We start from the raw sequence: 55,639 nt of genomic DNA, 5'->3' as shown, positions 1-55,639 counted from the left end.
AACACGCACGAAAGCGATGCCCGCATGATGCGCACTCCCAAAGGAGCGCGGGTTGCCTATAACGTGCAGACCGCCGTTGACGCAGAACACTGCCTGATTTTGCATCACGAGGTGACGCAAGAGGGCGATGATCGCAAGCAGCTTGAACCCATGGCTAAAGCGGCCAAGGCTGAGCTGAAACAGAAAGCGCTGACCGTTACAGCTGATATGGGTTACTCGAATGGCCAGCAGTTCCAGGCATGTGAGGAAGCCTCCATTACCGCGTACGTTCCGCCAAACCGAACCTCGAACCCAGGCGGTGAGGCATTATTCGAGCGCAAGGACTTTACCTACGACGCCGAACAGGATCGGTACCAGTGCCCGGCAGGGCAGTGGCTAACGCTGAAGCAGCGTCACAAGGGCGACCGGATCTACCAGGCGGCGATCAGTGATTGCGCCGGGTGCACGCTGAAATCCCAATGCACGACGGCCAAGCGCCGCTATGTCTCGCGCCACGCTCAAGAGGAAGCCTTTGAGCGTATGGCGCAGCGGATGCAGATGCATCCAGAGATGATGGAACGGCGCAGATCCATCGTGGAGCACCCGTTTGGCAATCTCAAACAATGGCTGTTTGGCAACGGGCGCTTCCTGCTGCGACAACTCGCAGGCACAAGAGCTGAAATGGCTCTCGCTGTGACCGCTTACAACCTCAAGCGGGCGATTAGTGTCCTGGGTGCCAAGCAAATCATGCAACTGATGGGCTGAAGGGCCTTTTTCAGCACAAAAACAAACGCCCCGAACAAGTCGGGGCGTTTGGTATAGGGCCTACCAGTGCGTTTTCACACAGTCTGTTCGGGCCCTTTTTCATGCCTGCTGAATGTGTATGACTTGAGATCCCCGCACACCCTGCGTAACGTGGCCAGCTCTTTGGAAAAGATCCCCGGAGTTCGCCCCATGCGCCTCACCCCCACCCTGCTGCTCACCGCCCTGCTGCCCCTGTTCGCCGGCTGCCAGCTCATGGCTGACGCGCCAAGCGACCCGAATATCGGCACCACGCGCATGCAGGGCGAACTGCGTGCCGCCGGTGGCCAGCTGCTGTTCAAGCCGTGCAGCGAAAACCGCACATTCGTGATCAACGACGTCGGTGCCACCGGCATCCTGCAGGAGGCCGCCAACCTCGCCAAAGACGCCAACGACAAACTGTTCGCCGACGTCCGTGGACGCCTCACCGGCAGCAAGCAGGCCAACAACGACGGCCAGCTGGAAGTGCGCCGCCTGTACCGCCTGGAACCCTCCACGCGCGCCTGCGAAGACCCCAACTTCAAGCAGCTGACCCTGCGCGCCAATGGTCATGAACCCGAGTGGGATATCAAGGCCAGCGGCAAGGGCATGGTGGTCAGTCGCGTGGGCCAGCAGCCTTTGCCCCTGCCGTTTCTGGAAGAAGAAGTACCCGGCGGCGGCCTGACCCTTACCAGCGAAGCCAACGGCCAGCACGTGGAACTGTGGGTCGCGCCGCAGCGCTGCGTAGACAGCGCCACGGGCGCCATCCACCACCTGCGTGCCGAGCTGCGCATCGACGGCAAGACCCTGCAGGGCTGCGGCTACTACGGTGGCGCGCGCGACAACTGATCGCCGGGTGCTTTTATCCTGCCAGTCGGGGCGGCTAACAGCTTATACTTGGCGGTTTGTGTAAAGCCGCCGGCCGCCCATGGCCGGGATACTGGACCCTGCCATGCTACGAATCACCGAACTCAAGCTGCCCCTGGACCATCCCGACGAAGCGCTGCGTGAAGCCATCGTCCAGCGCCTGGGCATCCGCGACGAGCAACTGCTCAGCTTCAACCTGTTCAAGCGCAGCTACGATGCGCGCAAGAAGAACAGCGAGTTGCTGTTCATCTACACCATCGACCTCGAAGCCAGCAACGAAGCCGAGCTGCTCGACAAGTTCGCCGACGATCACAACATCGGCCCGGCACCGGACGTGACCTACAAGTATGTCGGCCACGCCCCGGCCGACGTGCAGGAACGCCCGATCGTGGTCGGTTTCGGCCCGTGCGGCATCTTCGCCGGCCTGCTGTTGGCGCAGATGGGCTTCAAGCCGATCATCCTCGAACGTGGCAAGGAGGTGCGCCAGCGCACCAAGGACACCTGGGGCCTGTGGCGCAAAAGCGTGCTCAACCCAGAGTCCAATGTACAGTTCGGCGAAGGCGGCGCCGGTACCTTCTCTGACGGCAAGCTGTACAGCCAGATCAAGGACCCGCAGCACCACGGCCGCAAAGTGCTGGAAGAGTTCGTCAAGGCCGGTGCGCCGGACGAGATCCTGTACATCAACAAACCGCACATCGGCACTTTCCGCCTTACCGGCATGGTCGAGCAGATGCGCCAGGACATGATCGCCCTCGGCGCGGAAGTACGCTTCCAGGAAAAGGTCACCGACCTGCTGGTCGAAGACGGCCAACTGACCGGCGTGGTGCTGGAGAGTGGCGAACAGCTGCACTCGCGCCATGTGGTCCTGGCCCTTGGCCACAGCGCCCGCGACACCTTCCGCATGCTGCATGCCAAGGGCGTGTACATGGAAGCCAAGCCGTTCTCGGTCGGCTTCCGTATCGAGCACCCGCAAACGCTGATCGACAAAGCGCGCCTGGGCAAGTACGCCGGCCACCCGAAACTCGGCGCCGCCGACTACAAGCTGGTGTACCACGCCAAGAACGGCCGCTCGGTATACAGCTTCTGCATGTGCCCGGGTGGCACCGTGGTCGCCGCCACCAGCGAACCAGGCCGGGTGGTCACCAACGGCATGAGCCAGTACTCGCGTAACGAGCGCAACGCCAACTCTGGCATCGTCGTCGGCATTGACCCCGAGCGCGACTACCCGGGCGGCCCGCTGGCCGGTATTGAACTGCAAGAGCGTCTGGAAGCCCACGCCTACGTGATGGGCGGCAGCAACTACCAGGCCCCGGCGCAGCTGGTGGGTGACTTCGTTGCAGGCCGGCCATCGACCGCCCTGGGCAGTGTCGAACCGTCCTACAAACCAGGCGTGACCCTGGGTGACCTGGCGCCGAGTCTGCCCGACTTCGCCATCGAAGCCATCCGTGAGGCACTGCCGGCGTTCGACCGCCAGATCAAGGGTTACAACCTGCATGACGCGGTGTTGACCGGGATCGAGACGCGGACCTCGTCGCCACTGCGCATTACCCGGGGTGAGGATTACCAGAGCCTGAACCTGAAAGGGTTGTTCCCGGCGGGTGAAGGCGCCGGCTACGCGGGCGGCATTCTGTCCGCGGGTGTGGACGGGATCCGTATTGCCGAGGCGGTAGCGCGGGATATGCTCGGCCTGTAATTTTGTGTCGCCTGTCAGGGCCCTTTCGCGGGTGAACCCGCTCCCACAGCTACTGCACAGTACTTGAGAACTGCGCAGTAGCTGTGGGAGCGGGCGCGCCCCGCGAAAGAGCCCTTGCAGGAATCAGAAATATCCAACCCGAACATCAGGCATTCCCTCCCCCTTCCACCCCCGTCTGCATCTAGGCTTCACACAGCCTAGCCGGCAACACCATATAACAAAAACGAATATAGTTTTTGTTTTAAAGCATATCGTCACAGGCTAGGGTGTACGCCCGTATCATTCGTAAACTGCTCATGGAGAGCCTATAGCCCGTGCGTAGCCTGTTTACCCGTTTCTTCCAGCTTGAAGCCGCCAGCGGCCTGCTGCTGATCGCCGCCGCCGTCATGGCACTGATCATCAACAACTCGCCACTGTCCTACCTGTACAGCGGGCTGCTCGATGTGCCCGTCGCCGTCCAGGTCGGCGCGCTGAATATCGCCAAGCCTTTGTTGCTGTGGATCAATGACGGCCTCATGGCCCTGTTCTTCCTGCTCATCGGCCTTGAGGTCAAGCGCGAGGTGGTCGACGGCCACCTGTCCAAACCTGCCCAGGTGATCCTGCCTGCCACTGCTGCCGTGGGTGGCATGGTGGTGCCAGCACTGATCTACTGGTTCATCAACCGAGACAACCCGGCGGCCGTGGCCGGCTGGGCGATCCCCACTGCCACCGACATCGCCTTCGCCCTTGGCGTGCTGGCCCTGCTGGGCAAACGCGTACCGGTATCGCTGAAACTGTTCCTGATGACTTTGGCGATCATCGACGACCTGGGCGCGATCATCGTCATCGCCCTGTTCTACTCCGGGACCCTGTCGAGCGTGTCGCTGCTACTGGCTGCGGCCTGCCTGGTGGTGCTGGTAGCGATGAACCGGCTTGGCGTGGTCAAGCTTGGGCCGTACATGATCATTGGCCTGATCCTGTGGGTCTGCGTACTCAAGAGTGGCGTACATGCCACGCTGGCCGGTGTCGCCCTGGCCTTGTGCATCCCGCTGCGTACCCGCAACGCCGAGACTTCGCCACTGCTGTCCCTTGAGCATGCCCTGCATCCTTGGGTCGCTTATGCCATTTTGCCGATTTTTGCCTTCGCCAATGCCGGCGTCTCGCTGGCAGGCATGAGCGTAGACAGCTTCACCCACCCGGTGCCGATGGGCATCGCGGTTGGCCTGCTGCTGGGCAAGACCGTGGGCGTTTTCGGCCTGACCTGGCTGGCGGTCAAGCTGCGCCTGGCCGCGCTGCCTGAGGGTGCCGGCTGGGGGCAAATACTGGGGGTGGCGATACTCTGCGGCATCGGCTTCACCATGAGCCTGTTCGTTGGTTCGCTCGCCTTCGCCCCGGGTAGCAGCGATTACGCCGGTATGGACCGCATGGGTATTCTTACCGGCTCGTTCTTCGCCGCAGTGATCGGCTACGCCGTCATCGCCATGGCCAGCCGCAAAACCCGTGTTGGTTGACGTTACTGAAGCATGAAAAAACCCCGACTGGCAGCGGCCATGTCGGGGTTTTTGTTTTACTGCGCTACGGTCAGTGCGAAACGCGGCTGGTGCCATCAACAGTCATGATGCGCACGCGGTCGCCAACGCGGAAGATTTCGTTCTCCTGCACGGCCTGCACGTAGGCACGCATGCTGCCATCGTCCTCACGCACGGTGATTTCGACGCCTTGGGTGCGGGTCAGGCCTTCTTCTGCAGCGGAACCGGCCAGGCCACCGGCCACGGCACCGATCACGGCTGCAACAATGCTGCCACGGCCACCGCCTACAGCACTGCCGGCTACGCCACCAACGATGGCGCCAGCGCCACCGCCGATCGGGGTCTTGGTACCTTCGATCTTGACCGGGCGCAGGGATTCGATGGTGCCCATGCGCACGGTTTGCACGCGGCGGGCTTCATCACGGGAGTAGCTGTCACCGGTCAGGCTCGAGGCACAGCCCCCCAGCAGCAGCGACATGGTGGTAAAGGTCGCCACCAGCAAAGCGGATTTACGCATGGGTAAAGTCTCCATAAGTCAGGTGCTCATTAGACGCTGCACGTTGACGGCTGTCACGGTACAAACGCAATAAAATTGTTTTCATTCAGCCGGGGTACAGCCTGTGCGGTTGTGCCATAGGCTCATAAATTGAGACCAAGGATAGCCATGGATTACTTCATCGTCGTGGTCACCACCGTTGCCGGGCTGTATTTCCATTGGTGGCTGTATGTACGCATGCGCCGCTGGATGGACCGTGACCTCGCGTTGTCGCTGGCGGGGACAGACCCTGAAAAGCGCACGTTCATGCTGGAAAGGTTGGCGCAGGCGCGGCGGGAGAAGGTGGGGCGCAAGCAACTGGCGGGGTGGTTGGAGCGCGAGGCGGCGGGTTATCCGGGGTAGTCTGTGGATCACTGGGGCCGCTTTGCGGCCCCAAATTCTCAGGGTGCCAGCCGCTCCCGCAGCCATTGCCCATCCACCAGCCGGTAGTTCAACCGGTCATGCAGGCGGCTTGCCCGCCCCTGCCAGAACTCGATGCGCTCAGGCAACAGGCGATAACCACCCCAGTGCTCCGGGCAGTGCGGCTGGGTGTCGGAGAAGCGCGCTTCGGTGGCCTTGACCAGGCCCTCCAGCTCTTCACGACCGGCAATCACCCGGCTCTGCGGCGAAGCCCAGGCGCCCAGGCGGCTGCCCAGCGGGCGCACCTGGTAGTAGTCGTCCGACTCCTTGGCCGTCACCTTTTCCACCCGCCCTTCGATGCGCACCTGGCGCTCCAACGCCGGCCAGAAGAAGGTCATGGCCGCAAAAGGGTTGGCCTGCAGTTGCTGGCCCTTGGCGCTCTCGTAGTTGGTGAAGAAGGTAAAGCCCTGCTGATCGAGCCCCTTCAACAACAGTACGCGGCAATGTGGGCGGCCTTCGCCGTCCACAGTCGCCAGGGTCATGGCATTGGCTTCCACCGGTACCTGCTCGGTCTTCACCGCATCGGCAAACCACTGGTGGAACAAAGCGAACGGCTCCCCCGGGGCCTGGGCTTCGGCCAGGCCATCACGGGTGTAGTCGCGGCGCATATCGGCCAGGGATTGGGTCATTGCTGCGTTTCCTTGACGATCAGTTGGTCTTCGCAGGGCTGTTGGCAGCTACTTTCTTGTCAGCGGTAGCTTTCTTGGCGGCAGGCTTGGCGGCTGCCTTGGCCGGCGCAGATGTTTTCTTGGCCGTGGTCTTGGCAGGGGCCTTGGCCTTGGCAACAGGCTTCTTCGCCGCAGGCTTCTTGGCTGCTGGCTTGCTGTCGACGGCCTTGGCTGCAGGTGCCTTGGCATCCTGCACCGCAACCATCGATGCCGGGACAGGTGCCGGGGCGGCCTGCTGGTACTTGGCCAACAGTGCGACCATGGTGTTCTGCGGGGTCAGCAGCATTTCCACGCGGCGGTTCAGGGCACGGCCCTCGATGCTGTCGTTGGCGGCACGTGGCATCACCGAGCCCATGCCCTTGAGCGTCAGGCGGTCACGCTGCAGGCCGCTAAGGCGGAAGATGGCCGATACCGAAGCGGCGCGTTCCAGGCTGAGCTTCTGGTTGGCAGCGGCAACGCCGCTGCTGTCGGCATGGCCCAGTACCAGCACGGCAGTCTTGGGGTCGCCTTCGACGGTCTTGGCCACACGGGTGATCGGGCCGAGGGTCATTGGCAGCAGCATGTTCGGGCGATCAGGGTTGTACGAGCTGTCCACCGGCAGGGTGACCGCCAGCACATTGTCGCGGCGCTCCAGCTCCAGCTTGCTGTCCTTGATGGCTTCGCGCAGCTTGGGCTCGTACTCGTCCAGCCAGGCTTGGGTGGCCTTCTGGTCGATCTTCGGCACGACCGGCCCTTTGGCTTGCTTGTCATCGCCGCCGAACGGCCACCACCAGCGGCTGGCGCTTTCGGACTTGGCATCGGCCTTGGCCACTTTTTCGGTGACGGCTGCCTTCACTTCCTGCTCGGCGACCTTGTCGGAACCGAAAGGCCACCAGCTGGAGCCACCTTCCTTGGAGCCGTCCGGAGAATGACTGGCGCAGCCGGTAACGGCGGTCAGGCACAGGGCGAGTGCTAAGGTTTTATGTGAAGACATCAGCGATACACCATGAATTAGAAAGAGATTTTGCCAACGCACATGAGGCGTTGGCATTGAGGATAGTCAAAGGGGCGGGGCAATACCCGCATTACCCGATCAAAGGCAACTGGCAAGAACACGGACCAGGTTCTGGGCTCGTGGATCCATCAGCACGTAGGGACCAAGTGTATTGACCACGAAACCGAAGGCCACGTCGTGCTCCGGGTCGGCAAAACCGACCGAGCCACCAGCACCTGGGTGGCCGAAGGCACGGGCGCCGAGGCCAAAGGTGGCATTGGCCACATCAGGCTGGTCGAGCATGCAGCCCAGACCAAAGCGGGTCTGGGTGAGCAAGGTGCGGTCCTGGCCGAGGCTGTGCTCGCGGGTCAGTTCATCAAGCAGTTCGGATTCGAGCAGGCTGCCGTCCAGCAAACCGGCATAGAACCCTGCCAGGCTGCGGGCATTGCCATGGCCATTGGCCGCCGGCTGTTGCATACGTCGCCATTCCGGCTTATTGGTGCTGGTCAGGATCGCCGGCGGGTTGGTGAAAGCACGGGTCGATAGCGCCTCGGGTTCGCGCATGGTCACCTGCAGCAAGCGCTGCGCGGCGGCGTCCCCGGGGTTGCCTTTGCCACGGGCGATGTGCGCCACGCGGTAGAACTCTTCGTCTGCCAGGCCAACATGGAAGTCCAATCCCAACGGGCGGGCGGTGCGGGCCACGATCGAGTCGCCAGGGCCACGGCCATCGGCGCGGCGAATCAGCTCGCCGATCAGCCAGCCGTAGGTGATGGCGGCATAACCGTGTTCGCTACCGGGTGTCCACCATGGCGTTTCAGCCGCCAGGGCATTGACCATGGCCTGCCAGTCGTACAGGGCTTCGGCGGGCAGCAGCTCACGGATGGCCGGCAAGCCGGCGCGGTGACTGAGCAGCTGGCGCAAGGTGATCGACTGTTTACCGGCCTGGGCGAACTCGGGCCAGTAATTGGCCACAGGTGCATCGAGGGCCAGCTTGCCCTCGCCCACCAGTTGCAGGGCGGTGACAGCGGTGAAGGTCTTGGTACAGGAGAACAGGTTGGCGATGGTGTCGCTGTGCCAGGCCTGCTGGCCATCCTTGTCGGCACTGCCGGCCCACAGGTCGACGACGGTTTCGCCACCGACCTGGATGCACAGCGCAGCGCCACGCTCCTGGGGATCTTCGAACAGCGCGGCAAAGGCTTCGCGCACGGCTTCGAACTTCAGCTCATAGTGACCCTGGATCTGCACCCGCTGTACTCCGTAGGACCATGTCCAAAAAAGGTGTGCATTGTTTCAGTAGTTGGGTGTTTTGCAAACTGGCTTGGGCCAAATGGTCGCGACGAACGGTAGCTTCGTGCTCAGGGAGCCGGTTTTTTCAGCAGGGCTCGCAATTGGCCCATCGCCTGCAGGTTGCTCTTGCGCACAGCGTCGACAAACCCCGGGTACGGCACATCGGTGATCGCCACCAGCCCGAGGTGGCCGTTTTCGCCGTCAAGCAGGCGGCCGCTGGCCGGCTGGTCGAGGTACTGGAACCAGTGCGCACCAACGATCATCGGCTGCGCCAGGGCCGCCTTGAGGAAGTTTCCGTAAGCCGGGCCGCGGTCTTCTTCCCGCGCCAGCTCCAGCGGCCCCGGCCAGAATGGCCCGCGATCGCGTGAACCGAACTGGAACTCGGACACCAGCACCGGCTTGTCCAGCTCGGCCAGGCGGGCAAAGTCGTAGCCGTCCTGCGGCTTGAGGGTATAGAAGTTGAAGCTGAGCACATCGCAGAACTCGGCACAGGCCTTGACCGCCTCCGGCGTGCTCACCGCGTAACGGCCACCGAGCAGCAGGTGATTGGGGGCGTGCCACTTCAATGAATCGGCAATGGTCTTGAAGTAGGTCTCGGCGAACACCTGCTGGAAGTGCTGGTAGTCGCGCTCGATTTCCGGGTGTTGCGGGTCGGGCAACGGCGCCTCGAAGCCCGGGTCTTCCATGAGCTCCCAGGCGGTCAGTTCGATGCCCCAGGCCTTGGACAGCCCTTGCTGATTGCGGTACTTGTCACGCAACTGCTTGAGGAAGGCGCGCTTGGCCGGTACATCGGTGGTCAGGCGCAAAGTGCCATAAGCCAGGCCATACCGGGCTTTAGGGTCGCTGCCTGGGGCAGCCCAGGCCAGCTCGTTGTCGGCGAAATAGCCAATCAGCCAAGGATCGTCACGGTGATCACGGGCGGCAATGGCCACGGCGCGCTCGGTGGCCATGGCAAAACGCGGGTCGAACGGGTCGGGCATGCTGCCCCACCAGTCCATGCCGGTGCTGATGCTGGCGTAATCACCCACGATCGACAGCGGCAGGGTGTAGGGCATGCGCTTGGCCAGGCCCAGGGCGGGCTCGCTCCAGTTGCCGACCGTGTTGAAGCCCCAGGCCTGCAATCGGTCCAGCGCATGCGTTTGCCAGCGGGCAGCGTCCAGGACCAGTGGCGGGCAGTTGGCTGGCTGCCCTTCTGCGGCAGGCGGGCAGGGTTTGCCGTAGGTACGCTGCACGTTGGCGGCATAAAAATCGAACCAGCGCCCTTGCTTGAAGTGGCGCCCTTGCGACGAGGCATTGCCATCGTCGTTGTTGCCCTCGCCGTAGAATGCGGCCAGTGCATCGCCCTCGCCCGGCAACGCCTTGAACATGCCTTCACGGCCGGCGACGTAGGTACGCCCGCCATCTGCGGCGACGGCGTTCACCCCCAGGGAATAGAACGGGTGCCCTTCCGGTGTTACAAGGTACCAGCGGCCATCACGCTTTTCGGTGCGAAAGAAGCCCTTGGCCTCGAAGGCCGGCCCTGCCAGCAGCCCGCCATAGCCATCGAGCTGCTGCTTGCCGCGTTCAGCCAGCCAGCCCTTGAGCTGCTGCTGTTCACGCGTATCGGCCGCCTTGAGCTGCTCGTCATTGGCCACCTTCTCGGGCCAATTGCCGCGCGTGGACTGGCCATAGGCATCGATCAGCTCCTTATAGGCCGCCTTGTAGGCCTGGTCGTCGTCCTGAATGCCCACCCGCTCGATCAGCAGGTTCTGCGCCACCTTGGGGCTGGGGATGCTCAGGCTGACCGAGGCCACCTGCTTGAGGTCTACCGCGCCCGCGCTGCTGGTCAGCAGCAAGCGCTGGCCACCATGGTTCCACGGCATGGGTGGGCCGGCGCGCATGCCCTGGCTCAGCGGCGAGCTGGCCGTCAGCGGCACCATCACGGTTTGAGCGGGGCCGGCCGGCAGGTCAACGCGGCTGGTCAAGGTGCGGCCATCGCTGCCTTGCACAGTCACATCCACCGTCAGCGCCCAGTCCATGGCACTTTGCATGCGCAACGTGAGGAACTGCCCGGTGGACCAATCCCACGCCCCGCCTTGCGGGCTCAGCCGCAGGGTGGGCCGCTCGACCGGGTTGAACACCACACGCCGCAATACCTCGCCCTCGGCCGTTTGCTCCGCGTTGTACTGCGGCATGCCGGCATCCTCGGTCACCACATTGACCACCGAGGCCGGGCGCACGAAGCTGAACAGCGTCTGCTGCCCGGCCAGCAAGGGCGAGCTGAACAACAGGGCGAAAACGGCGGGCAGGGTGAGGCGGACCATAGGGCTGGGGCTCTCCTTCAGGCCCCTTGCGGGACCAAGACTGAGTAATGGACAACGCGCCGGAGCAAGTGCTCCGGCGGTCAGGAAATCTCCCGCCGGAACGGCGGCAGCGCATTGAGAATAGCCTTGCCGTAGCGCTGGGTGACCAGGCGCCGGTCAAGCAAGGTGATAACACCGCGATCCTGCTCGGTACGCAGCAGGCGCCCGCAGGCCTGGATCAGCTTCAGCGAGGCGTCGGGTACGGCAATTTCCATGAACGGGTTACCGCCGCGGGCTTCGATCCACTCCGCCAGTGCGGCTTCGACCGGGTCATCGGGCACGGCAAATGGAATCTTGGCAATCACCACATGCTCGCAATAGGCGCCAGGCAGGTCGACACCCTCGGCAAAGCTTGCCAGGCCGAACAGCACGCTGTGCTGGCCATCGTCGACCCGCGCCTTGTGCTTGTTGAGGGTTTCCTGCTTGGACAGGTTGCCCTGTATCAGGACCAGCTTGCGCCAGTCACGGTCCAGGCCATCGAACACATCCTGCATCTGCTTGCGCGAGGAGAACAGCACCAGCGCGCCACGGGCATCTTCGACGATGTTCGGCAGCTCGCGGATGATTGCCGCGGTGTGTGCCGCCGCGTCGCGTGGGTCGGCCTTGAGGTCAGGCACCCGCAACAGGCCAGCGTCGCCGTGCACGAACGGGCTGGGCACCACACAGGTCATCGCATCACGCGGTAAACCGGAGCGCATGCGGAAGCGGTCGAACTTGCCCAGCGCGGTCAACGTCGCCGACGTCACCAGCGCACCGTGTGCAACGCTCCACAGGCTGCGGCGAAGCATCTCGGCGGCGAGGATCGGGCTGGCGTTGACTTCGATGTCGAACATCGCACCGCTCTCGGCCAGCGTCAGCCAGCGAGCCATGGGCGGGCTGTCTTCCGGGTCTTCGGCGGTAAAGGCCGTCCACAGTTCCCAGTTGCCCTGGGCACGGGTGACCAGGCTGCCGAAAAGCGGGTACCACTCCTCGGCCTGGTGGCTGGCAATGCCGATGTTGACCTCGCCGTCCATGCCTTCCTTGAGCAGGTCGGCCAGGCGAGTAAACAGGTCGTTGAGGCGGGCAAAGCCCTTCTTCAGCTCGATACCCACTTCGCGCAGCTGTTCCGGCACGACGCCGCCTTCGAAGCGATAGCGCGGGCGCTCGCGGCCCTCGGTGTCTTCACTGGGGCGGAAGTCGGCAACCTGCTCGCAGAGTGTGAACATGAACTGCTGCTGGGTGCGCACTTCGCGCGCCAGCTCTGGCACCTGCTCGATGTACTTGCCCAGGTCGCCGGGCAGCGGGTGCTGGGCCAGCAGCTTGGTCAGGTTCTTGGCGGTCTGTTCCAGCCAGTCTGCGGTGGAGCGCAGGCGCGAATAATGAGCGAAGTGGCCGATGGCCTTGTCTGGCAGATGGTGGCCTTCGTCGAACACGTACATGGTGTCGCGCGGATCGGGCAACACTGCCCCCCCGCCCAGCGCCAGGTCGGCCAGCACCATGTCGTGGTTGGTAACGATCACGTCTACCTTGCCCATGCCTTCACGGGCCTTGTAGAACACGCACTGCTGGAAATTCGGGCAGTGGCGGCCGGTGCACTGGCTATGGTCGGTGGTCAGGCGGGCCCAGTCCTGGTCTTCCAGGGCTTCCGACCAGCTGTCACGGTCACCATCCCAGCGATTGCCGGCAAGCTTCTCGATCATGCTGTTGAACAGCTTCTGGCTGCGCTCGTCGACCTCGATGCGAAAGCCCTCTTCCTCGAACAACTGGGCAGTGGCGGACTGGGCGTGTCCCTCCTGCAGGAGGATGTCGAGCTTGGACAGGCACAGGTAGCGGCCACGGCCCTTGGCCAGGGCGAAGCTGAAATTGAGCCCGCTGTTGCGCATCAGGTCGGGCAGGTCCTTGAAGACGATCTGCTCTTGCAGGGCCACGGTAGCGGTGGCGATCACCAGGCGTTTGCCAGCGGCCTTGGCGGCCGGGATGGCGGCCAGGCTGTAGGCCACCGTCTTGCCGGTACCGGTGCCCGCTTCCACGGCCACAACGGCAGGCTCGCCGGCACGGCGGCCTTCATCGTCGCAGGCAATGTCGCCAAGCACCTTGGCCACTTCGGCGATCATCAGGCGCTGGCCATAGCGAGGCTTGAGGCTTTTGGCTTCGAGAAAACGCGAGTAGGCGCCCTGGATGGTGGCTTTGAGTTCGTTGCTGATCATGGTCTGCAGGCGCCCGTCGGGCTGGATATATTTTCAGTGTTTCGCATGGGGCGGCTATCATACCCCGCTATTGCCCTTTATGCCGCATGGAGATCCGGATGCTCGCCTTTGCCCTGCCCTACACACTGCATGTTCTGGCTGCCCTGGTATGGGTTGGCGGCATGTTCTTCGCCTGGCTGGTGCTGCGCCCGGCAACGGTTGCAGCCCTTGAAGGGCCTGCGCGGCTGCGGCTGTGGGTGGAAGTTTTCCGACGCTTCTTCGGCTGGGTCTGGCTGGCGGTGGCGATTTTGGCGATAAGTGGTATCGGCATGTTGCACGTGCGTTTCAGTGGCTTCGAGACTGCGCCGAAGTACGTGCAGGTAATGATCGGTGGCGGCATCGCCATGTTTGCCTTGTTCATGCGCATTCAGGCGCTGCTGCTGCCGGAGCTGAAGACGGCGGTGCAGGCCGAGGACTGGCCGACGGGTGCGGCGGTGCTGGGGCGGATTCGGCGGATGGTGGGGATCAACCTGCTGCTGGGCCTGGCAGTGGTCGCTGTGGCCAGTTCGCGCCTGATGATCTGACAGCTCTCGGAGGCTGGCAGGGCAATGGCCTTGCTTATTATCTGAAAACTTGCGCGATACCTGTGGGAGCGGCCTTGTGTCGCGATTGGGCTGCGAAGCAGCCCCCCCGATTTGCGTATCAGTACTGAAACCCTGGGGCCGCTTCGCGGACCAATCGCGACACAAGGCCGCTCCCCCAAAGGATGCCGCCCACAGTGCTCAGAGGTGCTGCAGAATCAGCTCACCTGCGGCGCCTGCCAGGCCGGGCTGCCCAGGCTGCCCTGGCCGGCCATTGGCGCCAGCATCGGTGCTGTACACCAGGCAACCCTTGCTAGCCCCCCCTTTACCCGCCTTGCCCGCCGCCCCGGGCTTGCCTGGGGCGCCACCATCCAGGCGCACGACAACGCGCTCTTGCGCGAAGCCCTGCGGCACGCTCAGGCGAATGCGCCCTCCCGGCGCGCCATCATGCCCGTCGCCGCCGTTATCGCCATTGGCACCACGACTGGCCTGGCCCCAGGTGCAGCCACCCGCCTGGCCGTTGCCACCATCAAGCCCCACATAACCCGGAGCGCCCGCGCCACCGCGGGCATCGATCGCCACCCGTTCGGCATCCACTTCAGCCAGTTTCAGGTCCAGGCTGCGGCCCGGACGAGCTGCCCGCTGATAACTACCCGCCGCCCCGGGGGCACTGAATTCACTGCCCTCACCCAACTTCGCGCTACGCGCCTCGATCACCAGGGGGCTATCGGAGGGTGCGATGGCGATGCGCGCATCACGCCCCAGTTCCAGCTGGTCGACCGTCAATTGCGCAAGCGAGGCAGGCAGCAGCAGGGTTGCCGCATCCGCGACACGCAGGTGCGTGAAGTGCACGCTGGCCGACTTGTCGGGCAGGCGCAGCATGGAATTGGCGGCGACCTCCAGGCTTTCAGCCTGGGCCAGGGGAGCGGCCAACATGGCCAGCAATATCAGATTACGCATTTCGCGGCGCCTCCTGCGCACGGGGAATGGACATGACATGGAAGATACCTGTCAGCAGGATCTGCAAACGGTCGAACCAGCGGTGGCTGCGCCCACGCAGGCTGCCATTGAAGAACAGCACCTCGAGCAGGTGCAAGCCGAACAGGACGATGCCAGCGGCATTGATCAACACATTGAAAGGCACAGGTTGTGGCATCAACTGATTGAACAACACCACACCCCAGAAAGCGACCGTCAGGACCTTGCCCAGGCCCAGGATGAACTTCATACCCCGCCCCTATTGAATGTTGTTATGTCGAGGCGGCCCGTTCGAGCGGGCCGTGCGACCCACATTAACTGCAATGTCAAGTCAGGCGCCAGCACCGCTCAGTTGAGGTGCAGCTCCACCCGTCGGTTGCGCGCGCGGCCCTCCTCGCTTTCGTTATCGGTGACCGGCTGGCTTTCTCCGCGGCCCTGGCTGGTGACCTTGCCCGGCTCCAGGCCCTGACCGATCAGGTACTCGGCAACGCTGCTGGCACGGCGCTCGGAAAGCGCCTGGTTGTAGCTATCGGAACCCACGTTGTCGGTGTGCCCGATCACACTCACCCTGGCTATCGTCGGCGAGTCGAGTTTTGCCACCAGGCCTTGCAGGCGTTGCTGCGCCGCCGGGGTCAGGTCGGCGGAATCGAAGGCAAACATCACCGCACCATTGTCATCGAGGATGATCACCTCTGGCGAGGGCTCAGGTGCAGTGGCGGGCGCCGCTGACGGGTACTCCTTCAGCGGGCACCCCATGTGGTCGACTGCAGTGTTGGCGGGGGTATCGGGGCAATGATCGCGGCGGTCGAAAATACCGTCGCCATCTTCGTCACCATCCTGGGCGTAACAGATCAGCCCACCGGCGATCGCGCCCAGGGCACCGCCACCTGCGGCCCAGGTAGAACTTTCAATAGCGCCCAGGCCGCCACCGACCAGGCCACCCAGCAGGCTGCAGATGGGCCAGGTCCTTTGGTTAAGCGGCGCACTACCATCGCTGTGGGTTGCACAACCCGCGAGCAGGCTGGCAGCCACCAACAACGGCAATGCCGCCTTCGACGTCACACTCATGCTGAATGCTCCTGTGTCATCGGCCACGAACGGCTGACCGGCATGAAGACGCGCCCGCGCCACTGCTCAAGGCACGGGCGCATGCCGTCTACCGCTGGATCTTGATTTCGGTACGGCGGTTCATGGCACGCCCGTCGGCCGTGGCATTGTCCGCCACCGGCTGGGTTTCACCGGCACCTACCACCGAAACGAAGCTGCTGCGCGGTACGCCGCTCTCGATCAGGTAATCGGTTACCGAGTGGGCGCGGCGCTCGGACAGTTTCTGGTTGTAGCTGTCGGAGCCAACGCTGTCGGTATGGCCGCTGACGCTCAGGCGAGCGGATGGCGCTTCCTGCTTCAGACGCGTGGAAATGGTATTGAGGCGCTCTTTGTCACTGGCGGTCAGGCGCGCGGAATCAAACTCGAAGTGCACATCGCGGATGACGATGACTTCCTCCTTCTGCACCACCACTTCTTCCACCACCGCTACCGGCTCAGGCGGGCAGCCGTTGGCATCGACCTGCACACCACGCGGGGTGCCCGGGCACTTGTCACGGCTATCCGGCACGCCGTCGCCATCCTCGTCGCCATCGCCATGGGCCCAGCAATAGCCCGCCGCCAGGCCACCGCCCAGCAACGCACCCCAGCCAGCCCAGCTGGAACTTTCAATAGCGCCCAAAGCGGCGCCGCCTACACCCCCGACGGCGGCACATTTCGGCCAGTCGGTTTTTTGCAAACCTGCACAACCAGTCAACACACTGGTGAGCAGTACCAGGGGTAACGCTGTGCGTACTATGCTCATTTCATTGCTTCTCCTAGGGGGAATCGGCATAAGGCCGATCTCTGGGAGTAAAGACCGCGCTTTCCAACCCTGCCAGCAATAAGCCACGACGTGGTCACATGCCTCTTTGCCCACACGCCGCGGCCCGCTAGTCTTGGACGACTTGAACGAGGATTGGCAATGACCGACGGTTTTTCCCAACGCACGCCGCAGCAAGCCCTGGCGGCCCTGCTCGAACGCTTCACCCCGCAACGCCTGCTACTGGTCGGCACGCGCTTCCCGGCGCTGGACGCCTTCGCCCAGGCGCACCCCCAGGTGACGATCGCCACGGCTGCCCCGGGCCCGCTGCCGGCCGGACTGGCGGCCCAACGCTTTGATCTGGCGGTGCTGGTGGACTGCCTGGAACACCTGCCCAAGCGCACCGGCCTGGAACTGCTCGGCGGCATTCGCAACCTCAATGCCAGCCGGGTAGCGGTGCTGGCCGACCTGGCCGCCTGCGGCTGGCAAGACACCGACTTCTTTGCCTTGGCGCTGTCGGCCAGCGAGAAATTCTGCCGTGACCAGCAGGTATTGAGCCTGTTCACCTATGATCTACATGACTACAAGCAGGTCCCGGACTGGCTCAACGCCAGGTTCTGGGCCAACCCTGAAAACTTCGGCAAGTACTGGTGGTGATGATGAGTGTCTCGGTCTGCCCTTGCGGCAGTGGCAACCTGCTCGACGCTTGCTGCGGGCATTACCATGCAGGCACCCCGGCACCGGATGCCCAGGCGCTGATGCGCTCACGCTACAGCGCCTACGTGCTGGGCCTGGTCGACTACCTGGTGGCCACCACCCTGCCGGCCCAGCAAGCCGAACTGGACCAGGCCGCCATGGCGGCCTGGAGCGCCCAGAGCACCTGGCTGGGCCTGGAGGTGGAAGACGCCGAAGTACTGGGCGGCCAGCCGGAGCACGGGTTTGTCACCTTCACCGCGCGCTGGCACGACCAGGATGGCGATCACCAGCACCGTGAACGTTCGGCGTTCGTCCAGCATGCCGGGCGCTGGTATTTCATCGACCCTACGGTTGGGCTGAAGGCCGGGCGCAACGACCCCTGCCCTTGCGCCAGCGGGCAGAAATTCAAGAAATGCTGCGCCAGTTACGTGGGTAGCTGAGCATGATGGCCCGCGCCCGCCTGCTGCTGCCCTGCACACTGATCGCATGCCTGGCCTTGCTGGCGGGCTGTGCCAGTTGGGGGGGTGACGACTGGCGCGAACCCGAAGTGCACCTGGTCGAGGTCGAAACGGTCAAGGCCAGGTTGCTGGAGCAGGAGTTCGTGCTGCACCTACGGGTCGACAACCCCAATGACAGCCGCCTGTTCATCCGCAACCTGTCGTATGCAATACGCCTCAACGACCTGCTGCTGGTGCAGGACGAAGCCAGTGTCTGGCGCAGCGTGGGCGGGCACGCCCGGCGCACCTTCAAGATCACCGCGCGCACCAACCTGTGGCAGCACCTCAAGCCACTGGCCAAGCTGCTCAAAAGCAGGCAGCCGCTGCATTACACCTTGCAGGGCGAACTGGCGACCGGGTTGGTCATCCATCGGGACCTGCACTTATCGCGCAGTGGTGAGATAATCCCCGGCGATCACATCCCGGAGTAACCCTGCAATGTCCCAACAACCCCACGTTCATGGCCCTGACTGCAACCACGACCATGATCATGACCACCACCACGATCATGGCCATGTACACGGCCCGCACTGCAACCACGGCCACCAGGAGCCGGTACGCAACGCCCTGAAGGACGTTGGCCGTAACGACCCTTGCCCGTGCGGTAGCGAGAAAAAGTTCAAGAAGTGCCACGGCGCCTGATCGACTGGCTCGATTAAAAAGCTGCTACGCGGCCTTTCGCCGGGTCGCCCCCAGCAAGTCCTGGTACCAGAGCCCCGCGTCATAGGCGATGGTGACCAGGGTGGTCGCGGCATACCGCGGGTGCTGTGCCATGCGCTGGGCAACAGCGAGGCAGGCTGCGGCGGTATTCCCCACGAAAATGCCACTTTGCATGTAGAACCAGCGCTGTGCGGCCAGCATTTCGGCGTGCTGCACCTGAGCCCGTTCGTCCACCAGCGACCAGTCCATGAAGGGTGGGCAAACACCCACCGCCATGCCTTCAAAGCGATGGTCCGTGAACACGCCCGCCCTTGAATCACAACCGCTGGGGTCGACCAACACCGTCGAAACGTCAAAACCGTGGTCCTTCAGCCCCAGGGTAATGCCTGTGAAACTTGCGCCAGTGCCGGCGCAGCCGACAAACAGGATTTCCCGCCCGGCCCCGATGTTGGTCAATTGCACGGCAAGCTCACTGGCCGTCTGGTAACGATGGGCTTCAATGCCCACCGGGTTGTTGAATTGATCGGTGTAGAAATAGGACTTGCCCAGTGCGGCCTGGTTCTCCAGGTGATGCATCACGACATCCTTGGGTGTGGCGCCGGCCACCAGCATCTCTTTGCCGATCAGCCTGGCACCAAAACACTCCAGCAAATCCCGTTTGGTCTGGCTGAAGCCAAGCCCTACCGCCAGTTCCACGGCCACCTGATACTTGTGGCAGGCCGCCAGCAAGCCGAAACCGAAACTGCCGCCGGTTTTTTCAATGACCGTGGTCACACCCGGGATGATGTCGCCGTTGCGCAGGGCATGCTCGACAATGTGCCGGGCTGCCCGGTATTTGTGGCTGCCGCCTGGATTGTTCATTTCCAGTTTGGTGTAGATGCGTTCGCTGACGCTGATGAGCTCGCTCATTTGCGGCTACCTTCCATTGACGTGTGCAGGCAGGCCTTGTTCTGCAGCAGGCCGGCAGTGGCGAAGAGCAAACCGATGCAAAGGGCCATGCAAATGGCATTGGTGCCATCCCAGCCAACCGTACTCAGCAACAGCGAAGGGCTGAACGCACCGACGGTTGCCAGAATGGCAATGGCGAGGTCGTTCTTGCCCTGCATCTGCATCGCTGCCGGGCTGTTTTGCAGCGACTGGGCCAGCAATGCGCCGCCGCCCACATACGTGAGGTTCCAGCCCAGCCCGAGGGCAATCAGCGCCAGGGTCATCATGGCGTAGCTGTGCGACCAGATATTCAGCGCCGAGCAACCGATCAACAGTGCCAGCCCGGCACAGATGGTGGTCTTGATGCCCAGCTTCTGAATGATTGCGCCGGTAAAGAATGACGGTGCAAACATGGCAACCACATGCCACTGGATGGCCAGGCGGACATCAGAGAAGTCCTCATGCATGTGTTTCATGTGCATCGATGCCTGAATCATGAGCAGGTTCATGATCCCGTAGCTCAGCGCCGCAACCGCCATGGCAACTTTCACCGACGGGCTGAACGGTTCGCGGGGAGTGGCCGATTTTTCCGCGTGCTGACTGGCTTTGGCGATGCCGGCATCGTCGGGCAGGCAAACGGCAATCAACAGCGACATCAGCGCAAGGCCAACAAACGAGGCATAGCACAGCGAAAATAGCGGGTACCCACCCACGTCCCTCAGCCACTCGGTCAGAGTCGGCCCCACCACGGCTGCAATCACGCCCCCCGCCACCACCAGTGAAAGGGCCTTGGGCTTGAGGCTCTGGGCCAGGTTGTCAGTGGCCGCGAAGCGGTTGAAGTTGGCGAAGGCGATGTAAACGCCCAACGCTGAATGGCTCAGTACCAGCAGCTGGAAGTGCTGGTATTCCACGGCCAGATAACCGCTGACACCAGAAGCCGCCAAGGGGATCGACCCCAGCATGAAGGCTTTCTTGCGACCGATACGGCTCATCAACCTGGAGACCGGGTACGTTGCCAGCATCAGGCAGAGAAACTGGAACCCGTAGGGCACGGTGGACCACGCAGCAGCCGGCGCCAATGCGGCCCCGACGATGGCGGCCATGGTCACGGACATGACAGCGGTCGTCAGGTTGATCGACTGTGCGGTGAAGTACAGGTAGGTACGCCGCGGGAGTGTGCTGTTCATAGCGCAGGCTCGTGATAGGTGGAAACATCGATTTCGGCATCCGGGAACACGCAGATCAGCCGCTCTTTGCCTTTGCCCAGGCGTTTGCGGCGCACGGACACGCGCCCGATCCGCCGAGGCGACTCAAGGTGTGTGCCACCACACGGGATTTCGATGCCGTTGTAGGTCCACAGGCGCGCGTCTTCCAGGCCCTGCACCGCGTAGTGTTCGATGGGCGCATCGCAGGCGATCAGCTCATTTGCGCGCCGTTCTATCTCCACCACGTCTTCGGCAGTGAATGCGTCTTCGACCAGAAAGTCGAAACGCGCCGAGTCTTCCTTGATATGGCAGCCGATGGTCCACTGTTTCAGTTCTTCACGCAGGCTGATGGCGGCGGCATACAGGAAGTGACTGGCACTGTGAGACAGCGTCAACCGTTCGCGTCGGTCAATATCTATAGTGACGCGGGCCGGCATGCCAACGGTGACTTCATCCAGCAGGTGCAAGTCATCAGGGTGCAGGCTGTGAATAATGATGCCGCCCAGTTTTCCGCCTTTGAAACCTTCCAGGCGAATAGGGCTACCGTAGAGTTTTTTAACCCAGACAAAGCGCACAGTGCCTATCGGTAGTTCAATCGTGCCGACGTCAGCTTCCTGGCCGCCACCTTCGGGATAGGCCACGGTACTCTGCAATTCGATACCGTCACTGTGTACCCGCGTTACTTGAGTATTCGCACCCGCCAGGTATTGGTCCTTGTAATAAAGTTTCTCGGTATTGCGCAACACTTCATAATTCAGGGAATTCATGGTTCCAATACCACCTGCAGTGATGTTTTTACCTGCACACGGGCAGCGGCAGGGACGTCTTTGGTAATGATGCAGCCCGGCCCGATGAAGGCGCCGTCGCCGACGTGGATAGCACCCAGCACACTGGCGAACGCGCCGATCTGTACCCGGTTGCCCAAGGTCGGGTGCCTGGGGCTCGAAGGGTTGTCACTGATACCCCGGGCGCCCAGGGTGACGCCGCCCAGCACGTAGCAATCGTCACCAATGGTCGATGTTTCACCAATGACGGTGCCCATGCCGTGATCGATGATGAAGCGCGCACCGATACGGCTGCGGAAATGAATCTCCGCCCCCGAGAGCATTTTTCCGCGCCTGGAGATCATGGCGGCCAGGCACTGGCCGCCAGCACCGTAGGTAGAAGCCGTATTGCAGTAGACCCAGTGGGCAAGCCGATAGTGCAAAACCGCAGAATAAGAGGTGTAAGTTCTTGCAATAAATACCAGGTCGCGGCCAGCCGCTGGATCTTTTTGGGCAAAGGCCTGCAAGTCGGCATGGGCCTGTTCGGAAACACTTTCAATAATCAGTGTTTCTTTCAGCGCTTCGAACTCGTCGATTGAACAGCATTCCAATAACGCCGAGGTCACAAGATTCTTGACTACTTTGAATGACGCCAGTTCGTCAGGCAAAGGGAGCCTGGCAATGACGGCAGATTGCATGTCCATAGTATGCATGGGCTTGATATCCAGTTGTCTGGTCTGCACAGACGCTAAAAGTGCCGCCTTTGCTGGCAGCCGAAAGTTCCGACAAGGGGATAGTGGCAGGTACTGGCCATTTGCAAACGAACAGTCGACAAGCATTTCCGTTAACTGTTAGGCTTTTTTTTCTAACGGTTTCGGACCTGCCATGAACCCCTCCAGCCTTCATCACCTGTTGAAACAGCGCCTGGATGCAGGCGAGTGGTCGCCAGGGCAACGCATGCCCTCCATTCGCAAACTCACGGCCGCTGTCGATTTCAGTTACCACGACGTGGTATCGGCGTATGCCCAGCTGGTCAGCGAAGGTGTGTTGACGGCCTCGCCCGGCCGCGGCTACTTCGTCGCCAACCGCAGCCGGCAGACGAGCGTGATCCACGAGCCCGAGTGCATGGCCGGCGATCCGCTGTTCCGGCTGCTGCAGGGCGGGCAGCACTACACCAAACTGGGCAGCGGCTGGCTGCCGCCGGCGTGGCGCGACACCGAGCTGCTGGCCAAGGCGATTCGTCGCACCGCGCGGCTGGAGCAAAGCTCGCTGGCAGAGTACGGCGACATCCAGGGTTACCTGCCCATGCGCAAACAGCTGTGCGTGCACATGAAACGGCTGACCCGTGTCGAAGCCCGCCCCAACCAGTTGCTGACCACCCTGGGCGCCACGCAAGGCCTGGACCTGGTAGCCCGGTTGCTGATCAAGCCAGGCGACCACGTGTTCGTCGACGAGCCGGGCAACGGCAACCTGATCAAGCTGATCCAGCTGGCGGGTGGGCACGTCGTCGGTATCCGGCGGACCCAGGACGGGCCGGATGTGGAGGAAATGCGGCGCTACCTGGCCATCCACAAGGTCAGAGCGTTCTTCTGCAACAGCACCTTCCACAACCCGACCGGCAGCAACATCAGCCCGCACAACGCCTTCAGCGTGCTACGCCTGGCGGTGGAGCACGAGTTCTACGTGGTCGAGGATGATGTGTATGGCGACTTCAGCCCTGCCGTGCGCCAGACCTTCGCCGAGCTGGACAACCTTGACCGGGTCATCTACATCGGCAGTTTTTCCAAATGCCTGTCCGCCTCGTTGCGCGTGGGCTTCATCGCCTGCTCGCAAGACCTGATAGAACCGCTGACCCGCCTGAAACTGCTGACCTGCGTGGCCGTGCCTGCGTTTTGCGAGCGCTTCGTCAACACCATATTGTCGGACGGCACCTATGCCCGGCACATGAAGGATGTACAGCAGCGCCTGATCCGGCAGCAAGTCCAGACCCAACGATTGTTGCTCGAGCGCGGCTGGCAGTTCGAGATCGCGCCGCAAGGGGGCATGTTCCTCTGGGTCTACCACCCGGACCTGCCCGACCTGCAACCTCTGGTGCGCAAACTGGAGCAGCACAAGATTCTGCTGATGCCTGGCTCTGCATTCGCGGTCACCCGTGACTACCGACGCTATGCGCGTATCAATTGCACGCATTTTTCCGACACGCTGGCAGACCACTTCAACGTTTGAGCCCGCGCAGGCAAATAAACCGACACAGGACCTTGCACGGCGCCTGCGCGCTTACTACCTTAGCGCCTTTCGAAACCCGCCTCGCCTTGCAGGAGCCCTTGTCATGGCCGCCCCCGCCTTTCCTCCCTTCCGCCTGCGGTTTGCAACCGCCGCCACGCTGCTCGGCATGCTCGGGCTGGCCGGCTGCCAGACGGGCGGCCACCAGGACAGCGTGCCACCGACCAGCGGCGTGCAGCCGCTCAAAGGCCTGGCGCAGAACGTCTCGATCCGCCGCAACGCCATGGGCGCGCCATTGATCGAAAGCAGCAGCTTCCATGATGCGCTGTTCAGCCTGGGCTACGTGCACGCGGGCGACCGTATCGAACAGATGGTCGCCATGCGCCTGCTCGCCCAAGGCCGCCTGGCCGAACTGGCCGGCAGCGACGCGCTGGACATCGACCGCCTGATGCGCGCTGCCAACCTCAAGCAGAGCGCCGCCCAGCAATACGCCGACGCATCGCCACGGCTCAAGCGCTTCTTCGAAGTATATGCGCGCGGGGTCAACGCCTACCTGTTCCGCTACCGCGACAAGCTGCCGGCCGACCTTGCCAACAGCGGCTATCGCCCCGAGTACTGGAAGCCCGAAGACTCGGCGCTGATCTTCTGCCTGTACGCGTTCAGCCAGTCGGTGAACCTGCAGGAAGAACTGAGCGCCCTGACCCTGGCGCAGAAAGCCGGCAGCGACAAGCTGGCCTGGTTGCTGCCCGGAGCACCGGATGAGCCGTTGGCCGAAACGGAAGTGGACAAACTCAAGGGCCTGAACCTGGCCAGCCAGTTGCCGGGCCTGCCAGCGCTGGCGGCCGCCAGCCAGAAACTGGCCGACCTTGACCTGCTCGGCAGCCCGGGCTCTGCCAACCTGGCGCTGGGCCCGCAGCGCAGCCGCAGTGGCAAGAGCCTGCTGGCCAGCGACAGCCGCGCCGCCTGGGCCCTGAGCCCGGTGCAAATCCACACGGGCAAGTACCAGGTTGCCGGCCTGTCGTTGCCCGGCCTGCCGATCGTGCTGGCTGGCTACAACGGCAAGCTGGCCTGGAGCAGCAGCGCCGTGATGGCCGACAACCAGGACCTGTACCTGGAGCAACTGCGTCGGCAGGGCAGCCAGCTGACCTACCTCGCCGATGGCAAATGGCTGCCGGCCCGCGCCCGTAGCGAAACCTTCTTCGTCCGCGGCCAGCGCCCGCTGCGCGAGGTGATGTACGACACCCGCCACGGGACCCTGCTGGCCCAACCTGATAACGCCAGCCTGGGCCTGGCGCTGAACCTGCCACAGTTCAAGGGCGACCGCAGCCTGGATGCACTGTTTGACCTGACCCGTGCCAAGAACGTCGAGCGCGCCTTCGACAGCACCCGTGAAGTGACCGCCGCCGCCCTCAACTTCGTCTTCGCCGAGCCCGACCATATCGGCTGGCAGGTCAGCGGCCGTTACCCCAACCGCCGCGAAGGCCAGGGCCTGCTGCCCTCGCCGGGCTGGGACGGGCGCTATGACTGGGACGGCTATGCCGACCCAATGCTGCACCCCTACGACCAGGACCCACCCGCCGGCTGGATCGGCCACGCCAACCAGCGCAGCCTGCCACGTGGTTATGGGATGCAGTTGTCCAGCACCTGGTACTACCCGGAACGCGCTGAACGCCTGGCCCAGCTGGCCGGCAATGGCCGCCACGACAGCCGCAGCCTGATGGCCCTGCAGAACGACCAGGTGACCCTGCTGGCCGCCAAGCTCAAGCAGATGTTCGATGCCCCTGGCATGGCCCAGCCACTGAAACAGGCGATCGATACCCTGCCCGCCGCACAGCGCGACAAGGCCAAAGACGCGCTGGCCCGGCTGAAAGCTTTCGACGGCCGTCTGAGCCCGGTGTCGGCTGACGCAGCGCTGTACGAGCTGTTTCTCCAGGAAGTTGCACGGCAAACGTTCCTCGACGACCTCGGCCCGGAGTCCGGCCCGGCGTGGCAGGCGTTCGTCAGCAATGCCCGGTTGTCGTTCTCGGCGCAGGCCGATCACCTGCTGGGGCGCGACGACAGCCCGTTCTGGGATGACCGCAGCACCCCGCAGAAAGAAGACAAACCCACCATCCTCGCCCGCAGCCTGGCTGGCGCGGTGGATGCCGGCAACGCACAACTGGGTGCCGACCGCCGCGCCTGGCAGTGGGGCAAGCTGCACCAGTACCGCTGGCCGGCACCGGCCTACCATGGCCTGGGCGATGCCACCAGCCGTTCGCCGCTGGCCGCTGGCGGCGATTTCACGACCCTGGCCCTCACGCCGTACGCCTGGGGCAGCGACTTCGACACCCGTCTGCCCGCCTCGGCGCGGATGATCGTCGACTTCGGCCAGGCCGAACCTTTGCAGGTGCTGACCAGCAGCGGCCAGTCCGGCAACCCTGCCAGCGCGCACTACAGCGACGGGCTGGATGCCTGGTTCAAAGGGCGCTTCATGAGCCTGCCGCTACAGCCGCAGAACTTCGCCAGGGCGTATGGCAACCCGCGGCTTACGTTGGTGCCCGGCAAATAAACGGCATTGCCTGCTTTGGGGCTGCTTGGCAGCCCCAACCATTTCCTGTCGAACTTCCCTTCACCCGCGTGGCTCCTAACTGGTAACTCCAAACCGGCGCCCATGCCATGGACCTCGTCATCGCCCGCCCTGAAGGCCTGTACTGCCCGCCCGGTGATTTCTACATAGACCCTTGGCGGCCCGTGGACCGCGCCGTGATCACGCATGGCCACGGTGACCATGCACGCACCGGCAATGGCCATTATCTGACCGCCAGCCCCGGCGCCGGTATCCTGCGCAGCCGCCTGGGCCAGGGTATCAATTTGCAGACCCTGCCCTATGGCGAGCGCCTGATACACCATGGTGTGACCCTGAGCCTGCACCCGGCCGGGCATGTGCTGGGCTCGGCGCAGGTGCGCCTGGAGCATCAGGGCCAAGTCTGGGTCGCCTCTGGGGACTACAAGGTAGAGCCCGATGGCACCTGCACCCCCTTCGAACCGGTGCCGTGCCACACCTTCATCACCGAATCGACCTTCGGCCTGCCTATCTACCGCTGGCCAAGCCAGGGTGAGATCTTCGCCGGCATCAATGCCTGGTGGCGGGCCAACAGCGAACAGGGCAAGGCCAGCGTGCTGTTCTGCTATGCCTTCGGCAAGGCCCAGCGCATTCTGCATGGGCTGGACCCCAGCATCGGCCCGATCCTCGTGCATGGCGCCGTCGAGCCGCTCAACCGGGTGTACCGGGACGCCGGTATACACCTGCCGCAGACCCACTATGCCGGCGATATCCCGCGCAACGACCCTTTGCTGCGCCAGGCGCTGGTCCTGGCACCACCCTCGGCCGGTGGCAGCAGCTGGATGCGCCGCTTCGGCGAGTACAGCGACGCCTTCGCCAGCGGCTGGATGCTGTTGCGCGGCGCCCGCCGACGGCGCGGCGTGGACCGGGGCTTCGTGCTCTCGGACCATGCCGACTGGCCCGGCCTGCTGTGGGCAATCGGCGAGACCGGCGCCGAACGGGTGATGGTTACCCACGGCTCGGTCAATGTGCTGGTGCGCTACCTCAACGAACAAGGCCTTGATGCCCGCGCCTTCGCCACCGAGTACGGCGACGAGGACGACGTCGCCACTACCGAACCTGCACCATGAAAGCCTTCGCCACGTTGTACCTGCGCCTGGACGCGACCACGTCCAGCAATGCCAAGCTTGAGGCCCTGCGCGACTATTTCGCCAGTGCCCCCGCCGGGGATGCGGCCTGGGCCGTGTACTTTCTGGCCGGCGGGCGCCCGCGCCAGCTGGTGCCCACGCGCGTGTTACGCGAACAGGCAACGGCAGAGGCCGGGTTACCGGACTGGCTCTTTGAAGAGAGCTACCAGGCAGTCGGTGACCTGGCCGAAACCATTTCGCTGTTGGTGCCCGTACACGCCGATGGCAGCAATGAAGGCCTTGCCACCTGGGTGGAGCAGTATTTGCTGCCGCTGCGGGGGCTATCGCCTGAGCAGGTTCAGCAGCGCCTGCAGCCACTGTGGGCGCAGCTGGACCGCCCCAGCCTGATGCTGTGCCTGAAGCTGATCACGGGCAGTTTTCGCGTGGGCGTGTCCAAGCTGCTGGTCACCCGCGCCCTGGCACAACTGGCCGGGCTTGACGCCAAACGCGTCGCCCAGCGGATGGTCGGCTATACCGATATCAGCCACCGCCCAACGGCGGCCAGCTACCAGAGGCTGGTTGCCGCCGAGTCGGCCGATGAACACAGCCAGCGCGGCGGCCAGCCCTACCCGTTCTTCCTGGCGCACCCGCTGCAAGCGCCAACGGAACAGTTCGACACACTGCTTGGGCCGCCAAGTGCCTGGCAGATCGAGTGGAAATGGGACGGCATTCGCGCCCAGGTGGTCAAGCGCGAGGGCCAACTGTGGGTCTGGTCGCGTGGCGAAGAGCTGGTTACCGAACGCTTCCCCGAGCTGCACAGCCTGGCGCAGACGTTACCCGATGGCGTGGTGCTGGACGGTGAAATCCTGGTATGGAAGCCAGGCGATACCCCCGCTGAACTGGCCGTCCAGCCTTTTGCCCTGTTACAGCAGCGCATCGGTCGCAAGACGCTGGGCAAAAAATTGCTGAGCGATGCCCCGGTGGTCCTGCAAGCCTACGACCTGCTGGAGTGGCAAGGCGAGGACTGGCGCAACCGGCCGCAGCACGAGCGCCGCCGGCAGCTGGAACGGTTGGTGGAAGACCACCCACTGGCCCCGGTGCTGCTTTCGCCCCTGCTTGATGGCCCGGACTGGGCTGACCTCGCCCGCCAGCGCGAGCAATCACGCAGCCTGGGTGTCGAGGGCCTGATGCTCAAGCAACGTGAAGCCTTGTACGGCGTTGGGCGTACCAAGGATATGGGTATCTGGTGGAAGTGGAAGATCGACCCGTTCAGCGTCGATGCCGTGCTGATATATGCCCAGCGCGGCCACGGCCGGCGGGCCAGCCTGTACAGCGACTACACCTTCGCCGTGTGGGACGCACCGGCCGGCACCCCGGGGCGCGCACTGGTGCCCTTTGCCAAGGCCTACTCCGGGCTCAGTGACGAAGAAATGCGCAAGGTCGACGCCATTATCCGCAAGACCACGGTGGAAACCTTCGGCCCGGTGCGCAGTGTGACGCCGACGTTGGTGTTCGAACTGGGCTTCGAAGGCATCGCATTATCGAAACGCCATAAAAGCGGCATCGCCGTGCGCTTTCCGCGCATGCTGCGCTGGCGGCTGGACAAGCCGGTGGAAGAGGCAGATGACCTGGCGACCTTGCAGGCATTGCTGGCCTGAGGCGATTCCGGCCCCCGGCCTCTTCGCGGGCATGCCCGCTCCCACAGGTTACCGCGCCAGACCCGGATCCTGCACAGTACCTGTGGGAGCGGGCGTGCCCGCGAAGAAGCCTGCGCGGTGACCGGAGCGAAAGCGAGGAGGCGCAAGGCCAAAAACTATGCTTCTATCTTTGTGCCGACCCGTGTCGCAGACCGTATTCGCCACGCACCCAGGACCACCATGCACCATTCAACACACGACCTGCTCTCACCCGTTCCGGGCATTACCCGCCAACTGCACAGCTTTCACTTCGGCCCCCGCGGTGGTGGCAAGGTCTATATACAGGCCTCGCTGCACGCCGACGAGCTACCGGGCATGCTGGTGGCCTGGCACCTCAAACGCCGCCTGGCGGAACTTGAACAACAAGGCCGCCTGCAACGTGAAATCATCCTGGTACCGGTGGCCAACCCGGTCGGCCTGGAGCAAGTGCTGCTGGATGCGCCACTGGGGCGCTTCGAACTGCAAAGCGGCGAGAACTTCAACCGCAATTTCGTCGACCTGTCGGACAGCATCGGCGACCAGATCGAAGAACACCTGACCCAGGACCCGGCCCACAACATCGCACTTATCCGCGAATACCTGCGCCGCGGGCTGGACGCACACCCGGCCCGCACACCGCTGCAGGCCCAGCGCCTGATCCTGCAGCGGCTGGCCTGCGACGCCGACATGGTGCTGGACCTGCACTGCGATTTCGAGGCGGTCGAGCACCTGTACACCACTCCAGACGCTTGGCCGCAGATCGAGCCCCTGGCCCGCTACCTTGGGGCCCAGGCCAGCCTGCTGGCCACCGACTCGGGCGGACAGTCGTTCGACGAATGCTTCAGCCTTGTCTGGTGGCAGTTGCAACAACGCTTCGGCAAGCGCTTCCCGATTCCGCTGGGCTGCTGCTCGGTGACCGTCGAGTTGCGCGGCCAGGCGGATGTCTGTCATGACCTGGCCAGCAAGGATTGCCAAGCGATAATCAACTTCCTGACCCACGCGGGTGTAATCGAAGGCGCCAGCCCCTCCTTGCCAGCCTTGCTCCACCCCGCCACGCCGCTGGCCGCTGTGGAACCGGTGTCGACCCCACTCGGCGGCTTGCTGGTGTATCACGCCAAACCCGGGCAGCACCTGGAAGCCGGCCAGTTGATCGCAGAAATCATCGACCCGCTCAGCGACCGGGTGACCGCAGTGCGTAACAGCCAGCCGGGCCTGCTGTACGCCCGCAGCGTGCGACGCATGGCAACGGCTGGCATGGTCATCGCCCATGTGGCCGGCGAGCAGGTGTGCCGCAGCGGCTATTTGCTGGGCAACTGATTCGGTAAAACCATTGCCCCTGGCAGATGGTCTGTAGAAGCACACCCTTCGACGGACCACTGCCTCATGCCCGCCGCCACCGACCTTGCCAATGCCTGGTTCGCCAAACGAGGGTGGAAGCCGTTCGCTTTCCAGCGACGCGTGTGGGCAGCTGTCGAGCGTGGAGAGTCTGGCCTGCTGCACGCCAGCACCGGCGCCGGCAAGACCTACGCCCTGTGGCTCGCCGCGCTTCGCGCTTTCAAGCCCAAGCCCCAGGGCAGCCAACCTGTGCCCTTGCAGGTGGTGTGGGTCACGCCCATGCGGGCCTTGGCCGCCGACACTGCGCGCGCCTTGCAGGCGCCGCTCGATGAGCTTGAACTGCCCTGGCGCGTAGGCGTGCGCAGCGGCGACACCGGCAGCGCCGAACGCGCCCGGCAAGCACGGCGCCTGCCCAGCGTGCTGGTCACCACCCCCGAAAGCCTGACCTTGCTGCTGACCCGGGCACAGGCGCGCGAAGATTTCGCCACGCTGCGCCTGGTGGTGGTGGATGAATGGCACGAACTGCTGGGCAACAAGCGCGGTGTACAACTGCAACTGGCGCTGGCCCACCTGCGCCAGTGGCATCCCGACCTGCCCACATGGGGCCTCTCTGCCACGCTTGGCAACCTGCAACACGCGCTGGAGGTGCTGCTGCCGCAAGGCGGCCTGCTGGTGCAGGGCCGCCAGGACAAGGTGCTGCAGGTCGATACCCTGCTGCCGGCGGCAATCGAGCGCTTCCCGTGGGCCGGCCACATGGGCCTGAAGATGCTCGACCAGGTCAGCCAGGAGATCGATGCCAGTGCCAGCTGCCTGGTGTTCACCAACACCCGTGCCCAGGCCGAACTCTGGTACCAGGCCCTGCTTGAAGCCCGCCCCGACTGGGCCGGGCTGATTGCCTTGCACCATGCCTCGCTGGCCCGGGAAACCCGGGACTGGGTCGAGCGCAGCCTCAAGCAGGGCAGCCTGAAGGCAGTGGTCTGTACGTCCAGCCTGGATCTGGGGGTGGACTTCCTGCCAGTGGAGCGGGTGCTGCAAATCGGCTCGGCCAAGGGCATTGCCCGCCTGATGCAGCGGGCTGGCCGCTCCGGCCATGCACCGGGGCGGCGTTCGCGGATAACCCTGGTGCCCACTCACAGCCTGGAACTGGTGGAAGCCGCAGCGGCGCGTCAGGCACTTGCGGCCGGGCACATCGAAGCGCGCGTCTCGCCACGGCTGTGCATGGACGTGCTGGTGCAGCATTTGGTCAGCATGGCCCTGGGCAGTGGCTTTGACGCCGAACAGCTACTGGCCGAAGTGCGCAGCACCTGGGCGTTCGCCGCATTGCGCGACAGCCAGTGGCAATGGGCCCTGGACTTCGTCTGCCACGGCGGCGGCTCACTCAGCGCCTACCCGGACTACCAGCGCGTCGAACGCCAGGCCGATGGCATTTACCGGGTCGCCAGCGAGCGCCTGGCGCGGCGCCATCGCATGAGCATCGGCACCATCGTCAGCGATGCCAACCTGCAACTTAAATATTGGTCCAAGGGCGGCGGGGGCAAGACATTGGGCAGTGTTGAAGAGGCATTCATTTCCCGCCTGAGGCCCGGCGATACGCTGGTATTTGCCGGGCGCGTGCTGGAACTGGTGCGCGTGGAAAACATGACGGCGTATGTGCGTCGCAGCACTGCGCGCAAGGCTGCGGTGGCGCGCTGGAATGGCGGGCGCATGCCGCTGTCCAGCGAACTGGCCGACGCGTTGGTCGAACAGCTCGATGCCGCAGCCCATGAACGCTTCGACGGCCCTGAGATGCGGGCGGTGCGCCCGCTGCTGGCGCTACAGGCCCAATGGTCAGCGTTGCCCACCACCGGCACATTGCTGGCCGAGACGTTCAAATCCCGCCAGGGCTGGCATTTGTTCCTGTACCCGTTTGCCGGGCGCATGGCCAACCTGGGCCTGGCCAACCTGATCGCCTGGCGGGTAAGCCACGTGCAGCCGCTGTCGGTGTCCATTGCTGTCAACGATTACGGGTTCGAACTGCTCAGCCCCGGTAACGTGGACTGGGCGGCGCACTTACCTCAGGCGCTTGCAACCGGGCAATTGCTGGAAGATGTGCTGGCCAGCCTGAATGCGGGAGAAATGGCGTTGCGGCGCTTTCGTGAGATCGCCCAGATAGCCGGGCTGGTGTTTGGCGGGTACCCGGCGGCGCAGAAAAGCACCCGACAGATCCAGGCGTCCAGTGGGCTGTTCTACGAGGTTTTCCGCAAGCATGACGCCGGGAATCTGCTGCTGGGTCAGGCGCGGGATGAGGTGCTGAGCGAGGAGCTGGAAATCGAACGGCTGCATCGGCATTTGCTGAAAATGAACGGCCTGCAACTGGATTTGCGTAGGTTGAAACGGCCAGGGCCGTTGGCGTTTGCCTTGCTGGTGGAAGGCATGCGCGAGACCCTGAGCACCGAAAAACTGGCGGACCGCATTGCGCGGATGGTCGCTGAACTTGAACGCGCGGCAGGCGGGCCAGAATGACCCATCAACCCATCGAGCATTGCGGTCAGACGCTTTGGCTGCTTGCCGACAAGGCCATCTACTGGCCTGCTCGCCGGGCCTTGCTGGTTGCCGACCTGCACATCGGCAAGGCCGCCAGCTATCGCGCCCTGCATCAACCAGTACCGCGCGGCACCACCGCAGCCACCCTCGCCCGGCTAGACGCCCTGCTGGCAGTGCACGACTGCGAGCAACTCATCGTCCTGGGCGACTTTCTCCATGCGCGCACCGCCCGCGCCCCCGCAACGCTGGCCAGGCTTCAGGTGTGGCGGGAGCGGCATGAGCACCTGCATATCGTGCTGATACGCGGCAACCACGATCGCAACGCTGGCGATCCACCCGCTTCGCTGCGCATTGAAGTAAAGGACGAACCCTGGATACTGGAGCCGTTTGCGCTACAGCACGAGCCCCGGCCCCACACGATGCACCCGGTGCTGGCAGGCCATGTACACCCGGCATTCGTCCTGCGCGGGAAGGCCCGCCAGCGCGTGCGATTGCCATGTTTCCTGATCGATGAAGGCGTCAGCCTGCTACCGGCATTCGGAGAATTCACCGGCGGCTGGACAATCGCACCCGGCGCAACCGGCAGGATATACCTGGCCGGCGCAGGGCGGGTCTGGGCGCTGTAACGGTGCTCAGGCTACAGGCGCTGGCGGCGGCTCGTCCGGCAACGTTGGCTCACCCGGCTCCATGGGTTGCGTTTCACCCGGTTCCGGTGGCTGTGGCGTATCGGGATCAGGCTGATGGGGCACGCCCCCCGCCTGCATCGGCAGCGGGTGCGCCAGCAGTGACCAGGGCAACAACCCGATGTGGTTTGGCTGCAGGCCTGCCAGCTTGGCACTGATTGCGGGATGGAGTTTCATTGGCGGCTCCTGACGAAGGCCGATGCACATCATGCGCACCGGCATTACTGCGTTGGAGTGCCAAAGGCACGGGGAATTCCCCGCGTTTGTCGGGTCAGGTACGTGGCAGGGTAACGCCGCGCTGGCCTTGGTATTTGCCGCCACGGTCCTTGTAGGACACTTCGCACTCTTCGTCAGACTGCAGGAACAGCATCTGTGCCACGCCTTCGTTGGCGTAAATTTTTGCCGGCAGCGTGGTGGTGTTGGAGAACTCCAGCGTCACATGGCCTTCCCACTCTGGCTCGAGCGGGGTGACGTTGACAATGATGCCGCAACGGGCATAGGTGCTCTTGCCCAGGCAGATGGTCAGCACGTCACGCGGAATGCGGAAGTACTCGACGGTGCGGGCCAGGGCGAAGGAGTTCGGCGGGATGATGCACACGTCGCTCTTGATATCGACGAAGCTGCCGGCATCGAAGTTCTTGGGGTCGACGGTGGCCGAGTTGATGTTGGTGAAAACCTTGAATTCGTCGGCGCAGCGCACGTCGTAGCCATAGCTGGAGACACCGAACGAAATGACCCGGCTGTCCTGTTCGCCGCGCACCTGGCGCTCGACGAACGGTTCGATCATGCCGTGTTCCTGCGCCATGCGGCGAATCCACTTGTCCGATTTGATGCTCATGGCGGGGGTGTCCTGAAGAGTTGCGTGGTAAAAATCGTGATCCGCATCTTACCGGTCCCGGCGCCCAGGTTAAAGTTCTATGCCGCATCCCGCGCCAAGCGGAGGCTGCAGCCACCGTCGATCCGAATTTGCCTAAAGCATCTTCAGACCATTGGCAGGTTGCGGAAAGTGGGGTAAGGTGGCGCCACTGTGCTGCACGTGACACCGAGAATCTCTAGTTTGATGCACGATCCTGATCGGCCCATCGCTGAATTTTCTGCTCTCTTTGCGCTCAGTCCCGGGCAGGGTTTTTCCTGACCGTTCTTAAATTGTCCAAGGAGACAGAAAAATGTCCAACCGTCAAAACGGTACCGTTAAGTGGTTCAACGATGAAAAAGGCTACGGCTTCATCACCCCTCAGTCGGGCGACGACCTGTTCGTGCACTTCAAAGCCATCCAAGCTGACGGCTTCAAAACCCTGAAAGAAGGCCAGGCTGTTACTTTCGTCGCTACCCGCGGCCAGAAAGGCATGCAGGCTGAAGAAGTTCAGATCGCCTAAGCGATTTAGCTTCCTAGCTTTCAAAAAAACCCGCCTTCTGGCGGGTTTTTTTATGCCTGACTGAAAGACCGAGTCGCTTTCTTCGCGGGTAAACCCGCTCCCACAGGTCCGCGCGGCATTTGAAGGCTGCGCCGTACCTGTGGGAGATTCTATGGTTTTCAGCAAGGCGCTTTCCCACCCTTGGTGACATATTCGTCCTGATTCTTCATCAGGGCGAATGCCACTCGTGCAAGCTTCCTGGCCAGGATTACCAACGCCTGGGTTGTTGCTTTACCCGCATTGCGATGCTGTTCGTAGAGCCCTTTCCAAGTGGCCGTCCGGCTGGCTGACATCGCCGCGTTATGCAGCAGGCGACGGATTTCTGAGCAGCCTCGCTTGGTAAGGCGACGACGTCCATTCTTCTGCCCAGAATCAATCACTCGTAGATCCATTCCCAGGAATGCAATGTACGAATCACTGCTCTTGAACTCGCCCCGCATAAAAGCCATTACCAAGGCAGTGGCCGTGAGAAACCCAATACCCTCTACCGCCTGGCAGCGAGCAACTTGCTCGTGCAGCCCTGCTTCGCGCAGCACTTCTTTAATTTTCTTTTGGATCAACAAATCCAGCCGGTCTATCGATTTTACAAAGGTTGTGAAGGCGGCTTTCAAAAGGGCTTCATTAGCCCAGCTCTGAGTCATCGCCGTGCGGGCAGTCACCAAGGCCGCTCGGCGTCGCAGAAGGCTCTGAAGCTTGCCGTAGACGGCGGGAGGGGGAGTCCAAGGGCGGAGGTCTTCCCCCTCGTTTCTCAAAAAACGGGACAACAACCGAGCATCAGTGGGGTCCGTTTTTACCCGTACACCCACGCTTTTGCGGTAGTTGCTCAGTTGGAATCCATCAATGACATAGACCTCGAAACCCAGGCTATGGGCCAGCTCAACCAAGTCCAGGTGGTAAACATTGGTCGCCTCAACAGCAATTGCCGTGTTGAGAGGCTGTTGCTTCAGCCATTTCTTGATTTCTGGTTTGGTATTTTTCACCTTGATGATCTCATCGCGATCATCGTGATGAATCACTAACTCAGCTTTCGCGACATCCGCACCGACGATCAATTTGCCAACCTGCATTGCCACGGGAGCCTCCTCACGTTATGGTTTTTTGGCTTGAAGGGGTTTCACCAAGAGGCGCTGGCTTGCTTCTATCGTCGTTTGCAAACGATGCATTCTTTATCGGCGCTTTGGTGGAAGGGGTGGGGCGATGTCTCCCACGGTCTGTACTGCTGTGAACAGTCAGAATCGGGCATTTAGTCCCACCACCCCTTCAAGTCTAACCATACAAGCGGGTTTACCCGCGAAGAAGGCGACTCGGTCTCATAGATCAGTCTTCGCTTATAGTAATGCTCGGCATCGCCGGTGCCGCTGCTTCCTGCAGTACGATCCGTGCACCCACCTGGCGGGCCAGTTCCTGATAGACCATGGCAATCTGGCTTTCCGGCTCGGCAATCGCCGTGGGCTTACCGCTGTCGGCCTGCTCGCGGATCAGCATCGACAACGGCAGCGAGGCCAGCAGGTCGACGCCATACTGGCTCGCCAGCTTCTCACCACCGCCTTCGCCGAACAGATGCTCGGCATGACCACAGTTTGAACAGATATGCACGGCCATGTTCTCGACCACCCCGAGCACCGGGATGTTGACCTTGCGGAACATCTCCACGCCCTTCTTGGCATCCAGCAACGCCAGGTCCTGCGGAGTGGTGACGATCACAGAGCCGGCCACCGGCACTTTCTGCGCCAGCGTCAGCTGGATATCGCCGGTACCCGGCGGCATGTCGATCACCAGGTAATCCAGGTCGTCCCAGGCGGTTTGGGTCACCAGTTGCAGCAGCGCACCGGAGACCATCGGGCCTCGCCAGACCATCGGCGTATTGTCGTCGGTTAGGAACGCCATGGACATGACTTCCACACCATGGGCCTTGATCGGCACAAACCACTTCTGGTCACGGATCTGTGGGCGGGTGCCTTCAGCAATACCGAACATCACGCCCTGGCTTGGGCCGTAGATGTCGGCATCGAGAATACCCACGCGCGCGCCTTCGCGGGCCAAGGCCAAGGCCAGGTTGGCCGCGGTGGTCGACTTGCCTACCCCACCCTTGCCCGAGGCCACGGCGATGATGTTCTTGACGTTGGCCATGGCCGGTACCTGGGCCTGGGCCTTGTGCGCGGCCACCTGGCAATCGATCGACACCTGGGCGCTGCTGACGCCCTCGAGGTTGCCGATGGCGGTCTGCAGCACCTGGGCCCAGCCGCTCTTGAACAGCCCGGCGGCATACCCCAACTGCAATTGCACGCTGACCTGCCCGCCCTGGATATCAATGGCGCGCACGCAACCGGCGCTGACCGGGTCCTGGTTCAGGTAGGGGTCGGTGTACTGGCGAAGCACGCCTTCGACGGCGGCACGGGTGACGGCACTCATGGAGACTCCCATTGGCAAACTTGATGTAGAACAGGCGCCTATCCTAACCCGTCAATCGTCAGCAGATGCGCATGCGGGGTGAAATATCTTCGCCAGCCCTTTATAGTGGCCGATCACCCTCATTTTTACCCCGTAGCCAGATAAGTAGCCGAGCCACCATGTCCGAGCCACGTCAGATTCTCGTCACCAGCGCCCTGCCCTATGCCAATGGATCCATCCATCTTGGCCATATGCTCGAGTACATCCAGACAGACATGTGGGTCCGCTTCCAGAAAATGCGCGGCAACCAGTGCATCTACGTCTGCGCCGACGACGCCCACGGCTCGGCCATCATGCTGCGTGCCGAAAAGGAAGGCATCACGCCGGAACAGCTGATCGCCAACGTCCAGGCCGAGCACAGCGGCGACTTCGCAGACTTCCTGGTGGAGTTCGACAACTTCCACTCCACCCACAGCGAAGAAAACCGCGAACTGTCGAGCATGATCTACACGCGCCTGCGTGAAGCCGGGCACATCGCCACCCGTTCGGTGACCCAGTATTTCGACCCGGAAAAGGGCATGTTCCTGGCCGATCGCTTCATCAAGGGTACCTGCCCCAAGTGCGCGGCCGAAGACCAGTACGGCGACAACTGTGAAAAATGCGGCGCCACCTACGCGCCTACCGAGCTGAAGAACCCAAAGTCGGCGATTTCCGGTGCCACCCCGGTACTGCGTGATTCGCAGCACTTCTTCTTCAAGCTGCCCGACTTCCAGGCCATGCTGCAGCAGTGGACCCGCAGCGGCACCCTGCAGGATGCGGTGGCCAACAAGCTGGCCGAATGGCTGGATTCCGGCCTGCAGGAGTGGGATATCTCCCGTGACGCGCCGTACTTCGGCTTCGAGATCCCGGGCGAACCGGGCAAGTACTTCTACGTGTGGCTGGACGCGCCAATCGGCTACATGGCCAGCTTCAAGAACCTGTGCGCACGCCGCCCAGAGCTGGACTTCGACGCCTTCTGGAAGGAAGACTCCAAGGCCGAGCTGTACCACTTCATCGGCAAGGACATCGTCAACTTCCACGCCCTGTTCTGGCCCGCCATGCTCGAAGGCGCCGGCTTCCGCAAGCCGACTGCGGTCAACGTGCACGGCTACCTGACCGTCAACGGCGCCAAGATGTCCAAGTCGCGCGGCACCTTCATCAAGGCCCGCACCTATCTTGACCACCTGCAGCCGGAATACCTGCGTTACTACTACGCGGCCAAGCTGGGCCGTGGCGTCGACGACCTGGACCTGAACCTGGAAGACTTCGTGCAGAAGGTCAACTCCGACCTGGTGGGCAAGGTAGTCAACATCGCCAGCCGCTGCGCCGGGTTCATCCACAAAGGCAATGAAGGCGTGATGGTGGCCGGCGATGCCGCACCGGAGCTGACCGAGGCCTTCCTGGCCGCTGCCCCGTCTATCGCCGAAGCCTACGAAGGCCGCGACTTCGGCCGCGCCATGCGCGAGATCATGGCGCTGGCCGACCGCGCCAACGCCTGGATCGCCGACAAGGCACCATGGTCACTGGCCAAGCAGGAAGGCAAGCAGGATGAAGTGCAGGCCATCTGCGCCCAGGGCATCAACCTGTTCCGTCAGCTGGTGATCTTCCTCAAGCCCGTGCTGCCCGTGCTGGCGGCCGACGCCGAGGCCTTCCTCAACGTTGCCCCGCTGGCCTGGAACGACCACCTGTCGCGCCTGGAAAACCACCAGCTGAACCCGTTCAAGGCACTGATGAGCCGCATCGAACCGGCCAAGGTCGAAGCCATGGTCGCAGCCAGCAAGGAAGACCTGCTGGCCGCCGAAGCCAAGGCCCCGGCCGGCAATGGCGAGCTGACCAAGGACCCGCTTTCGGCAGAAATCGAGTTCGACACCTTCGCTGCCGTTGACCTGCGCGTGGCACTGATCGTCAAGGCCGAAGCCGTAGCTGGCGCCGACAAGCTGCTGCAACTGACCCTGGATATCGGTGACGAGCGCCGCAACGTGTTCTCCGGCATCAAGTCGGCTTACCCCGACCCGTCCAAGCTGGAAGGCCGCCTGACCATGATGGTTGCCAACCTCAAGCCACGGAAGATGCGCTTTGGCGTGTCCGAGGGCATGGTCATGGCCGCCGGCCCTGGCGGTGAAGAAATCTACCTGCTGAGCCCGGACAGCGGCGCCAAGCCTGGCCAGCGCATCAAGTAACGCCCCTGCCCCGGCCCTCGTGCCGGGGCAGTTCCTTCTGCGCCTTGCTTGCCGGACAACCACCCTGATTCCCGGCTATCGTCATCTCATGAGCGACTACATCCTGGTCCTGATCAGCGCCGCGCTGGTCAATCACCTGTGCCTGCTACAACCGTCAGCCCCCAGGCTGCACTTGCATGTGCACGGCCTGGCCTGCGCGCTGTGCATTGCGCTGGGCGTGATCGGTGCCCAGTTGCTGATGCGAGGGGTGCTTGCCCCGTTGCACATCCAGGACCTTGCCCTGTTCGTGCTATTGCCCTGGCTGGCATTGCTTGCATGGGGTGTGCCGTGGCTGCTGGCCAAATGGCGCCCGACCTGGCCCGTGACGGGGTTGCCAGCCCTGCTCTTGAGCAATGCCGTAGCGCTTGGGCTGGCGCTACAGCAGGCCAGCGACGACAGCACGTGGCCCGCCATCCTGCTGCAAGCCTTGCTGGCCGGTGCTGGCTTCTGGCTGGCGCTGGTCTTGTTCACTGACCTGCGTCAGCGCAGTGCCCATGCCGATATCCCCGGCGTGCTGCGCGGCCTGCCTATCGAATTGATCGGTGCCGGGGTAATGGCCATGGCATTTTCCGGTTTCAATGGGTTGTTTGCACAATGAACACCAGCCCCGACCCGCGACTACGTACCAGCATGGGCCTGGTCTTGCTGGCCTGCATACCTGGCCTGCTGACACTGCTGTGGCTGCACGGCTGGGGTTTGCTGGTAAACCTGTTGCTCTGCGCCAGTGCCGCCATACTCTGCGAAACCCTGCTGCTTGCAATGCGCGGGCAACCGCCGAAGCCGGCGCTGAGCGATGGAAGCGCACTGGTGACAGCCGTCTTGCTGGCGTGCGCCCTGCCCACCCTCGCCCCTTGGTGGTTACCTGTGGTCGCCACCAGCGTTGCCATCGGCATCGGCAAGCAAGCGTTTGGCGGTGTCGGGCGCAACCTGTTCAACCCGGCCATGGTCGGTTATGCCTTCGTATTGCTGAGCTTCCCGTTGCAGATGAGCCATTGGCCAGGGCCTGCACCTGGCCTGCTGGAAAGCCTGCAGCAGGTGTTTACAGGTGGTCACATTGATGCCTGGGCTCGGCCTACGCTGCTCGACGGCCTGCGCCACAATCGCAGCCTGACCATTGACGAGCTGTTCGCCAGTCATCCGGGCTTCGGCAGTATTGGCGGCAGGGGCAGCGAATGGGCCAACCTGGCGTTCCTGCTTGGCGGGCTGTTCCTGCTGCAGCGCAAGGTGATCAGCTGGCACGCGCCTGCGGGCTTGCTGGCAGGGCTATTCGTGTTCAGCCTGTTGGGCTGGAACGGTTCGGGGTCGGACTCCAACGGTTCACCCTTGCTGCACCTGTTCTCTGGGTCGACCATGCTGGCGGCGTTCTTCATTGCCACCGAGCCCGTCTCCGGCCCCAAGAATGAGTGGGCCAGGTTGTGCTTCGGCCTGGGAGCCGGGCTGCTGATCTACCTGATTCGCACCTGGGGCAGCTACCCGGATGGCACGGCATTCGCCATCTTGCTGATGAACCTCATGGCACCGAGCCTTGAGCGCCTGGCCCTGCAGCGCCAGCAGGCCACCCGATGAACCGCCTTGCGCGTGACGCAGGCCTGCTGCTGCTGACCGGGGCACTGGCTGTGTCTGCCACGCTGACCTGGCGACATTGGACCAGTACCGCCATCGTCAGCGCCGAGAAGCAACTGCAAAGCCGCCAGCGGCTGGCGGTGCTGCCCGAAGGCAGTTACGACAACCAGCCACTGGACAGCCCCCTGCCAAGGCCCGCCGCACAGCGGCCAAATAGCCGGATCCTGGCAGCTTACCGGGCCACCCGAGCCGGCGCGCCCACCGCAATCATCCTGATCACCCAGGCCCAAGGTTATGTCGGGCCGATCGTGCTGAGCATCGCCATCGCCGCCGACGGCCGGCTGATCGGTAGCCAAGTGGTCGAGCAACAGGAAAGCCCGGGGTTGGGCGCACGCCTGGGAGACCCACAGGTGCACTGGCTGGAGCAGTTTGCCAACCGTCAGTTGGGCGACCACTGGGCGCTGAAGCGGGACCAAGGCGACTTTGACCAACTGGCCGGCGCAACCGTGACCTCACGGGCCGTGATCACGGCACTACAGGAGGCCCTGAGCTACTTCGATGAGCAGCGCAGCATGCTGCTGGAGGTCACCCCGCATGAATAACGTCTACTGGCTGGCAGCAAGCCTTGTGCCCATGCTCGGTGCCACCGTAACGCTGCGCGAGGGCGCCGCCATCGGCGTGTGCGCGATCGTGATGGTTAGCCTGCACCAGGTGTTGCTGGCACCCTTGCGCCAGCGGCTGGCCAACTGGGCGTACGTGCTGGCAAGCCTGTTGCTGTTGGCCGCCCTGGCAAGCTGCCTGCAACTGGCCTTGCGTGCGTGGCTGCTGCCACTGGCCATAGCCCTGGGCCACTATCCAGCGCTGCTTTGCCTGCCATGCCTGGCCTACGACCACCTGTTGCCTGACCAGGGCCGCTGGCGCCTGCTCGTCAGGCACCTTGGCGCCGTGCTTGGCATCTGCCTGCTGCTCGGCACCAGCCGCCAAGGGTTGGCTGAGCTGACCGGCCTGCACCTGGCCAGCCTGGCCCCCGGCGCGCTGCTACTGCTCGGACTGCTGCTGGCCTTGTACAATCGCCTGCGTCCGGGCCCTGCCCACCCACGTCGTCAAGGAAAGCTCTGATTTCATGAATGCCGCCAAACGCCTGGAGATCTTTCGCAGGCTGCACGAAGACAACCCCGACCCCAAGACAGAACTGGCCTACACCACCCCGTTCGAACTGCTGGTCGCCGTGACGTTGTCTGCGCAATCCACTGACGTCGGCGTCAACAAGGCCACCGCCCGCCTGTTCCCCGTCGCCAACACCCCCGAGGCCATCCATGCCCTGGGCGTTGAAGGCCTGAGCGAATACATCAAGACCATCGGCCTTTACAACAGCAAGGCCAAAAACGTCATCGAAGCCTGCCGGATGCTGATAGAGCAGCACGGCAGCGAGGTGCCGCAAACCCGCGAAGCGTTGGAGGCACTGCCCGGCGTGGGCCGCAAGACCGCCAACGTGGTGCTTAACACTGCCTTTCGCCAGCCGACCATGGCGGTGGATACCCATATATTCCGGGTCAGCAACCGCACGGGCATCGCGCCAGGCAAGACGGTGCTGGAGGTAGAGAAGAAACTGGTCAAGTTCGTGCCAAAGGATTACCTGCTCGACGCCCATCACTGGTTGATCCTGCATGGACGCTATGTTTGCCAGGCCCGCAAGCCAAGGTGTGGCAGTTGCCGGATCGAAGACTTGTGCGAATACAAGCACAAGACCAGCGACGATTGAGCCGATAGCTCAAAACCACTCGCGGCGATTGAAAAAATCTTTTTTACCAGCGTCTGCTTTCTGGTTATAAGGACGGCCAATGGCCCCTTGGCTTGGAGCGACTCATGAGCACCGATAAAGACGACCTGTCGATCGAAGATGATTTTGTTGCCACAGAGGATGAAGCGGAACCCCAGGTGGAAAGCGCAAAGACCAACCTGAGCAAACGCCGCACCATCGACAACATGCTGGAAGAACGGCGCCTGCAAAAGCAGCTGGCCGATTTCGACTACGACCTGTAGCGCTGCTCGGGAGCCCTGGCAAAGCCTCCGGACGGGAGGCTTTGCGGCCTGGCAGTCAGTTAAGACCTTGCCGCTGCGCCAGTTCGATCAGGTCAACCAGCGACCGCGCATTGAGCTTGAGCAATAGCCGGGACTTGTAGGTACTGACCGTCTTGTTGCTGAGGAACATGCTGTCGGCAATTTCCTTGTTCGAGCGCCCCCGCGCCAACTGCTGCAACACGGTCATCTCGCGCGCTGAAAGACGGTTGACCATATCCGTCTCGCTCCCCCCTCCCCTGCCACGCGACGCATGCAAGGCCTGGTTGGGGAAGTAGCTGTACCCAGACAACACGGCCTTGATGGCGCTGAGCAATTCGGTGAGCTCCTGCTGCTTGCACACGTAACCCGATGCCCCCGCCTGCATGCAGCGCATCGAGAAGTTGCCGGGGGCCTGCGACGTCAGTACCAGGACTTTGCTGCCCGGGCTGAACGTTGCCATGCGCGCTATCACCTCCAGGCCATCAAGCCTGGGGATGCCGATATCCAGTACCACGATATCCGGCAGGTGTTGCCGTGTGAGTTGCAGTGCAGCCACCCCGTTGTCGGTTTCCGCCACCACGTCATACCCATGCCGCTCCATCAGCATGCGCACGGCCAGGCGTATGACCGGATGATCATCCACGATAAGCACTTTATTCATGCGATATCCATTGATTCATTGTTTTTGCTTTGGCACGCCACGATAACCGACAGGGCGTCCGATGGCGCGGCGAATTCCCAGCGAAACTGATGAGCAGATGAAACTTACAGAACTTACGGAAATTTCCTACAAATAATTACTGCAGTTGTAATAACTAAATTCTTTATCACCAAACTGACGGTATCACCCGCCCGCAATTTCGCACCAGTTGAAAAACTGACGCCCACTTGAAGAAACATCCAACTCAAACAAGGTGAAAAATCAAGGCAACCAGGCTATTCGGCGATTAGTTCTCACCCGGAAACCGGTCCAGTCTTTAGTTGAGTTCAACGGTCCGGTATAGATGGGCAAAACCGCTGGAGACGGCCCAAATGACCCAAGCACAACCTGTCGCCCCGCTGACGATCATTGCCATCTTCGCGGGGATCATCGAAGCCTCCGCGCTCGCGACACTGCCGTTTCTCAGCGAGTCCAGCCAAAAACTCTACACCTGGTTTCTGGTGGGCTTCCCGTTTTTTCTCACAGCACTGTTCTTCCTGACGCTCAATTTCAACTACAAGTCCTTCTATAGCCCATCGCCCGGCAGAACGACCGATGACAACATGCCGATCCCCAACAACGTGGCAACTCCTGCCATGACCAACGGTCCCCACGAAGCGACCAAGGGCGAGCCAGTCACGTTCATGTTTTCCGGCCCCGACGCCAACCGCATGATGGAACAGCAACTCCTGTCTGCCCTAGCCCACCCCCCCGTACCAGCGCGCACCTGGCGCTTTTGTAATCTGGACAGACGTCAATGTGCGCAGCTGTCGATCAGCGCACTCGAGGGCAATGTCGTGAACGACGAGCGCTAAACGCCCGGACTTTTCTGCAGCCAAAAAAAACCCCGGCCTGAGCCGGGGTTTCTACGACACGTGCCAGCAATCAGAGCAGCGAACGGCCCTTGTTGGCAGCAATGCGCATGCGCAGTGCGTTCAGCTTGATGAAGCCGGCCGCGTCCGCCTGGTTGTAGGCGCCGCCATCTTCCTCGAAGGTCGCGATGTTGGCATCGAACAGCGAGTCGTCCGACTGGCGGCCGACCACGGTCACGTTGCCTTTGTACAGCTTCAGGCGTACCACGCCATTCACGTTGACCTGCGAAGCGTCGATCATCTGTTGCAGCATCAGACGCTCCGGGCTCCACCAGTAGCCGGTGTAGATCAGGCTGGCGTACTTCGGCATCAGCTCATCTTTCAGGTGAGCGACTTCGCGGTCCAGGGTGATCGACTCGATGGCACGGTGGGCCTTGAGCATGATGGTGCCGCCTGGGGTCTCGTAGCAGCCACGCGACTTCATGCCGACGTAACGGTTCTCGACGATGTCCAGGCGGCCGATGCCGTTGGCACCGCCGATACGGTTCAGGTCGGCCAGGACGGTGGCCGGAGTTTTCTCGACGCCATCGATCGCAACGATGTCACCGTTACGGTAGGTGAGCTCGATGTAGGTCGCCTGGTCCGGGGCGTTCTCAGGCGAGACGCTCCAGCGCCACATGTCTTCTTCGTGCTCGGTCCAGGTATCTTCCAGGACACCGCCTTCGTAGGAGATGTGCAGCAGGTTGGCGTCCATCGAGTACGGCGACTTCTTCTTGCCGTGGCGCTCGATCGGGATGCCGTGCTTTTCGGCGTAGTCCATCAGTTTTTCGCGGGACAGCAGGTCCCACTCACGCCATGGGGCGATAACCTTGACGCCTGGTTTCAGGGCGTAGGCACCCAGCTCGAAACGCACCTGGTCGTTGCCTTTGCCGGTGGCGCCATGGGAAATGGCGTCAGCGCCGGTTTCGTTGGCGATTTCGATCAGACGCTTGGCGATCAGCGGGCGGGCGATGGAAGTACCCAGCAGGTACTCGCCTTCGTATACGGTGTTGGCGCGGAACATCGGGAACACGAAATCACGCACGAATTCTTCGCGCAGGTCGTCGATGTAGATCTCTTTAACACCCATTGCCTGGGCCTTGGCACGGGCCGGCTCGACCTCTTCGCCCTGACCCAGGTCAGCGGTGAAGGTCACCACTTCGCAGTTGTAGGTATCCTGCAGCCACTTGAGAATCACCGAAGTATCAAGGCCGCCGGAATACGCCAGTACGACCTTTTTTACGTCCGCCATGCCATCACTCCACGGGGTTGTACGGAAAGGGATCGATTCTAACGGCCTTGCGGATAAATTTACAGTGGGGCGACAGCTTCTGACGACAAAGCGACAGGAACTGTCGGAAGGGCGACGGGTGTATGCATGAACATCTCACAGGCGCTGGAAATGTCGTGGCAACCCCCTGGAGCCACACCGATCTCAGGGCGCCTTCGCCCCCGGCGCGGCAGCAGCCGGGCTGGCCGGGGCCGGGGCCGCGGCAGCAGGCGCCGCTCGTTCAGCCGGTTTATCGGCGGGTTTCTCAACCACTGCCACCCGATCCAGCTCGATATTCACCCGGCGATTGCGCGCCCGATTGGCAGCGCTGTTGTTCTTCACCAACGGGTACTGCTCGCCATGGAAGCGCACCGTGATCTGTTCTTCAGCCAAGCCATGGGCCTTGAAGTAGTCAGCCACCGCCAGCGCGCGACGGCGCGACAGGTCACGATTGGTCAGGCGGTTGCCACTGTTGTCGGAGTGGCCGTTCAGCTCGATGTGGTTTACCGTCGGGTCGGCTTTCATGTAATCCAGGATCACATCCAGCCGTGCACGCGCCGACGCGTCCAGATCGGTGCCGCCACCCGGGAAGCCCACCTGGGTCTGGCGCACCTGATCGTAATTCATTGGCAGCAGCTTGCTGGCACAAACCTGGTAGTCGCTGTAGGCCTTGGCGAAGCTGACCGGCAGCACGCGCACTTCCATCGGCCTGCCGGCCTCACCGGTGTAGTTGCGTACCACGGTGCTGCGCCCGTCGAGCAGGCCGTTTATCAGGCGGCTGGCCTGGCCTTGGGAAGAACTGAACAGCACCCCTGTACGGGCCATGCGCACGCTGCCCAGGTTGATATCACCCCGCCCAGGCTGCCACGGCGCCGCCGCCGCCAGCAGGCTGGCTGTACCTGCACCCAGTACGTTGCTGTCCGAACGCAGCTGGAACACCGGCTGTTCACCTGCCCGGCGCACGAACTCGCCGCTGCCAAAACCTTCTATTGGCTGGATCAGACGGCACTCGAACTGGTCACCCTCGACCTTCCAGGCAATGTTCTCCATGCGCGTCTGGAAAGTCAGTGCGCCGGCCGGCAGGCTGGCGAACAGGGTCAACAGGGTTAGGTAACGCTGGCGCACGGGCGGCTCCACAAATTCTGACGGCTTACCTGCAGGCTATCGGACGCCTGCCGGAAAACTTGATAGCCGTGCTCGCCCCAGGGTTTTCCGGTAGCATTGGGGCTTGAGTTCGACCCGCCTGGAATCCCCAATGTCCGATCGCCTGACCCTCCTGCGCCCCGACGACTGGCACATCCATCTGCGCGATGGTGCCGTCCTGCCCCACACCGTTGGCGACGTGGCGCGTACCTTCGCCCGTGCCATCATCATGCCCAACCTGGTTCCTCCGGTGCGTAATGCCGAGCAGGCTGGTGCCTACCGCGAGCGCATCCTGGCTGCCCGCCCGGCCGGCAGCCGCTTCGAGCCGCTGATGGTGCTGTACCTCACCGACCGCACCAGCCCCGAGGATATCCGCGCGGCCAAGGCCAGCGGTTTCGTGTACGCCGCCAAGATGTATCCGGCCGGCGCTACCACCAACTCCGATTCCGGCGTGACCAGCATCGACAACATCCTCCCGGCCATAGAGGCACTGGCGGAAGTGGGCATGCCGCTACTGGTGCATGGCGAAGTTACCCGCAGCGAGATCGACGTGTTCGACCGCGAAAAGCGCTTCATCGACGAGCACATGCGCCGTCTGGTCGAGCGCTTCCCGACGCTGAAGGTGGTGTTCGAACACATCACCACCAGCGACGCCGCGCAGTTCGTCACCGAGGCCCCGGCCAACGTCGGCGCGACCATCACCGCCCAGCACCTGCTGTACAACCGCAACCACATGCTGGTTGGCGGCATTCGCCCGCATTTCTACTGCCTGCCGATCCTCAAGCGCAACACCCACCAGGTGGCGCTGCTGGACGCGGCCACCAGCGGTAACCCGAAGTTCTTCCTGGGCACCGACTCGGCACCGCACGCTCGTCACGCCAAGGAAGCCGCCTGCGGGTGCGCCGGTTGCTACACCGCCTACGCGGCCATCGAAATGTACGCCGAAGCGTTCGAGCAGCGTAACGCGCTGGACAAGCTGGAAGGCTTTGCCAGCCTGCACGGCCCGGCCTTCTACGGCCTGCCGGCGAACACCGACACCATTACCCTGGTGCGTGAAGAATGGACCGCCCCGGACACCCTGCCGTTTGGCGAGCAGACCGTAATCCCGCTGCGCGCCGGTGAAAAACTGCGCTGGCGCCTGCTGGAGGAAAACGCGTGAGCGAAGAACTCTACGAAGACGACATGGACACCCAAGGCAGCAGCGGTTCGCGCCACCCGATGGCCGAGCGCTTCCGCGGCTACCTGCCGGTAGTGGTGGATGTGGAGACAGGTGGTTTCAACAGCGCGACCGATGCCCTGCTGGAAATTGCCGCCGTCACTATCGGCATGGACGAGAAAGGCTTCCTGTTCCCCGAGCACACCTACTTCCACCGGGTAGAGCCGTTCGAGGGCGCCAACATCGAAGCCGCAGCGCTGGAGTTTACCGGCATCAAGCTGGACCACCCGCTGCGCATGGCCGTCAGCGAGGAAAGCGCGCTGACCGACATCTTCCGCGGCGTACGCAAGGCACTCAAGGCCAATGGCTGCAAGCGGGCGATCCTGGTCGGCCACAACAGCAGCTTCGACCTGGGCTTCCTCAATGCGGCGGTGGCGCGCAACGACCTGAAGCGCAACCCGTTCCACCCGTTTTCGAGCTTCGACACCGCTACCCTCGCGGGCCTGGCGTATGGCCAGACCGTGCTGGCGCGTGCCTGCCAGAGCGCGGACATCGACTTCGACGGGCGTGAGGCGCACTCGGCGCGTTATGACACCGAGAAGACGGCCGAGCTGTTCTGCGGCATCGTCAACCGCTGGAAAGAGATGGGCGGCTGGCGCGACTTCAACGATTGAGTTGAATCCAGGGGCCGCGCTGCGGCCCTTTCGCGGCACAAGGCCGCTCCTACAGGGGTATGCGTACTGCTGTAGGAGCGGCCTTGTGCCGCGAAAGGGCCAGGACAGGCACTGGAAGCCTTGAAGTCCAGGCACAAAAAAACCGGCCACGAAGGCCGGTTTTTTTATGCGAGCGGCAATTACAGCTTGCCAGCGTTCTCGCTCAGGTAGGCAGCAACGCCTTCTGGCGAAGCGTTCATGCCTTTGTCGCCTTTTTTCCAGTTGGCAGGGCAGACTTCGCCGTGCTCTTCGTGGAACTGCAGGGCGTCAACCAGGCGCAGCAGCTCGTCCATGTTACGGCCCAGTGGCAGGTCGTTGATGATCTGCGAGCGGACAACACCGTTGGTGTCGATCAGGAAGGCGCCACGGAAGGCCACGCCGCCTTCGGACTCTACGTCGTAGGCTTTGCAGATTTCGTGGGTCATGTCGGCAGCCAGGGTGTACTTCACCTGACCGATGCCGCCGTTGTTGACCGGGGTGTTACGCCAGGCGTTGTGGGTGAAGTGCGAGTCGATCGACACGCCGATCACTTCGACGTTGCGCGCCTGGAAGTCCGGGATGCGGTTGTCCAGGGCGATCAGCTCGGACGGGCAGACGAAGGTGAAGTCCAGCGGGTAGAAGAACACCAGGCCGTACTTGCCCTTGATGGCCGAAGCCAGGTTGAAGCTGTCGACGATCTCGCCATTGCCCAGCACGGCTGGAACGGTGAAATCGGGGGCTTTCTTACCAACGAGTACGCTCATTGTAATCTCCTGATGAGGGTGAAAAACCGTTTGCCGGGCCAGACGGGCTTGCCCGACATCCAACAAAGGCCGACCATCATACACGGCTTCTGATGACAGGCCGAATCCATCAGGCAGGCAACCACCGGTCGCTCAAGCACAGCCTTTTCAGAAAGCACTTTGACAAGCATTCTCATTAACATTAAGCTCCAATCCATCGACTCAACCCGCGATGGTCAGCCCTTATGTATGTGTGTCTTTGTGTCGGCGTCACCGACGGACAGATCCGCGATGCGATCTATGAAGGATGCTGCAGTTACAAGGAAGTGCGAGCCGCGACCAATGTCGCAAGCCAGTGTGGCAAATGCGCCTGCCTGGCCAAGGAAGTGGTCCGTGAGACCCTGACCGAGCTCCAGGTCAGCCAGGCCGCCCTGCCCTATCCCGTGGAATTTACCGCGGCCTGAAAACCCAGAATTCAAAGAACCGGACCCTGTGTCCGGTTTTTTTATGCTCTGAATTCAATAAGTTAGCGCTCCAACGCGGTTCACAAACATTCTTATTCCTATTAATTTTCACTTATTATTCAACAACTTAGGTTTGACACTACTAAGTATCGGGCTCAAACTTCACTGTATTGGCACACTTCTACAGGGCAGGAACCCGTAATGAAAGGCGACGTAAGCGTCATCCAGCATCTCAACAAGATCCTCGGAAACGAGCTGGTCGCGATCAACCAGTACTTCCTGCACGCACGCATGTACGAAGATTGGGGCCTGAACAAGCTCGGCAAGCACGAGTACAAGGAATCCATCGACGAGATGAAGCACGCTGACAAACTGATCAAGCGTATTCTCTTCCTCGAAGGCATCCCTAACGTTCAGGACCTGGGCAAGCTGCTGATCGGCGAGCACACCAAGGAAATGCTCGAGTGCGACCTGAAGCTTGAAAAGAAAGGCCTGGCCGACCTGAAGGCAGCCATCGCCCATTGTGAAACCGCTGGCGACTTCGGCTCGCGTGACATGCTTGAAGAGATCCTCGAATCCGAGGAAGAGCACATCGACTGGCTGGAAACCCAACTGGGGCTGATCGACAAGATCACTATCGAAAACTATCTGCAGTCGCAGATGGGCGAAGAATAATTGTTCGCCGCATAAAAAAACCCGCTATCAGCGGGTTTTTTTATGCTTGCCGGAAGCTCAGGCTTCGGAAGCCTTGGCTTTGGCAGCAGCGTCCTTGATCAGGGTTTGCAGCTCACCCTTCTCGAACATTTCCAGCATGATGTCGCTACCGCCAACCAGCTCACCGGCTACCCACAGCTGCGGGAAGGTCGGCCAGTTGGCATATTTTGGCAGGTTGGCACGGATTTCCGGGTTCTGCAGGATGTCGACGTAGGCGAACTTCTCGCCACAACCCATCACTGCTTGCGATGCCTTGGCCGAGAACCCGCATTGCGGGGCATTCGGCGAGCCTTTCATGTAAAGCAGAATGGTGTTGTTGGCAATCTGCTCTTTGATCGTTTCGATGATATCCATGTAGCACCTCGGCTTAACTTTGCGACGCTGTTGTCGGCACGGTGGCGCATTGTAACGGAAAGCCGAGCAGCGTGCTCGGCCTTGCTGTTCCTTACCCGGCCTCCACCTGCACGGGTACGCCATTGAGCGCAGCGTTGCCGGAAACCTGGTCCCGCAAGCGCTCGTCGGTCAGGTCATTGGCGCTCACCCCGGGCTGCGCCTGGGCGATCTGCATGTGCACGCCCTGACGACCGTGACCGAAGCCATGGGGCAGGCTGACCACTCCGGGCATCATGTCCTCGCAGGCTTGCACCTCGACTTCGAGATCACCCGTGCGGGAGCGGATACGCACCCGCTGGCCGTCCTGCAACTGTCGCTGTTGCAGGTCTTGCGGGTGCATCAACAGATGATGGCGAGGCTTGCCTTTCACCAGGCGGTGGAAATTGTGCATCCATGAGTTGTTGCTGCGCACATGGCGGCGGCCGATCAGCAGCAGCTCACCCGGTACGGGCGGTGCCAGTTGCTTCAGGCGGTGAAGGTCGTCCAGCAACACCTGGGGTGCCGCTTCGACAGCCTTGCTGGTAGTCGCCAGGCGCGCAGCGAGGTTGCTACGTAATGGCCCGAGGTCAAGGCCGTGTGGGTGCTCGTCCAGCGTTGCCAGTGAAAGACGCCAAGGCGTTGCTTCACCATAGCGCCCCTTGCGCAAGGCCAGATCGATCATCTGCGCAGGTGCCCAGGTCGGTTTCAACTCAAGCTCGGCACGCCTGGCAAACGCCTGGGCCAGGCCGACGAAAATTTCCCAGTCGTGCAGCGCCCCGTCCGGCTTGGCCAGGATCGCCCGGTTGAAGCGAGTGACGTTGCGCACGGCCAGCAAGTTGAAGGTGCTGTCGTAGTGGTCGTTTTCCAGCGAGGAGGTGGAAGGCAGGATCAGGTCGGCATGCCGAGTGGTTTCATTGATGTAGAGGTCGATGCTGAGCATGAACTCCAGGCCTTCCAGGGCCGCATCCAGCTGGCGACCGTTAGGCGTAGACAGCACCGGGTTGCCGGCCACTGTCACCAAGGCGCGTACCTGCCCTTCGCCAGGTGTCAGCATCTCTTCGGCCAGGGCCGCCACGGGCAGCTCGCCACCGTACTCGGGCAAACCCGAGACCCGGCTCTGCCAGGCGTTGAAATGGCCGCCCGAGGTGGTGGCCACCAGGTCGACGGCGGGCTCGGTGCACAAAGCGCCGCCTTCACGGTCGAGGTTGCCGGTGACCAGGTTGATCAGTTGCACCAGCCAGTGACAGAGGGTCCCGAAGGTTTGGGTGGAAACGCCCATGCGGCCATAGCACACGGCCTTTTCTGCCGCAGCGAAGTCCCGTGCCAGCTGGCGGATCTGCGTAGCAGCAATGCCGCAATGCGGGCTCATGGCTTCGGCGCTGAGGGGGGCAAGCGCCTCACGCACCTGCTGCAGGCCGTTGATGGCTAAGTGCGAACCTTGCGCCAGGCCCTCCTCGAACAGGGTGTTGAGCACGCCGCACAACAAGGCTGCGTCCCCACCCGGACGTATAAACAGGTGGGTATCGGCCATGGCCGCCGTTTCGCTGCGCCGAGGGTCCACCACCACCAGGCGCCCTCCCCGGCCAAGCAGGGCCTTGAGGCGCTTTTCCACATCGGGCACGGTCATGATGCTGCCGTTGGAGGCCAGCGGGTTGCCGCCAAGAATCAGCATGAAGTCGGCGTGGTCGATATCCGGAATCGGCAGCAGCAGGCCATGGCCATACATCAGGTGGCTGACCAGGTGTTGTGGCAGCTGGTCCACCGAGGTGGCCGAGAAACGGTTGCGTGTCTTGAGCAGGCCGAGGAAGTAATTGCTGTGGGTCATCAAACCGTAGTTGTGCACACTTGGGTTGCCCTGGTAGACCGCCACGGCATTGCGCCCGTGAGCCTGCTGGACCGCCCACAACTTTTCCGCGGCCAGGGCAAAGGCCTCGTCCCAGCCGATGGCCTGCCAACGCTCCCCTACCCGTTTGTGGGGCTGGCGTAGGCGGTCAGGGTCGTTCTGGATGTCCTGCAAGGCCACGGCCTTGGGGCAGACGTGGCCACGGCTGAACGGGTCCTGGGGGTCGCCCTTGATCGAGCTGATTAGCGCCCGCCCGTCGTCTTCATGGCTGACTTCGATGTTCAGCCCGCAGATTGCTTCGCACAGGTGACAGGCACGGTGATGCAGGGTCTTGGTCATGGCCGCCTCTGCCTTGTTGTTGTCGAACATTGACTATGCGCCCACCCCCTGCCCCCGACCAGCGCCCTTCGCCGCGTGAATCCACCGACATCAGGCACACGATTTGCGACAGCCATTTGCCAAATTGCCAGCAAGCCCTGTAAAACCTCGTGTAGCAAATAAAAAACAGCACAGGCCGACGGGTGAAGACACCCTTTGCAACACCCTTTGCAATCAGGCCGCTGTTCCCCCTTGGCTTCAGGCGACATTTACTTATAGTATTGCGCCTTTCCCTATTTTCGTCCGCCCCGTGCGGCTTACGCCGCAGGTCAATCCCGTTGTCAAAAAAAACCATACGGTCGACCTGCATACCGTTGCAGATAAGGTAGTCAATCATGAGCGCTAGGCACTTTCTCTCCCTGCTGGACTTCACCACCGACGAATTGCTCGGGGTGATCCGCCGCGGCATCGAGCTGAAGGACCTGCGCAAACGAGGCGTGCTGTTCGAGCCCCTGAAGAACCGCGTGCTTGGCATGATCTTCGAGAAATCCTCGACCCGTACCCGCGTGTCGTTCGAGGCTGGCATGATCCAGCTGGGCGGCCAGGCCATCTTCCTGTCGCCACGCGACACCCAGCTGGGCCGTGGCGAGCCGATCGGTGACAGCGCCATCGTGCTGTCGAGCATGGTCGATGTGGTGATGATCCGTACCCACGCCCACAGCACCCTGACCGAATTCGCCGCCAAGTCGCGTGTGCCGGTGATCAACGGCCTGTCCGACGAGTCGCACCCATGCCAACTGCTGGCCGACATGCAGACCTTCCTCGAGCACCGCGGCTCGATCCAGGGCAAGACCGTGACCTGGATCGGCGACGGTTTCAACATGTGCAACTCCTATATCGAGGCCGCCAGGCAGTTCGATTTCCAGCTGCGCATCGCCTGCCCGGAAGGCTACGAGCCGGATCAGCGCTTCATGGCGCTGGGCGGTGACCGCGTGCAGATCATCCGCGATGCCAAGGAAGCCGTGCGTGATGCACACCTGGTGGTCACCGATGTCTGGACTTCCATGGGTCAGGAGGAGGAAACTGCACGGCGCCTGGCGCATTTCGCGCCTTACCAGGTCACCCGCGAACTGCTCGACCTGGCGGCACCCGATGTCCTCTTCATGCACTGCCTGCCCGCCCACCGTGGCGAGGAAATCAGCCAGGACCTGCTCGACGACCCACGTTCGGTCGCCTGGGACGAGGCTGAAAACCGCCTGCATGCACAGAAGGCGCTTCTCGAATTCCTTGTAGAACCGGCTTACCACCACGCATGAGTCAACCCCTACTGCTCAACCTGCGCAACCTCGCCTGCGGCTACGGCGACCAGCGCATCGTCCAGAACCTCAATCTGCACCTGAACGCAGGCGACATCGGTTGCCTGCTGGGTTCCTCCGGTTGCGGGAAAACCACCACGCTGCGCGCCATTGCCGGTTTCGAACCGGTACACGAAGGCGAGATCCAGCTTGCCGGCGAGGTCATTTCCCGCGCCGGCTTCACCCTGGCCCCGGAAAAGCGCCGCATCGGCATGGTGTTCCAGGACTATGCGCTGTTCCCGCACCTGACCGTGGCGCAGAACATTGCCTTTGGCATCGCCAAGCACCCACGCCAGGCCGCCGTCATCGAAGAGATGCTCGAACTGGTCAAGCTTGGCGGCCTGGGCGGGCGTTACCCGCACGAATTGTCTGGCGGCCAGCAGCAACGGGTCGCCCTGGCCCGCGCGCTGGCGCCGGAACCGCAGTTGCTGCTGCTCGACGAGCCATTCTCCAACCTTGACGTGGAGTTGCGCCGGCGCCTGAGCCATGAGGTTCGCGATATTCTCAAGAGCCGTGGCACCAGCGCCATCCTGGTTACCCATGACCAGGAAGAAGCCTTTGCCGTCAGCGATCAGGTCGGTGTGTTCAAGGAAGGCCGCCTGGAGCAGTGGGACACGCCCTACAACCTTTACCACGAACCACAGACGCCGTTCGTGGCCAGCTTCATTGGCCAGGGGTACTTCATCCGTGGGCAGATGAGCAGCCACGAGGCCGTCAATACCGAGCTGGGAGAACTGCGCGGCAACCGTGCCTACATCATGGCACCGGGCAGTTCGGTGGACGTGCTGCTGCGGCCCGACGATATCGTGTATGCACCGGGCAGCGCGCTACAGGCGAACATCGTTGGCAA

At 62.6% G+C, this 55,639-nt stretch carries 56 protein-coding genes (2 of these 56 only partly in view); 32 read left to right on the top strand and 24 right to left on the bottom strand.

The window, feature by feature from the left end:
• The 4 genes from PP4_RS05470 to nhaA all read left to right on the top strand — a co-directional run.
• Positions 1–744: the 3' portion of an IS1182 family transposase gene (locus PP4_RS05470; RefSeq protein WP_016498256.1), read on the top strand. 675 nt of this gene lie to the left of the window's left edge; 744 of the gene's 1,419 nt are visible here — the last part of the coding sequence; its start codon lies beyond the left edge, outside the window; it ends in the stop codon at positions 742–744.
• A 189-nt stretch (positions 745–933) separates the two neighbouring features.
• A complete protein-coding gene (locus PP4_RS05465) occupies positions 934–1,608 on the top strand; it encodes a COG3650 family protein (protein WP_016498255.1) in 675 nt (224 codons plus the stop codon).
• Between the two features lie 103 nt (positions 1,609–1,711).
• Positions 1,712–3,319, top strand: a complete 1,608-nt coding sequence (locus PP4_RS05460) for an NAD(P)/FAD-dependent oxidoreductase (RefSeq protein WP_041167602.1) — start codon at positions 1,712–1,714, stop codon at positions 3,317–3,319.
• Positions 3,320–3,633: 314 nt separating this feature from the next.
• Entirely contained in the window at positions 3,634–4,809 is a 1,176-nt protein-coding gene (nhaA, locus tag PP4_RS05455) for a Na+/H+ antiporter NhaA (RefSeq protein ID WP_016498253.1), read from the top strand.
• Between the two features lie 70 nt (positions 4,810–4,879).
• Here nhaA and PP4_RS05450 read toward each other — a convergent pair whose 3' ends face one another.
• A complete protein-coding gene (locus PP4_RS05450) occupies positions 4,880–5,344 on the bottom strand; it encodes an outer membrane lipoprotein (protein ID WP_009684613.1) in 465 nt (154 codons plus the stop codon).
• A gap of 147 nt (positions 5,345–5,491) precedes the next feature.
• Here PP4_RS05450 and PP4_RS05445 point away from each other — a divergent pair, with 147 nt between their 5' ends.
• Positions 5,492–5,725: a hypothetical protein gene (locus PP4_RS05445; RefSeq protein ID WP_016498252.1), complete on the top strand. Its 234-nt coding sequence runs from the start codon at positions 5,492–5,494 to the stop codon at positions 5,723–5,725.
• A gap of 38 nt (positions 5,726–5,763) precedes the next feature.
• Here the strand turns inward: PP4_RS05445 and pdxH are convergent, their stop codons facing one another.
• From pdxH to dinG, 5 genes are all read right to left on the bottom strand, one after another.
• A complete protein-coding gene (gene pdxH, locus PP4_RS05440; RefSeq protein WP_016498251.1) occupies positions 5,764–6,411 on the bottom strand; it encodes a pyridoxamine 5'-phosphate oxidase in 648 nt (215 codons plus the stop codon).
• A 19-nt stretch (positions 6,412–6,430) separates the two neighbouring features.
• Entirely contained in the window at positions 6,431–7,423 is a 993-nt protein-coding gene (locus PP4_RS05435) for an OmpA family protein (RefSeq protein WP_016498250.1), read from the bottom strand.
• Positions 7,424–7,522: 99 nt separating this feature from the next.
• On the bottom strand, positions 7,523–8,668 hold the full coding sequence (locus tag PP4_RS05430; protein WP_016498249.1) for a serine hydrolase domain-containing protein: 1,146 nt from the start codon (positions 8,666–8,668) through the stop codon (positions 7,523–7,525).
• 110 nt (positions 8,669–8,778) lie between these two features.
• Positions 8,779–11,013 carry a beta-galactosidase gene (locus PP4_RS05425; protein WP_016498248.1) on the bottom strand — a complete coding sequence of 745 codons (2,235 nt, stop codon included), beginning with the start codon at positions 11,011–11,013 and terminating at the stop codon, positions 8,779–8,781.
• An 80-nt stretch (positions 11,014–11,093) separates the two neighbouring features.
• Entirely contained in the window at positions 11,094–13,238 is a 2,145-nt protein-coding gene (gene dinG / locus PP4_RS05420; RefSeq protein ID WP_016498247.1) for an ATP-dependent DNA helicase DinG, read from the bottom strand.
• A gap of 98 nt (positions 13,239–13,336) precedes the next feature.
• Between dinG and PP4_RS05415 the strand changes: the two genes are divergently transcribed.
• On the top strand, positions 13,337–13,801 hold the full coding sequence (locus PP4_RS05415) for a CopD family protein (protein WP_016498246.1): 465 nt from the start codon (positions 13,337–13,339) through the stop codon (positions 13,799–13,801).
• 198 nt (positions 13,802–13,999) lie between these two features.
• Here the strand turns inward: PP4_RS05415 and PP4_RS05410 are convergent, their stop codons facing one another.
• From PP4_RS05410 to PP4_RS05395, 4 genes are all read right to left on the bottom strand, one after another.
• A complete protein-coding gene (locus PP4_RS05410) occupies positions 14,000–14,758 on the bottom strand; it encodes a hypothetical protein (protein ID WP_016498245.1) in 759 nt (252 codons plus the stop codon).
• Positions 14,751–15,026: a DUF1145 domain-containing protein gene (locus PP4_RS05405; protein ID WP_016498244.1), complete on the bottom strand. Its 276-nt coding sequence runs from the start codon at positions 15,024–15,026 to the stop codon at positions 14,751–14,753. The genes PP4_RS05410 and PP4_RS05405 overlap by 8 nt, the downstream gene beginning before the upstream one ends.
• 98 nt (positions 15,027–15,124) lie before the next feature.
• Entirely contained in the window at positions 15,125–15,844 is a 720-nt protein-coding gene (locus PP4_RS05400) for an OmpA family protein (RefSeq protein WP_016498243.1), read from the bottom strand.
• Positions 15,845–15,932: 88 nt separating this feature from the next.
• Positions 15,933–16,625, bottom strand: coding sequence for an OmpA family protein (locus tag PP4_RS05395; protein ID WP_016498242.1), 693 nt, complete (start codon positions 16,623–16,625; stop codon positions 15,933–15,935).
• Between the two features lie 159 nt (positions 16,626–16,784).
• Here PP4_RS05395 and PP4_RS05390 point away from each other — a divergent pair, with 159 nt between their 5' ends.
• From PP4_RS05390 to PP4_RS05375, 4 genes are read left to right on the top strand one after another with little or no spacing between them, the layout of a single operon-like run.
• Positions 16,785–17,279: a DUF6231 family protein gene (locus PP4_RS05390; protein WP_016498241.1), complete on the top strand. Its 495-nt coding sequence runs from the start codon at positions 16,785–16,787 to the stop codon at positions 17,277–17,279.
• 2 nt (positions 17,280–17,281) lie between these two features.
• Positions 17,282–17,758: a YchJ family protein gene (locus PP4_RS05385; protein ID WP_016498240.1), complete on the top strand. Its 477-nt coding sequence runs from the start codon at positions 17,282–17,284 to the stop codon at positions 17,756–17,758.
• Positions 17,759–17,760: 2 nt separating this feature from the next.
• Positions 17,761–18,246, top strand: coding sequence for an LEA type 2 family protein (locus PP4_RS05380; RefSeq protein WP_016498239.1), 486 nt, complete (start codon positions 17,761–17,763; stop codon positions 18,244–18,246).
• A gap of 7 nt (positions 18,247–18,253) precedes the next feature.
• Complete coding sequence (locus PP4_RS05375; RefSeq protein WP_019471879.1) at positions 18,254–18,457, top strand: SEC-C metal-binding domain-containing protein; 204 nt, start codon at positions 18,254–18,256, stop codon at positions 18,455–18,457.
• Between the two features lie 24 nt (positions 18,458–18,481).
• On the opposite strand, the gene PP4_RS05370 is transcribed toward PP4_RS05375, so the two are convergent.
• The 4 genes from PP4_RS05370 to PP4_RS05355 are packed head-to-tail and all read right to left on the bottom strand — an operon-like array spanning position 18,482 to position 22,084.
• Complete coding sequence (locus tag PP4_RS05370; RefSeq protein WP_016498237.1) at positions 18,482–19,384, bottom strand: pyridoxal-phosphate dependent enzyme; 903 nt, start codon at positions 19,382–19,384, stop codon at positions 18,482–18,484.
• Positions 19,381–20,589, bottom strand: coding sequence for an MFS transporter (locus PP4_RS05365; RefSeq protein ID WP_016498236.1), 1,209 nt, complete (start codon positions 20,587–20,589; stop codon positions 19,381–19,383). Before PP4_RS05365 ends, PP4_RS05370 begins: the two co-directional genes overlap by 4 nt.
• The gene (locus PP4_RS05360) at positions 20,586–21,374 is read right to left on the bottom strand and encodes an alanyl-tRNA editing protein (RefSeq protein ID WP_016498235.1); all 789 of its coding nucleotides are present in this window, start codon (positions 21,372–21,374) and stop codon (positions 20,586–20,588) included. Before PP4_RS05360 ends, PP4_RS05365 begins: the two co-directional genes overlap by 4 nt.
• Entirely contained in the window at positions 21,371–22,084 is a 714-nt protein-coding gene (locus PP4_RS05355) for a serine O-acetyltransferase (protein WP_016498234.1), read from the bottom strand. Before PP4_RS05355 ends, PP4_RS05360 begins: the two co-directional genes overlap by 4 nt.
• Before the next feature lie 172 nt (positions 22,085–22,256).
• Between PP4_RS05355 and PP4_RS05350 the strand changes: the two genes are divergently transcribed.
• The 7 genes from PP4_RS05350 (at position 22,257) to pdeM (ending at position 33,423) form a co-directional block, all read left to right on the top strand.
• Positions 22,257–23,597, top strand: coding sequence for an aminotransferase-like domain-containing protein (locus PP4_RS05350; RefSeq protein ID WP_016498233.1), 1,341 nt, complete (start codon positions 22,257–22,259; stop codon positions 23,595–23,597).
• A gap of 103 nt (positions 23,598–23,700) precedes the next feature.
• On the top strand, positions 23,701–26,142 hold the full coding sequence (locus PP4_RS05345; RefSeq protein WP_016498232.1) for a penicillin acylase family protein: 2,442 nt from the start codon (positions 23,701–23,703) through the stop codon (positions 26,140–26,142).
• Between the two features lie 107 nt (positions 26,143–26,249).
• Entirely contained in the window at positions 26,250–27,266 is a 1,017-nt protein-coding gene (locus tag PP4_RS05340) for a ligase-associated DNA damage response exonuclease (RefSeq protein ID WP_016498231.1), read from the top strand.
• Positions 27,263–28,921: an ATP-dependent DNA ligase gene (locus PP4_RS05335; RefSeq protein WP_016498230.1), complete on the top strand. Its 1,659-nt coding sequence runs from the start codon at positions 27,263–27,265 to the stop codon at positions 28,919–28,921. The genes PP4_RS05340 and PP4_RS05335 overlap by 4 nt, the downstream gene beginning before the upstream one ends.
• Positions 28,922–29,140: 219 nt before the next feature.
• The gene (locus PP4_RS05330; RefSeq protein WP_016498229.1) at positions 29,141–30,256 is read left to right on the top strand and encodes a succinylglutamate desuccinylase/aspartoacylase family protein; all 1,116 of its coding nucleotides are present in this window, start codon (positions 29,141–29,143) and stop codon (positions 30,254–30,256) included.
• A 66-nt stretch (positions 30,257–30,322) separates the two neighbouring features.
• Positions 30,323–32,776 (top strand): ligase-associated DNA damage response DEXH box helicase, encoded by a 2,454-nt coding sequence (locus PP4_RS05325; RefSeq protein ID WP_016498228.1) that lies wholly within the window; start codon positions 30,323–30,325, stop codon positions 32,774–32,776.
• Positions 32,773–33,423 carry a ligase-associated DNA damage response endonuclease PdeM gene (pdeM, locus tag PP4_RS05320; RefSeq protein ID WP_016498227.1) on the top strand — a complete coding sequence of 217 codons (651 nt, stop codon included), beginning with the start codon at positions 32,773–32,775 and terminating at the stop codon, positions 33,421–33,423. Before PP4_RS05325 ends, pdeM begins: the two co-directional genes overlap by 4 nt.
• A 6-nt stretch (positions 33,424–33,429) precedes the next feature.
• Here the strand turns inward: pdeM and PP4_RS05315 are convergent, their stop codons facing one another.
• Both PP4_RS05315 and dcd read right to left on the bottom strand, forming a co-directional pair.
• Complete coding sequence (locus PP4_RS05315) at positions 33,430–33,657, bottom strand: hypothetical protein (RefSeq protein ID WP_016498226.1); 228 nt, start codon at positions 33,655–33,657, stop codon at positions 33,430–33,432.
• A gap of 94 nt (positions 33,658–33,751) precedes the next feature.
• Positions 33,752–34,318: a dCTP deaminase gene (gene dcd / locus PP4_RS05310; RefSeq protein ID WP_003258001.1), complete on the bottom strand. Its 567-nt coding sequence runs from the start codon at positions 34,316–34,318 to the stop codon at positions 33,752–33,754.
• 328 nt (positions 34,319–34,646) lie between these two features.
• Between dcd and PP4_RS05305 the strand changes: the two genes are divergently transcribed.
• Positions 34,647–34,856, top strand: coding sequence for a cold-shock protein (locus PP4_RS05305; protein WP_012273869.1), 210 nt, complete (start codon positions 34,647–34,649; stop codon positions 34,854–34,856).
• A gap of 158 nt (positions 34,857–35,014) precedes the next feature.
• On the opposite strand, the gene PP4_RS05300 is transcribed toward PP4_RS05305, so the two are convergent.
• Positions 35,015–35,968 (bottom strand): IS110 family transposase, encoded by a 954-nt coding sequence (locus tag PP4_RS05300; RefSeq protein ID WP_016497637.1) that lies wholly within the window; start codon positions 35,966–35,968, stop codon positions 35,015–35,017.
• Positions 35,969–36,212: 244 nt separating this feature from the next.
• Complete coding sequence (gene apbC / locus PP4_RS05295) at positions 36,213–37,307, bottom strand: iron-sulfur cluster carrier protein ApbC (RefSeq protein WP_016498225.1); 1,095 nt, start codon at positions 37,305–37,307, stop codon at positions 36,213–36,215.
• A 158-nt stretch (positions 37,308–37,465) separates the two neighbouring features.
• On the opposite strand from apbC, the gene metG reads away from it, so the two are divergent.
• The 7 genes from metG (at position 37,466) to PP4_RS29315 (ending at position 43,150) form a co-directional block, all read left to right on the top strand.
• The gene (metG, locus tag PP4_RS05290; RefSeq protein ID WP_016498224.1) at positions 37,466–39,505 is read left to right on the top strand and encodes a methionine--tRNA ligase; all 2,040 of its coding nucleotides are present in this window, start codon (positions 37,466–37,468) and stop codon (positions 39,503–39,505) included.
• An 88-nt stretch (positions 39,506–39,593) separates the two neighbouring features.
• Positions 39,594–40,142 carry an Rnf-Nqr domain containing protein gene (locus PP4_RS05285; protein WP_016498223.1) on the top strand — a complete coding sequence of 183 codons (549 nt, stop codon included), beginning with the start codon at positions 39,594–39,596 and terminating at the stop codon, positions 40,140–40,142.
• Positions 40,139–41,110 (top strand): RnfABCDGE type electron transport complex subunit D, encoded by a 972-nt coding sequence (locus PP4_RS05280; RefSeq protein ID WP_016498222.1) that lies wholly within the window; start codon positions 40,139–40,141, stop codon positions 41,108–41,110. The genes PP4_RS05285 and PP4_RS05280 overlap by 4 nt, the downstream gene beginning before the upstream one ends.
• Entirely contained in the window at positions 41,107–41,709 is a 603-nt protein-coding gene (locus tag PP4_RS05275; protein ID WP_016498221.1) for an RnfABCDGE type electron transport complex subunit G, read from the top strand. The genes PP4_RS05280 and PP4_RS05275 overlap by 4 nt, the downstream gene beginning before the upstream one ends.
• Positions 41,702–42,226: a hypothetical protein gene (locus tag PP4_RS05270; RefSeq protein ID WP_016498220.1), complete on the top strand. Its 525-nt coding sequence runs from the start codon at positions 41,702–41,704 to the stop codon at positions 42,224–42,226. Before PP4_RS05275 ends, PP4_RS05270 begins: the two co-directional genes overlap by 8 nt.
• 4 nt (positions 42,227–42,230) lie before the next feature.
• Positions 42,231–42,869: an endonuclease III gene (gene nth, locus PP4_RS05265; protein ID WP_016498219.1), complete on the top strand. Its 639-nt coding sequence runs from the start codon at positions 42,231–42,233 to the stop codon at positions 42,867–42,869.
• Positions 42,870–42,973: 104 nt separating this feature from the next.
• Positions 42,974–43,150 (top strand): PA3496 family putative envelope integrity protein, encoded by a 177-nt coding sequence (locus PP4_RS29315; RefSeq protein WP_016498218.1) that lies wholly within the window; start codon positions 42,974–42,976, stop codon positions 43,148–43,150.
• Positions 43,151–43,205: 55 nt separating this feature from the next.
• Here the strand turns inward: PP4_RS29315 and PP4_RS05255 are convergent, their stop codons facing one another.
• Positions 43,206–43,829 (bottom strand): response regulator transcription factor, encoded by a 624-nt coding sequence (locus tag PP4_RS05255; protein ID WP_016488774.1) that lies wholly within the window; start codon positions 43,827–43,829, stop codon positions 43,206–43,208.
• A gap of 371 nt (positions 43,830–44,200) precedes the next feature.
• On the opposite strand from PP4_RS05255, the gene PP4_RS05250 reads away from it, so the two are divergent.
• Positions 44,201–44,683, top strand: a complete 483-nt coding sequence (locus PP4_RS05250) for a hypothetical protein (protein WP_016498217.1) — start codon at positions 44,201–44,203, stop codon at positions 44,681–44,683.
• Positions 44,684–44,753: 70 nt separating this feature from the next.
• On the opposite strand, the gene PP4_RS05245 is transcribed toward PP4_RS05250, so the two are convergent.
• A complete protein-coding gene (locus PP4_RS05245) occupies positions 44,754–45,971 on the bottom strand; it encodes an argininosuccinate synthase (protein WP_016498216.1) in 1,218 nt (405 codons plus the stop codon).
• Positions 45,972–46,154: 183 nt separating this feature from the next.
• On the bottom strand, positions 46,155–47,114 hold the full coding sequence (locus PP4_RS05240) for a flagellar protein MotY (protein ID WP_016498215.1): 960 nt from the start codon (positions 47,112–47,114) through the stop codon (positions 46,155–46,157).
• Between the two features lie 130 nt (positions 47,115–47,244).
• On the opposite strand from PP4_RS05240, the gene pyrC reads away from it, so the two are divergent.
• Both pyrC and rnt read left to right on the top strand, forming a co-directional pair.
• On the top strand, positions 47,245–48,291 hold the full coding sequence (pyrC, locus tag PP4_RS05235) for a dihydroorotase (protein WP_016498214.1): 1,047 nt from the start codon (positions 47,245–47,247) through the stop codon (positions 48,289–48,291).
• 23 nt (positions 48,292–48,314) lie between these two features.
• Complete coding sequence (gene rnt, locus PP4_RS05230; RefSeq protein ID WP_217435874.1) at positions 48,315–48,962, top strand: ribonuclease T; 648 nt, start codon at positions 48,315–48,317, stop codon at positions 48,960–48,962.
• Between the two features lie 179 nt (positions 48,963–49,141).
• On the opposite strand, the gene PP4_RS05225 is transcribed toward rnt, so the two are convergent.
• Complete coding sequence (locus tag PP4_RS05225) at positions 49,142–49,744, bottom strand: peroxiredoxin (protein WP_012273884.1); 603 nt, start codon at positions 49,742–49,744, stop codon at positions 49,142–49,144.
• Between the two features lie 224 nt (positions 49,745–49,968).
• On the opposite strand from PP4_RS05225, the gene PP4_RS05215 reads away from it, so the two are divergent.
• Complete coding sequence (locus PP4_RS05215) at positions 49,969–50,187, top strand: bacterioferritin-associated ferredoxin (RefSeq protein ID WP_016488781.1); 219 nt, start codon at positions 49,969–49,971, stop codon at positions 50,185–50,187.
• A gap of 201 nt (positions 50,188–50,388) precedes the next feature.
• Entirely contained in the window at positions 50,389–50,862 is a 474-nt protein-coding gene (gene bfr / locus PP4_RS05210; protein ID WP_016498212.1) for a bacterioferritin, read from the top strand.
• A 57-nt stretch (positions 50,863–50,919) separates the two neighbouring features.
• Here the strand turns inward: bfr and grxD are convergent, their stop codons facing one another.
• A complete protein-coding gene (gene grxD, locus PP4_RS05205; protein ID WP_016498211.1) occupies positions 50,920–51,255 on the bottom strand; it encodes a Grx4 family monothiol glutaredoxin in 336 nt (111 codons plus the stop codon).
• Positions 51,256–51,346: 91 nt separating this feature from the next.
• On the bottom strand, positions 51,347–53,455 hold the full coding sequence (locus PP4_RS05200; protein ID WP_041167966.1) for a molybdopterin-dependent oxidoreductase: 2,109 nt from the start codon (positions 53,453–53,455) through the stop codon (positions 51,347–51,349).
• Positions 53,456–53,829: 374 nt separating this feature from the next.
• Between PP4_RS05200 and argF the strand changes: the two genes are divergently transcribed.
• A complete protein-coding gene (gene argF, locus PP4_RS05195) occupies positions 53,830–54,750 on the top strand; it encodes an ornithine carbamoyltransferase (RefSeq protein WP_016498209.1) in 921 nt (306 codons plus the stop codon).
• Positions 54,747–55,639 carry the 5' portion of an ABC transporter ATP-binding protein gene (locus PP4_RS05190; protein WP_016498208.1) on the top strand. It continues 217 nt past the right edge of the window, so the window shows 893 of its 1,110 coding nt (coding positions 1–893); the start codon lies at positions 54,747–54,749; the stop codon falls past the right edge of the window. The genes argF and PP4_RS05190 overlap by 4 nt, the downstream gene beginning before the upstream one ends.

Source organism: Pseudomonas putida NBRC 14164, assembly GCF_000412675.1.
GTDB classification, from domain to species: Bacteria; Pseudomonadota; Gammaproteobacteria; order Pseudomonadales; family Pseudomonadaceae; genus Aquipseudomonas; species Aquipseudomonas putida.
This window is presented reverse-complemented; position numbering and strand designations above follow the sequence as displayed.

What these genes read in the sequence shown, in the direction of transcription:
- PP4_RS05465 (WP_016498255.1), top strand. Translation starts at nt 934, where the DNA reads ATGCGCCTCACCCCCACCCTGCTGCTCACCGCCCTGCTGCCCCTGTTC.
- PP4_RS05460 (WP_041167602.1), top strand. Translation starts at nt 1,712, where the DNA reads ATGCTACGAATCACCGAACTCAAGCTGCCCCTGGACCATCCCGACGAA.
- PP4_RS05450 (WP_009684613.1), bottom strand. Translation starts at nt 5,344, where the DNA reads ATGCGTAAATCCGCTTTGCTGGTGGCGACCTTTACCACCATGTCGCTG.
- PP4_RS05445 (WP_016498252.1), top strand. Translation starts at nt 5,492, where the DNA reads ATGGATTACTTCATCGTCGTGGTCACCACCGTTGCCGGGCTGTATTTC.
- pdxH (WP_016498251.1), bottom strand. Translation starts at nt 6,411, where the DNA reads ATGACCCAATCCCTGGCCGATATGCGCCGCGACTACACCCGTGATGGC.
- PP4_RS05435 (WP_016498250.1), bottom strand. Translation starts at nt 7,423, where the DNA reads ATGTCTTCACATAAAACCTTAGCACTCGCCCTGTGCCTGACCGCCGTT.
- PP4_RS05425 (WP_016498248.1), bottom strand. Translation starts at nt 11,013, where the DNA reads ATGGTCCGCCTCACCCTGCCCGCCGTTTTCGCCCTGTTGTTCAGCTCG.
- dinG (WP_016498247.1), bottom strand. Translation starts at nt 13,238, where the DNA reads ATGATCAGCAACGAACTCAAAGCCACCATCCAGGGCGCCTACTCGCGT.
- PP4_RS05415 (WP_016498246.1), top strand. Translation starts at nt 13,337, where the DNA reads ATGCTCGCCTTTGCCCTGCCCTACACACTGCATGTTCTGGCTGCCCTG.
- PP4_RS05410 (WP_016498245.1), bottom strand. Translation starts at nt 14,758, where the DNA reads ATGCGTAATCTGATATTGCTGGCCATGTTGGCCGCTCCCCTGGCCCAG.
- PP4_RS05405 (WP_016498244.1), bottom strand. Translation starts at nt 15,026, where the DNA reads ATGAAGTTCATCCTGGGCCTGGGCAAGGTCCTGACGGTCGCTTTCTGG.
- PP4_RS05400 (WP_016498243.1), bottom strand. Translation starts at nt 15,844, where the DNA reads ATGAGTGTGACGTCGAAGGCGGCATTGCCGTTGTTGGTGGCTGCCAGC.
- PP4_RS05395 (WP_016498242.1), bottom strand. Translation starts at nt 16,625, where the DNA reads ATGAGCATAGTACGCACAGCGTTACCCCTGGTACTGCTCACCAGTGTG.
- PP4_RS05390 (WP_016498241.1), top strand. Translation starts at nt 16,785, where the DNA reads ATGACCGACGGTTTTTCCCAACGCACGCCGCAGCAAGCCCTGGCGGCC.
- PP4_RS05385 (WP_016498240.1), top strand. Translation starts at nt 17,282, where the DNA reads ATGAGTGTCTCGGTCTGCCCTTGCGGCAGTGGCAACCTGCTCGACGCT.
- PP4_RS05380 (WP_016498239.1), top strand. Translation starts at nt 17,761, where the DNA reads ATGATGGCCCGCGCCCGCCTGCTGCTGCCCTGCACACTGATCGCATGC.
- PP4_RS05375 (WP_019471879.1), top strand. Translation starts at nt 18,254, where the DNA reads ATGTCCCAACAACCCCACGTTCATGGCCCTGACTGCAACCACGACCAT.
- PP4_RS05370 (WP_016498237.1), bottom strand. Translation starts at nt 19,384, where the DNA reads ATGAGCGAGCTCATCAGCGTCAGCGAACGCATCTACACCAAACTGGAA.
- PP4_RS05365 (WP_016498236.1), bottom strand. Translation starts at nt 20,589, where the DNA reads ATGAACAGCACACTCCCGCGGCGTACCTACCTGTACTTCACCGCACAG.
- PP4_RS05360 (WP_016498235.1), bottom strand. Translation starts at nt 21,374, where the DNA reads ATGAATTCCCTGAATTATGAAGTGTTGCGCAATACCGAGAAACTTTAT.
- PP4_RS05355 (WP_016498234.1), bottom strand. Translation starts at nt 22,084, where the DNA reads ATGCATACTATGGACATGCAATCTGCCGTCATTGCCAGGCTCCCTTTG.
- PP4_RS05350 (WP_016498233.1), top strand. Translation starts at nt 22,257, where the DNA reads ATGAACCCCTCCAGCCTTCATCACCTGTTGAAACAGCGCCTGGATGCA.
- PP4_RS05345 (WP_016498232.1), top strand. Translation starts at nt 23,701, where the DNA reads ATGGCCGCCCCCGCCTTTCCTCCCTTCCGCCTGCGGTTTGCAACCGCC.
- PP4_RS05340 (WP_016498231.1), top strand. Translation starts at nt 26,250, where the DNA reads ATGGACCTCGTCATCGCCCGCCCTGAAGGCCTGTACTGCCCGCCCGGT.
- PP4_RS05335 (WP_016498230.1), top strand. Translation starts at nt 27,263, where the DNA reads ATGAAAGCCTTCGCCACGTTGTACCTGCGCCTGGACGCGACCACGTCC.
- PP4_RS05330 (WP_016498229.1), top strand. Translation starts at nt 29,141, where the DNA reads ATGCACCATTCAACACACGACCTGCTCTCACCCGTTCCGGGCATTACC.
- PP4_RS05325 (WP_016498228.1), top strand. Translation starts at nt 30,323, where the DNA reads ATGCCCGCCGCCACCGACCTTGCCAATGCCTGGTTCGCCAAACGAGGG.
- pdeM (WP_016498227.1), top strand. Translation starts at nt 32,773, where the DNA reads ATGACCCATCAACCCATCGAGCATTGCGGTCAGACGCTTTGGCTGCTT.
- PP4_RS05315 (WP_016498226.1), bottom strand. Translation starts at nt 33,657, where the DNA reads ATGAAACTCCATCCCGCAATCAGTGCCAAGCTGGCAGGCCTGCAGCCA.
- dcd (WP_003258001.1), bottom strand. Translation starts at nt 34,318, where the DNA reads ATGAGCATCAAATCGGACAAGTGGATTCGCCGCATGGCGCAGGAACAC.
- PP4_RS05305 (WP_012273869.1), top strand. Translation starts at nt 34,647, where the DNA reads ATGTCCAACCGTCAAAACGGTACCGTTAAGTGGTTCAACGATGAAAAA.
- apbC (WP_016498225.1), bottom strand. Translation starts at nt 37,307, where the DNA reads ATGAGTGCCGTCACCCGTGCCGCCGTCGAAGGCGTGCTTCGCCAGTAC.
- metG (WP_016498224.1), top strand. Translation starts at nt 37,466, where the DNA reads ATGTCCGAGCCACGTCAGATTCTCGTCACCAGCGCCCTGCCCTATGCC.
- PP4_RS05285 (WP_016498223.1), top strand. Translation starts at nt 39,594, where the DNA reads ATGAGCGACTACATCCTGGTCCTGATCAGCGCCGCGCTGGTCAATCAC.
- PP4_RS05280 (WP_016498222.1), top strand. Translation starts at nt 40,139, where the DNA reads ATGAACACCAGCCCCGACCCGCGACTACGTACCAGCATGGGCCTGGTC.
- PP4_RS05275 (WP_016498221.1), top strand. Translation starts at nt 41,107, where the DNA reads ATGAACCGCCTTGCGCGTGACGCAGGCCTGCTGCTGCTGACCGGGGCA.
- PP4_RS05270 (WP_016498220.1), top strand. Translation starts at nt 41,702, where the DNA reads ATGAATAACGTCTACTGGCTGGCAGCAAGCCTTGTGCCCATGCTCGGT.
- nth (WP_016498219.1), top strand. Translation starts at nt 42,231, where the DNA reads ATGAATGCCGCCAAACGCCTGGAGATCTTTCGCAGGCTGCACGAAGAC.
- PP4_RS29315 (WP_016498218.1), top strand. Translation starts at nt 42,974, where the DNA reads ATGAGCACCGATAAAGACGACCTGTCGATCGAAGATGATTTTGTTGCC.
- PP4_RS05255 (WP_016488774.1), bottom strand. Translation starts at nt 43,829, where the DNA reads ATGAATAAAGTGCTTATCGTGGATGATCATCCGGTCATACGCCTGGCC.
- PP4_RS05250 (WP_016498217.1), top strand. Translation starts at nt 44,201, where the DNA reads ATGACCCAAGCACAACCTGTCGCCCCGCTGACGATCATTGCCATCTTC.
- PP4_RS05245 (WP_016498216.1), bottom strand. Translation starts at nt 45,971, where the DNA reads ATGGCGGACGTAAAAAAGGTCGTACTGGCGTATTCCGGCGGCCTTGAT.
- pyrC (WP_016498214.1), top strand. Translation starts at nt 47,245, where the DNA reads ATGTCCGATCGCCTGACCCTCCTGCGCCCCGACGACTGGCACATCCAT.
- rnt (WP_217435874.1), top strand. Translation starts at nt 48,315, where the DNA reads ATGGACACCCAAGGCAGCAGCGGTTCGCGCCACCCGATGGCCGAGCGC.
- PP4_RS05225 (WP_012273884.1), bottom strand. Translation starts at nt 49,744, where the DNA reads ATGAGCGTACTCGTTGGTAAGAAAGCCCCCGATTTCACCGTTCCAGCC.
- PP4_RS05215 (WP_016488781.1), top strand. Translation starts at nt 49,969, where the DNA reads ATGTATGTGTGTCTTTGTGTCGGCGTCACCGACGGACAGATCCGCGAT.
- bfr (WP_016498212.1), top strand. Translation starts at nt 50,389, where the DNA reads ATGAAAGGCGACGTAAGCGTCATCCAGCATCTCAACAAGATCCTCGGA.
- grxD (WP_016498211.1), bottom strand. Translation starts at nt 51,255, where the DNA reads ATGGATATCATCGAAACGATCAAAGAGCAGATTGCCAACAACACCATT.
- PP4_RS05200 (WP_041167966.1), bottom strand. Translation starts at nt 53,455, where the DNA reads ATGACCAAGACCCTGCATCACCGTGCCTGTCACCTGTGCGAAGCAATC.
- argF (WP_016498209.1), top strand. Translation starts at nt 53,830, where the DNA reads ATGAGCGCTAGGCACTTTCTCTCCCTGCTGGACTTCACCACCGACGAA.